The organism is Sorangium sp. So ce590 (genome assembly GCF_051521365.1).
GTDB lineage: Bacteria > Myxococcota_A > Polyangia > Polyangiales > Polyangiaceae > Sorangium.
Genome location: NZ_CP150346.1, coordinates 6637342 through 6695012 on the forward strand (window position 1 = coordinate 6637342; position 57671 = coordinate 6695012).

The window sequence follows — 57671 nt, forward strand, 5'->3', positions numbered from 1 at the left end:
AGCGCCGCCATGCTGGGGCCCGCCGAGAACAGCCCCGTGAGCACGCCGGCGAGGACGAGGAACGCGACGAGCTGGAGCGACGGCGCGACCGGCAGCCGCTCCAGCGAGCGCGAGACCTCCTCGAAGAGGCCGGTGCCCCGCACCGCCGCGACCATCACGAAGAGCGAGAGCAGGAAGAGCACCGCCTCGATGTCGAGCCCCGTCCTCGCGAGCCGCTCGCCGTGCCTGCGCGCCATGAGCAGCGCCGCGCCGGTGCCGAGCCAGCACACGAGCTCCGGGCCGACGCCGAGCTCGGCGGGCAGGAACAGCCAGGCGACCACCATCGCGGCGAGCGACGCCGCCGCCGGCACGAGGAGGCGCCGATCGACGCGCACTTGCCGGTGCAGCGCCTCGACCGCCGCGCGCGTGAGCCGCGCCGAGACCGGATCGCGCGGCACGCCCGCGGCCGGGCGCACCACGACGCGCACGACGAGGAGCAGGACGGCGAGCGCGAAGAGCGTCGCCGGGGCGGCGCGCGAGAGGTAGCCGCCGAACGTCATGCTGCCCCGGCCGAGCAGCAGGATGGCCGGGAAGTCGCCGATCGGCGTGGCGGCCCCGCCGAGGTTGCAGGCGACGAGCAGCAGGCCGAGCAGCCAGGAGACGTACCGCTGCCGCGTGCCCATGAGCCGGAGCAGCACGTGCAGCACCGGCAGGACGAGCACGAGCGCCGTGAGGTTGTTGACGACGCCGCTCACGAGGTACATCGCGATCGAGAACACGAGCAGGACGCGGAAGGGCTCGGCGCCGCTCAGCCGCGTGGCCACGACGGCGAGGCGATCGAAGAGCCGCGAGGCGGCGAGGAGCTGGGACAGGAGCCCCAGGGTCACGAGGATGACGAGCACGTCCCACGGCACCTCGGCGAGCAGGCGCTGCGTGGTCGCGACCCCGAGCAGCGTCGACGCGAGGCAGGCGAGGGCCGCGCCGCCCGTCACGACGAGCACGCGGCGCGACGGCAGGAGCGCCTGGAGCAGGAGCGCGCCGAGCAGGAGGGTGAAGAGCGCGGCCTGGGGCGCCGTCACGTCGCCTCGCGCGCGGCCCGGGACGCGCGCGGGTGGCCCGCGCCGACGGCGGCCTCGGGCGCGGGCGCGGCCGGCCCCACGAGGCACGAGAAATCGCCCGCGCTCGTCTCGACCATCCAGCGCGGGTACACCGTCATGGGCCGGCCGAGGATGTCCCAGCCGATCAGCGAGCGGAACTGGGTCCGCACGTCGGGGCCCGAGACGCGCAGCCACGAGGGGCTCACGTGCGCCGCGTGCCCGTCGGTGCCGTAGACGAAGGTGAGCAGCGCGCTCCGCCGCCCGGCCCAGCGGTGGAGCTCGGACAGCCCCACCGGCTCCATGAGCCCGTCATAGTTCGCGAGCACCCGGCGGAAGTCCGGGTCGAGCCCGCCCGCGTCGGTGACGAGGCCCGCCTCGACGCCGGAGAGCCGCGGCACGAGCGCGTCGAGGCCGTCGGCCTCCAGCCCCACGACGAGCAGCCGGTTCACGCCGCGGAGCGCGTCGAGGACGCCCGCGGGGTCGAGCGGCGCCTCGGCGCCGCCGGAGAGCCACTGCTCGGCGACGAAATCGAGGACGGGGAACTCGCGCCCGAGCTGGTCGCGGGCCTCGCCGACGAGCGGGGCGCCGCCGGCTCCCATCAGCTCGCGCAGGAACAGCCGCGCCGCCGAGCGCATACCCAGCTCGGCGGCCACCATCCGGAACGCCTGTCCGAGCGCGGGCGGCAGCGCCATCAGGCCGGCTCCGCCCCGGCGCGGGCGCGCGCGGCGCGCGCGAAGAGGGCGTCGAGCAGACAGACCATGGCGGCGTTGGCGAGCGCGTGGTGCGGCGGGCCGTCGGTCAGGCAGTCGACGAGCGCGGCGAGCTTCGGCGAGCCCTGCGGGGCGAGGCGCGTCAGCGGCGCGAGCGGGATGGCCAGCGGGTAGTCGTGATCGCTGCCGCGCGCGAGGTGCGGCGGCAGGCGGATCGGCACGGCCAGCGACTCGCCGCGCGGGGCGCCGCCCTCGTCCGGACCGAGCTCCTCGAGCAGGAGGCCGAGCAGGCAGAGCAGCGCATAGCTCGCGCCGCGGTGATGAATGGGGCCCTCCCCGACGATGCACCGGACCACGAAGGCGCGCTCCTCCGCGTCGGGCATCCAGGGGGCGAGGAGCGCATCGAGCCTGGCGGGGCGGATGAAGGCGGACACCGCGGACGAGGGCAACGGAGCGTGGCGCGGGCGGTGGTCGCGAGGCGGTCGGGACGGAGGCATGGGGGCGTACGAGCGTAACTGCTCGGAACGACCCGGATCCAGGCCTGATCTCGTGAGGGTCCGGGTGCGCGTGCTGGAGCAGCGGCCTGCGCGGATGCGCTGGGACGGGCCATCGGACCTGCGCTCGGACAAGGGACCACGTTGACCGAGCTCTTCCACCCGGAGGACCGCTGCACGCTCGCGGCGCGGCGGGAGCAGGTCCGCGGGAGCGCCGCCCCCGTCCAGGTCCACGGCCGGATCATGCGCGGAGCGCGGCTACCGGCCGTTCTCGTGCTTCGTGCGCGGCACGCGCGCGGATGGGCCGACGCGGCGCACGAGCCCGTGAGCCCCCCGGGCGGCCGAGCTCAGAACAGCTGGACGTCGTCGAGCTCGATGCCGAGCGGCTGCCCCGCGGGCGTGCGCCAGCTCAGGTCCTTGACCGCCCACGGCTCGAACGGCGCCGGCGTGCCCCACCCCTGCTGCATCAGATCCCACCAGCGCAGCTCCACGGTGACCCACTCCGTTCCGACCCAGAGGTCGATTCCGTGGCCGTCGAAGCAATCCGAGCAGAACCCGCCTTCGGGCCTGGTGAGGAGCGTGCCGATCTCGAAGCGAACCTGGGAGCCCTGGGCACGGACGTTGAAGCGGATGCCCTGGACCCCCGACATGTTGACGGGCCACGATTCGAAGGAGAGCATGACGCCGGCGCCCGACACGGACGGCCCCCCCGGGGAGTAGGCTGCGAGCGCCGTCGAGCCGAGAGGCCCCGGCACGGGAAACACGTCGACCGGCGGAAGGGTCCCGTCGCCGTACGTCACCCACGGCCCCGTGAACGGCGGCAAGCGCCTGGCGTACGGCGGGGAGCTGAAGAAATCGCCGTCGTCGAAGTCCTCGATCACGAGGCCCGGCGTCGCGCAGAAGGGCTGCCACTGGCAGTCCGGATCGCTGCAGTCGGCGTACCCGTCCCCATCGTCGTCATAGCCATTGCTGCACGCCGCACCGGTGTCCTCGCGCCACGGTACGCAGAAGGGCTGCCACTGGCAGTCCGGATCGCTGCAGTCGGCGTACCCGTCCCCATCGTCGTCATAGCCGTTGCTGCAGGCCACATCGGTGTCCTCGCGCGGCGCCGTCGTGTCGTCGACCCCGATGACGATGTCGAGCGTCCCCTGGCCGACGGAGACGACATCGCCGTCCGCCCGGAACTGAAACATGAGCGTCGACGTCGCGCCTTCGTTGATGAAGACCGGCGTCGGATTCGCCGACGTCAGGCCCGCCGGAACGTACTGGTAACCGGAGCTGGTCCACCGCTCGAGGATCCAGCCAGGCTCCAGGTACACGTCGTAGCGGCCGACCGGCAGCACCTCCGTGAGCACCGTCGCGTCGCCGTCTCCATAGAAGAGCCGGTGCGTCGGACCGTGGATATTGAACAACGCGGAGGAGAGGCGGTACGTCGCGCCCGTGGCGCTGGTCCCGACGAGGGCGAGGCTGATCGAGCCGATATCGGACGCCTGGTCGGCGCCGTCCGGCGCCTCCGCTCCACAGCCGACCGGGATCATTGCGACCGCCAACACCGAGCATACGAAGAGTTGTTGCAAGTGTCTCATGATGACTTCGTATCAGAGACGCTCGCTCAGGAAAAGTGGGATCCTTGGGTGCCCGATGACAGCGCGCGGCCATTCCTCGCCTGTCTTCGATAACCGGCGAGGACCGGCTCATGTCGGCGCGTGTAGCAAATGTGTGCGTTTTCGTGTACTTACACGCGCTTTCGTGCGTTTAAGAGGTAGGCGTCGCCGACCGAGAAGCGATCGAGCAGGAACTCCCGCCCTTCGAGCCGCTGGGCCACCCAGCCGAGGCGGGCGTCCGCCCTGGCGAGCGCGTAGGCCTTGACCTGGGCCGGGGCCGCCTCGTCCAGGAGCGGCAGGTAGATCGCCTTGTGGAGCTCGGTGCCGATGAAGCAGAGCCACTGCTGGAGGCGCGCCCGGCCGAGCGGATCCCGCGGCGCGAGCCCCGCTTCCGGGAACCGCTCCGCGACGAGCTGCAGGAGCGCCGCGTTCTCGGACGGCACGGGCGCCCCCTCCCCCGGACCGCTGCAGAAAAAATCGAAGGGGCGTGTCGATCTCGCGCCCCCTCGTTCGTCGTCACGACAGAGCGGGGGCTCACGCCCGGTCGAGGCCGTGCGGAGCCCTGTATCGAGAAGGAGACATGACGATGCGGTTCATGATGCTGATGATCCCGAGGGGATACGAGAGCGCGGCGCCGGGCACGATGCCGGACGCCAAGGCGGTCGCTGCGATGATGAGGTACAACGAATCCCTGCAGAAGGCCGGCGTGCTGCTCGCCGTCGACGGCCTCCACCCGCCCTCGATGGGCGCGCGCATCTCGTTCCCCGGAGGGAAATCTCAGGTGATCGACGGGCCCTTCGCCGAGGCGAAGGAGGTGCTCGGCGGCTACTGGTTGATCCAGGTGAAATCGAGGGAAGAGGCGATCGCGTGGGCGTCGCGCTGCCCCGGTTCGGACGACGCGATCATCGAGGTTCGCCAGGTACAGGAGCTCTCGGACTTCCCCGCCGATGTCCAGGAGGCCGCGGCCGGGCTCCCCGAGATGCAAGCGCACGCCCCGCAGCACCGGGAGTCGTGACGCGGCGGCCGCGGCGCGCCGGTCAGTCGAGGCCGGTGCTCTCCGGCGTGCCGAGCATCAGATTCAGGTTCTGCACCGCCGCGCCGGAGGCGCCTTTGCCGAGGTTGTCGAGGCGCGCCACGACAAGGATCTGGTCGGGCTTGCCGAACACGAACACATCGAGGCGGTTCGTGTCGTTGCACTCCAGGGCGCTCAGGGAACCGTCCTCCAGCGCGCCCTGGCCGCCGAGCGGCATCACCCGGATGAACGGCTCGCCGGCGTAATATGACGCGTAGAGCTCGTGCACCGACGCGGGCGTCGCGGGTCGGCTCAGGGCGTCCACGAACAGGGGCACCGAGACGAGCATGCCTTTGTAGAAGTCGCCCACGACCGGCTGGAAGAACGGCGCCCGCTCGAGCCCCGCGATGGCGCGCATCTCGGGCAGGTGCTTGTGCTGCAGGGTGAGCCCGTACGGGCGCGGGCCGCGGAGCTGCTCGCGGCGGGCCCCGCCGGCCTGCTCGTAGGTCTGGATCATCTTGCGCCCGCCGCCGCTGTAGCCGGTGAGCGAGTGAGCGATCATGCCGGCGTCCCTGGGCAGGAGCCCCTGGTCGACCAGCGGGACCACGAGGGCGAGGAACCCGGTCGCGTGGCACCCGGGGACGGCGACGCGCCGCGCGCTCCGGACGGCCTCGCGCTGCCCGGGGCGGAGCTCCGGGAAGCCGTACACCCAGCCGTCGGCGGTGCGGTGCGCGGTGCTCGGATCGATGACGCGCGTGCCCGGGTTCTCGATCCACCCGATGGACTCGCGGGCGGCGTCGTCGGGCAGACACGTGATGAGCAGATCCGCCTCGTTGATCAGCGCGCGACGCGCCGCCGGGTCCTTGCGCCGCTCCGGGTCGATCTCGAGCAGCTGGAGATCGCGGCGGCCCTGCAGCCGTTCGCGGATCTGGAGCCCTGTCGTCCCTTCCTGTCCGTCGATGAACACCCGATGCATGGTGGCCCTGTTCATACGCCGAGCGCGCCGCCTCGACCAGGGGTTCGCGTGACCCGGGCGGCAGCCGCGGACGACGACGTGGCGCCCGAGGGCGTTCCCGGCTGCCTCTTCACCGTGGGCGCGGGCGGGCCGACCGCGGCGCCGCACCACCACCACGCGTTCGACCTCAACGAGCGCGCGATCGGGCTCATCGCGGAGATCTTCACCCGCGCCGCGCTCTCCGCGCTCAGGCCGGCGTGACGCGTCCGGCGACACGCGCGCGCTCCTCGCGGCATGCTGCCGCCCGCGATGACGAGAACGCTGCGGACCCTCCTCACGTCCAACCGCTTCACGCTGCTCCTGCTCGCCTCGATCGCCGCCGGCGCAGGCCTCGGCCTCGCGCTCGGCGAGCGGGCGGCGGTGCTCAAGCCGCTGGGCGATCTCTTCCTCAACCTGCTGTTCACCCTCGTGGTGCCGCTGATCTTCTTCTCCATCTCGTCCGCGGTGGCGGGCATGAGCAGCCTGCGGCGCCTCGGGCGCATCGTGACCGCGATGCTGGGCGTCTTCGTCACCACCGGCCTCGTCGCATCGACGCTGATGCTCACGGCGGTCGAGCTCTACCCGCCCGCGGAGGGGCTGCAGGTGACGCTCCCCGGGCGTCCGGAGGTCGCGCCGGTCAGCCTGGGCGACCAGCTGGTGGGCGCGATCAGCGTGCCGGACTTCGGCGATCTGCTCTCGCGCAGGAACGTGCTGCCGCTGATCGTGATGGCCTTCCTTGTCGGCCTCGGGACCACGGCGGCCGGCGAGCGCGGCCAGCCGGTCGCGCGGCTGCTCGCCTCGGCGAACGAGGTGATGCTCAAGCTCGTCGATTTCGTGATGTATTACGCGCCGATCGGCCTCGGCGCCTACTTCGCGCACCTCGTCGGCGCCTTCGGCCCGACCCTGCTGCAGTCGTACGTCCGCGCGATCGGGCTCTTCTATCCGCTCGCCGTCGCGTACTTCTTCCTCGCCTTCACGCTCTACGCGTGGCTCGCCGGCCGGGGGCGCGCGGTGAGGGCGTTCTGGAAGAACATCCCGGCGCCGGCGCTCACCGCGCTCGCGACCTCGAGCAGCATGGCGGCGATCCCCTTGAACCTCGAGGCGGCGCGGCGCTCGCGGGTGCCTGACGATATCGCGGAGGTGGTCATTCCGATCGGCGCGACCGTCCACATGGAGGGTTCGTGCCTCTCGGCGGTGCTCAAGACGGCGCTGCTGTTCGGCGTCTTCGGCCGCGAGCTCGGCGGGGCGGACACTTACCTCGCCGTGGTGGGGGTCGCGATCCTGAGCGGCACCGTGATGAGCGGCATCCCCGGCGGGGGCTTCATCGGAGAGCTGGTGATCGTCTCGCTCTTTGGATTCCCGATGGAGGCGCTGCCCATCATCTCCACCGTCGGGGCGCTCGTGGATCCGCCGGCGACGCTGGTCAACGCCGCCGGCGACAACGTGAGCAGCATGCTGGTGGCCCGCATCCTCGACGGCCCGGGCTGGAGCGAGCCGCCGCCGGGGGCCGGCGCCTGAATGGCCGATCCCGAACCGGCGGCGGGCGAGCTGAGCAAGATCCGCGGGCTTGGGGGGGCGAACCGTGCGTCAGCGCGGCTCGCCCCCTGCCCACAGCCGAGGCTCAACGCCCAGGGCTCACCTCATCGACACGCTCACGTCAGCGCTCCCACTGCTCTGGTACCCTTCCACGACCATCGAGACCTCATACAGGTTCCCCATGGTCATCCCCAGGCGCTGCCATGCATCGAAGTGGTTGGCGACAGAGATGGTTCCACTCGTGCGCTTCGCGGTGCGGACGCTCCAGAACTGATAGAAGGTCTTGGTGCCTTCGATGGAAGGCTGGTTGACTCGCTGGGTCCGATAGATGTCATAGGTACCGCCATCACTGGTGACGGTGCCCATGCGCCCCTCCCCGCCCGGCGGACGCCAGCTGCCCCAGCTATCAATGATGTAGTACTCCACGAGCGGGCTCTTCGTCCACCCATAGACGCCCAGGTAGGAGTTGCCGTTCGGCCGGTAGTCGGCCTCGTAGGTCACGATTTGATTCTTTGACCCAGGCCTCAGACCCTTACGACCCAACAGATTATTGATGTTGTTCCAGTCGACGCTGAAGCCATCCGCTGTGTTGATCTGGCATCCGCTCCCTGAGTCCTTCCAGTACTCGAAGGTGAAGCCGCAGTGGGTGCCGGTCAGATTGCTGCAGACCGACTGGTCGGGTGCCGTGCACGTGCTGCCGCCGGAGCCGCCGGAGCCGCCGGAGCCGCCGGAGCCGCCCGCCCCGCCCGAGCCGCCGCCCGCCCCGCCCGAGCCGCCTGTCCCCGAGCTGCTGCTCGACGACGCGCTCGAGCTGCTGCTCGACGCGCTCGAGCTGCTGCTCGACGACGCGGAGGTGCTCGAGCTGCTGCTCGACGACGCGGAGGTGCTAGAGCCTCCGCTGCCGGTGACCGATGCGACAGACGGCTTGCCGGAGCCGGTCGCGCAGAATCCGAACGTCGTCGAGCCACGCGGCTGCAGAGCGCCGTTCCAGCTCAGGTTCGAGGCCGTGAGCTGCCCGTTCGACGAGCCAAAGGTCGCGTTCCACTGGTTGTTCACCGTCGAGCCGTTGAGCGCGATGCCCACGCGCCAGCTGGTCGTGTTCTGCTGGCTGATGTTCGTGATCGTCACGTTCGCGCAGTAGCCATCCTGCCACTGCGACTGAAGTGCGACATCCGCGGACAGCGTGCCGTCCGGGCTGTTCAACGCGGAGTCCAGAAGATCGATGTCCTCGTCCACGATGCTGTCAACGCTGCACGCCAGCAGGCTGCATGCGATCGAAGCGGAGAGGTAGCCAAGTAAGGAAAAGATGCGCATTTAAGGTTTCTCCATGTTCGGACCGGTTGAATCGCGGGCTTCTGCTCGAGATGGAGTTGTGAACCATCGAGACGCCTGCGAGCCCTCCGATCTTCTATCGGTTAAAATTCAAAATTTCCGACCAGCGTGCTCGTGATCCCGGTCATCCCGGTGATCACGGATGCCCACGCGGGCCTGCGCCGACCACATGCCTGGCAATCACGATGTTTGTCGGACAGATGCTCACATGCGAACACCCCGTGTGATGGGGCCGAGCATCAACTCAGAAAAAGCAAGAACAACTCGGACGTGCAGCCGTAAGAAGCAAGTGACCCCGGCAATAGCCGCACTCGGAGTCGGCCCTTGAGCGATCGTGCCACCGGCTGCGGTACCGGCCGAAGCGGCCCTGACCACCAAGGTAGATTGGAGCATTCTCACAAACAGGAGGAGAATGTCAAGACTCTTTTCTTAGTCGTGGCCGTTTGCGTTTGCCGTGGTTTGCCGTGGTTTGTCACGCAGCGTCCGTTCTGCGGCTTCTGCGGCTTCTGCGGTTTCTGCGGTTTCTGCGGTTTCTGCGGTTTCTACGTACAGTAACGTTGCGCGCGTGGGTTCGATCATAGAACTCAGATCCGTCAGATTCGTTCACCCTCGTGGAAAAGTGACGATGTATCGATAATCGACCCCTGCATCGACGGGGCCTATCCAGTGCCGCGGCCCAGGAGCGCTCATCCCGTGCGACTCGGTGTCCACTGTGGTTCATTCTCGATCTTCGAGCGGATCGGCGCTCTGGCTGGAGCGACAAACGGGCTGAAACCGCCGGGAGAGAGCAGCATTTCGAACCGCCAAGGCGCCAAGGTGCCAAGGAATAGAACCCTATCCTGGCGCTCTTGGCGCCTTGGCGGTTCGACTCTCGCTCGATCAACGTGTCGGTGGTCTGACTACCAGCCGGCGTCGTCGTCGTCGCCGTCGTCCAGCACGCCGCCGATCAGGCCGGCTGCGCCCCCGACGGCCGCGCCGCCGCCGCCTGCCAGGAGACCCCCGATGAGCGCGCCCTTGGCAGCACCGCCGACGGGATCCCCCTCCGAGGACTCCGTCGCCTTCCTCTCGGCGATCGGGGCCGGCGCCTCCTGCGGGGTCGTCGTCTTCGCTGGCAGGTTCTTCTTCTGCTTCTTCATGGTGAGCTCGACTGCAACACCCGCGCCAGCAGCGGCGGGCGCTCACCGGACGGGCGCAAGCCGGCTCAGCCGGGTCGGTTGCGCATGAAGTCCGCCACCTCGCCGAAGCGCCGGTCGAGGAAAGCGTGGAGCTCCGCGGGCACGCCGAGCTCGGCCATGGCCGCGCGCATGCAGCGCATCCAGGCGTCGCGCATTGCCACATCGACAGGTACGCGGGCGTGGCGCATCCGCAGCCGCGGGTGGCCGTGCGCCGCGATGTAGTCCTGCGGGCCGCCCAGCCAGCCGATCAGGAAGAGCGCGAAGCGGTCGCGGCTCTCCCGCGAGACCTGCCCGCGCTCGTCGCACACATGGAGGCGCGCGAGCGCCGGCTCGTCGCGGGCCATCAGGTCGTAGAAGCGCTCGACAAGCCGGCGCACCGCCGGCTCGCCGCCCAGCAGGTCGAAAGGGGTCTCGGACGGGTCGGACATCGGCACGCCGTCTAGCGATCTGCCGCGGCCTCGTCAACGTGGGCCGGGCCGCCCGCTCGGCGCCGCGCTCGACGCGCTGGCAGCGCGCGGATCGCCCGCTCGGCGCCGCGCTCGGCGCGCTGGCAGCGCGCCGGCGCCGGACGACGCGCGGGGGCCACTTTATGAAATGGTGGGCAGCGACATCGGCCGCCCGAGCATCGGACCGACCACATCGTCGAGCTCTGCCGGCGCACGCGCTGAACGAGCTCGACAGCCGCGATCGTCGCGATGCTCTCGTGGTGTGGCGCCTTCCGCCCGAAGCCGCCGCGGGGAGGCGGCCGCCACCGGAGGGGTTGCGATGAACCGGGAGATCCTCGCTCCAGGGATGGTGTTCCAGGGCCGCTACGAGCTCCTCTCCTTGCTCCGGGAGAGCAGCCTCGGCGCCGTCTACGCAGGGCGACAGATCGACAGCGGGCAGCCGATCGCCCTCACGCTGATGCCCCTCGCCCCGGACGGAGACCCCGCGGATCCAGCGCGCGGCGACCGCGCGCGCGCCCTGCGAGCGATGCGTGGCTGCGCGCGACTCCAGCACCCCAACATCGTCCGGCTCATCGACTGGGGGCAGACGGACGCAGGGCAGCTTTATACGATCTGCGAGCTCGTGCCCGGGCAGAGCCTGGCCGAGCTGCTGGCGGAGCACGGCGCGCTCGATTTGCACGAAGCGCGGCACCTGATGCGGCAGGTCCTCGGCGCGCTGGCCTGCGCGCACCGGCAGGGCATCGTTCACGGGGCGCTCAGGCCGAGCCACGTGATGATCGTGCCCTCGGCGGGGCGGCGCGACGCGCGGGTGCTCGATTTCGGCCTCGCCGCCGTGGCCGCGAGCCTGCGGAGCGGCCGGGGCGGAGCGCCCCCTGCGGGCACCGAGCCCCTGGGCTCGCTGGCCTATGCAGCCCCCGAGCAGCGCCAGGGGCGCTCGCCGACGGCGCGCTCGGATCTGTACGCCTGGGGGCTCATGTTTCTCGAGTGCCTCGCCGGCAGGCGCGTGGACCGGGCCAGCCCTCCGGACAGGGAGGGTCTCGAGCAGGAGAGCCGCAGGCCGGTCCGGATCCCTCCCGCCCTCCTCGGGCACCCGGTCGGCGCGATCTTGCGGCGAGCGACGACCGAGAAGGCCGGCGAGCGGGCCGTCACGGCCGAGGGCCTCCTGCGCGAGCTCGACGCCTGCGAGCCGGGCGGGCTCCGCCGGGCAGGCGCCGTCGAGCTCGGCGCGCCCCTCGGCGCGGAGACGGCGGAGAGCGGGGGCGCGGGGGCTCCGGCGCGGCGGCAGCCCGAGCCGCCCGCGTCGGGCGCGCTCCCCGAGGAGGTGGAGACGCCGGAGATGGAAGGGGTCGCGCCTCCCACGGAGGAGGCGCCGACGACGCCGGCCGACGCCCTCGGGGGCTTCGTGCCCCCGGACGTCGGCGACACCATCAAGCACTACGAGATCATCCGCAAGCTGGGCCAGGGCGGCATGGGGGTCGTGCTCCTGGCCCGCGACACGCGGCTCGGCCGCCTTGTCGCCATCAAGCTCCTCCGCGAGCACAGCAGGCAAGGAATCGGGCGCTTCCTGGCCGAGGCGCGGGCCACGGCGCGCTGCAGGCACGAGAACATCGTGGTCATCCACGAGGTGGACGAGATCCACGGACATCCCTATCTCGTGCTCGAGTACGTCAAGGGTCGCACGCTGCGCGAGTGGATGGCGCATCGCGAGCACCCCAGCGCGCCCGGCTCGCCCGTCGCGCACACGCCGCCCGGCCCCCTGTCGCCCAGCCTGGCCGTCGAGCTCATGATCCCGGTGGTCCGCGCGCTGATCTGCGCGCATGAGCTCGGGATCGTGCACCGCGATCTCAAGCCGGAGAACATCCTCCTGGAGGACACCGGGGCCATCAAGGTGCTCGATTTCGGCATCGCCAAGCAGATCGAGGCCGAGAAGATCTCGATGTTCACGGGGGTGCGGAGGGCGCTCGCGGGAGGGGCTCGGCCGAACGGGCAAAGCACGGTCCTCGGCACGCCCCGGTACATGTCGCCCGAGCAGCTGCGGGGCGGGGACATCGATGCTCGCTCCGACCTCTGGGCGGCGGGCATCATCCTCCACGAGCTGGTCACGGGGGCGCACCCGCTCGACCCGTTCTCGGCCGCGCGGCTCGTGGAGATCGTGAACCTCGATCTCCCCATGCCGCTCGCCAGCGAGCGGCGCCCGGACGTGGGCGCGCTCGGTGCCCTCATCGACCGTTGCCTGAAGAAGCGCCCGGACGAGCGCATCGGCTCGGCCAGGGAGCTCCTCGCCGAGCTCGAGGCCCTCCTGCCCGGTCGAACGGCGCTCGATCTGGGCGAGGACGAGAACCCGTTCGCCGGCCTCGCCGCGTTCCAGGAGGCCGACGCCCCGCGCTTCTTCGGCCGCGAGCGCGAGGTCGCCGCCCTCGTGACGCGGCTGCGCAACCAGCAGCTCGTCGCCGTCGCGGGGCCCTCGGGGGCGGGCAAGTCGTCGTTCGTCCGCGCGGGGGTGATCCCGGCGTTGAAGCGCTCGGGGGACCGCTGGGAAGCGTTCATCCTGCGCCCGGGGCACCGCCCGCTGTCCGCGCTCGTCGACGTGCTCGCGCAGGTCGCCGAGGCGGAGTCCGCCGGCGCGACGAGCTCGCCCGAGCCCCCCGATCACGACGCGCTCGTCGCCACGCTGCAGGCCCAGCCGGGCCGCCTGGGTGCCCGGCTGCGCGCGCGCTGTCGCCGGGAGGGGAGGAGGCACCGCATCCTGCTCTTCGTCGATCAGTTCGAGGAGCTCTACACGCTCGGCGTCGCCGCCGAGGCGCGGGCGGCGTTCGTCGCTTGCCTCGCGGGCGCGGCCGACGACGCCTCGTCGCCGCTGCGCGTCCTGCTCGCCATCCGCTCGGACTTCCTCGATCGCATCGCCGACGACCACCACTTCATGACCGAGGTGACCCGCGGGCTCCTGTTCCTGCCGCCCATGGGGCGCGACGGCCTGCGCGAGGCGTTGACGCGGCCCACCGAGGCGACCGGTCACCGGTTCGAGACCGCGGAGATGGTCGAGCACATGCTGGGCACGCTCGAGAGCACCCGGAGCCCCTTGCCGCTCCTGCAATTCACCGCCGCGAAGCTGTGGGAGGCGCGGGATCGCGAGCGCCGGATCCTGACGCGGGACAGCTACGAGCGGCTCGGCGGCGTGGCCGGCGCCCTGTCCGCCCACGCGGACGCGGTGCTCTCGGCGCTGCCGCTCGCCGAGCAGCAGCTGGCCCGGGCGGTGCTCCTGCGCCTCGTGACGCCCGAGCGCACGCGCGCCGTCGTGCGCATGGAGGAGCTCCGCGAGCTCTCGCGGGACGGCCAGGGGGACGCCGCCCAGGCGATCGCGCAGGTGGTCCAGCACCTCGCCGGCGCGCGGCTCCTGCTCATCGAGACCGGCGGCGAGCGCGAGGGCACGACCGTGGAGCTCGTGCACGACGCCTTGATCGACCGGTGGGCGAGGCTCGGGCAGTGGCTCGCCGAGAGCGAGCAAGACGCGGAGTTCCTGGCCCGGCTCCGCGCCGCGGCCCAGCAGTGGGAGGCGAGCGGGCAGGCCGAGGGGCTGCTCTGGCGCGATCGTGCGGCGGAGGACGCCCGGGCCTGGTACGCGCGCCGCCGCGCCGAGCAGGGGGCCGAGTGGCGCGCCGGGCTCGGCGGCCGCGAGGAGCGCTACCTCCTGGCCGTCGTGGCCCACTGCGAGCGGGCCCGCCGCCTGCGCCGGCGGCTCACCACGGGCGTGATCGCCGCGCTCACGGCGTTCGCGGTCACCGTGTCGTACCTGGCGGTCCGCGCCGACCAGCAGGCCACGCGCGCGGATCGGGAGGCCTTGCGCGCGCGCAACGCCACCCGCGTGGCCGCGGCGCGCGAGCTGCAGGCCGACCCCACGAGCGTGCTCGCGATCCTGCGCGAGGTCGAGCCGCCCGACGCGCCGCGGGGGTGGGCGGTCCTCGCGCGCTGGGCGCTGTACAGCAGGATCTCGCGCGCGGTGCTCATCCACCCGGACGGGGTGCTGGACGCGGACTATAGCCCTGACGGCAAGCGCATCGTCACCGCGTCCTGGGACAAGACCGCGCGGGTGTGGAACGCCGACGGCACGGGCGAGCCCATCGTCCTCCGCGGCCACACGGATGTGGTCTATTCGGCGGCGTTCAGCCCCGACGGCGCGCGCGTCGTCACCGCGTCGGCCGACAGGACCGCGCGGGTGTGGAACGCCGATGGCACGGGCGAGCCTCTCGTCCTCCGCGGTCACGAGGACTGGGGCCAGTCGGCGGCGTTCAGCCCCGATGGCAAGCGCATCGTCACGGCGTCGGCCGACAGGACCGCGCGGGTGTGGAGCGCCGACGGCGCGGGTGAGCCCATCGTCCTCCGCGGCCACACGGATCAGATCTACGCGGCGGCGTTCAGCCCCGATGGCGAGCGCATCGTCACCGGATCGCAGGACCGGACCGCGCGGGTGTGGAGCGCCGACGGCAAGGGCGAGCCCCTCGTCCTCCGCGGCCACACGGATCGGGTCTATTCGGTGGCGTTCAGCCCCGATGGCGAGCGCATCGTCACCGTGTCCTGGGACAGGACCGTGCGGGTGTGGAACGCCGACGGCACGGGCGAGCCCCTCGTCCTCCGCGGCCACACGGATCGAGTCTACGGGGTGGCGTTCAGCCCCGACAGCAAGCGCATCGCCACCGGGTCGCAGGACGAGACGGTGCGGGTGTGGAACGCCGACGGCACGGGTGAGCCGTTCGTCCTTCGCGGTCACGACGATCAGGTCTATTCCGTGGCGTTCAGCCCCGACGGCCACCGCCTCGTCAGCGCGTCTCACGACAGGAGCGCGCGCGTGTGGGACGCCGACGGCACGGGCGAGCCCATCGCCCTCCGCGGCCACACGGATCGAATCTACGGGGTGGCGTTCAGCCCCGATGGCCGGCGCGCCGCCTCCGCGTCGCTGGACAGGACCGTGCGGGTGTGGAACGCCGACGGCACGGGCGAGCCCCTCGTCCTTCGCGGTCACGACGACGAGGTCAACTCGGTGGCGTTCAGCCCCGATGGCCAGCGCATCGCCACCGGGTCCGCCGACAAGACCGTGCGGGTGTGGAGCGCCGACGGCACCGGCGAGCCCCTCGTCCTCCGCGGTCACGAGGATCAGGTCTACTCGGCGGTGTTCAGCCCCGATGGCCGGCGCATCGCCACCGCGTCATGGGACAGGACCGTGCGGGTATGGAACGCCGACGGCACCGGCAAACCCCTCGTCCTCCGCGGTCATGAGGACCGGATCTACTCGGTGGCGTTCAGCCCCGACGGCAAGCGCATCGTCTCCGGATCGTCGGACAACACCGCCCGGGTGTGGAGCGCCGACGGGGCGGGCGAGCCGACCGTCTTTCGTGGTCACGACGGCGGGATCAACGCGGTGGCGTTCAGCCCCGATGGCCAGCGCATCGCCACCGCGTCATGGGACAGGACCGCGCGGGTGTGGAGCGCCGACGGCAAGGGCGAGCCGCTGGTCCTCCGCGGTCACGAGCACTGGGTGCTGGGGGTGGCGTTCAGCCCCGACGGCAAGCGCATCGCCACCGGATCGCAGGACAACACCGTGCGGGTGTGGAACGCCGACGGCACGGGCGAGCCGCTGGTCCTCCGCGCCTCCGATTCGCCGATCAACGCCGTGGCGTTCAGCCCGGATGGCCAGCGCATCGTCGCCGCGGCGGACGACAGGGTGGTGCGGGTGTGGACCGATCTCGAGGAGCTCCGCGGCGTCGACGACCCGAAGCTGTGGGCCGCGACCACCTACTGCATGCCGCTCGACCGGAGGACGGAGCTCCTGCGCGTGTCCGAGGCCGCCGCCAGGGCCAGCCGGGAGGCCTGCGTGCGCCGGGTCGAGCAGGCGCGCGTGGCTGCCAAGGGGCCCTGAACCGCGGGTCAGAAATCCTGCCAGGATTCCTGAGACGATGCGGCGGGGTTGGAGTGCTTCGACATCGCAAAGACCTCCTCGTCCGGGCGTCCGGGGTACAGAGTCTCCGGTCAGGAGACGGCGGCGCGGCAGAGCTCGTCAGGCGGCCCGCAGGTTTGCGACGGATCGAGACCAACCCGGCCGCCTGAAAAGGAGGTGCCACGGAGGTCACGACCATCGCCGGCGCTCGTTACGAGGCCGCGGAAAGGTCGCGACCCATCGCGAAGGATCTTTTCGGCCAGGGAATCAGGTCACGATCGAAAGAAATGAATTTTTTCATACAAACGGCGTGGTCCCGACCAGGCCATCGGCTCAAGAGGAGCCTCCACGATGGGTCGAGACCGCGCGGGGGCATCCAAACGAGCGCCGATCGCCTTGTTCTGAAGCCTATGCAGAGCACCGCCCCCTCGCGCGGTCACGCCCGGGACTGGAGTCGTCACCCGTCGCGGTGCTTTTTGCGGTCCGCAGAGAGAATTTTCGTCGCTCGTGCGCAATGCATCGCTGAAACATCGCGCGGGACGCGCGGCGCTTCTGCGCGCCCGGCCGCACCCGTCACGGTGGTATGAAGAGCAACGCCGCGCTGGATTGGGCCAGCGCGGCGTTGTGGTCCCCCTCGTAGCCCCGAGGTGAACCGTGCATGCGTCTAATCCACTGGTCCATCTGCGGCAAGCGGCGGCCCTGGCTACCGTCCTTGCCTCCACGTTCCCCCTCCAAGCCGAGGAGCCTTCCCCACGCTCCCGAGAGGTCCAGGAGCTCATCGACGAGGCCGAGAAGGCCACCAAGCGCCTCGATCTCCCGCGCGCCCGCGAGTACTGGGCGCGGATCAACGTCCTCGATCCCTCTCCGATGGCCGTGTGTCAGCTCGGACAGTTCGACTTGCGCCTCGACCGCCTCGAGGAGGCCATGGCCGAGCTCTCCCAGTGCGTCGAGCAGATGCCCGCGCCGACCAACGACCTCGAGCGCCGCCGCTACGAGCAGAGGCACGCCGATCTCGCGGCGGTTCGGCAGCGCGTGGCAACGCTCCACGTCAGCCCCCCCTCGGACACGGCGCGGCTGCTCGTGGACGGTCGCGAGGTGAGCGTGGGCGCCCCGGTCTTCGTCACGCCTGGACAGCACGAGGTCACGGCGACGGGGAAGCAGGGACAGGTAGCCCATGCGCTCGTGAAGGTGGCGGCAGGCGATTCGCGGCGCGTCTCGCTCGCCTTCGAGGCCCCGAAGGCTTCCGCCTCAAGAGCCCCTGTACCGGCTGCGGTCGCGCCGGCGCGCTCCAAGCCGAACCCCTGGATCATCGGCTCCGGCGCAGCCGCCTCGGCGGCCCTGCTCGGCGCGGGCGTCGGGCTTCACGTCGCCGGCGACGCCGCGGAGAGTGAAGCGGCCGCCAAGGTGGCTCGCATGACCGACGGCTCGATGCGCCCGAGTAGCGCGCAGTTCCGCCGCTTTCACGACGACGCCCACGCGGCCGACACTCGAGCGAGCCTGTTCCGTGGCTTCGGCTCGGCTGCGCTCGTCGCCGGCGCAACGCTCGGCGCCGCGACGGTCGTCTATGTCGTCTGGCCGCGAAAGGCCGAGATCCGCCCGCGAGGCGCCGGCGCGGAGGTCAAGCTTGTATGGTAGCCGTCGGCGAGATCTGGGAAGGCCACGAGCTGCTCAACGAGGAACGCGGCCTGGTCCGTCACTTCCTCGCGCGGCAGGGTGGCGACAAGGGAGACCTCGTCTGGTTGCACGTCCACGAGGGCACGGGCCTTGATGAGGGCGCGTTCGCTGAGGAGATCGCGCGCCTGCAGCGCCTCTCCGACGAGGTCCCGGAGGTCGTGCGCGTGCTCTACGGGGGGGTGCGCGGGTCCGTCGCGTGGGCGGCGACCCCCGTTCTCAGCGACGCGGTCCCGCTCCTCGACGCCGCGCGCGGGTACGATCTCGGGCCGGCCGCGCTCCAGGAGCTGATCGCCATTGGCCGCTGTCTCGAGCGCGCTCATGAGCTCTCCATGATCCATGGTGCCCTCAGTCCGGACCGGGTCTTCGTCGTGGGTGACGGCCGATATGCGATAACGCACTTCGGCTTTGTGCGGCTCTTTCAGCTCGGCTCAGACGATGCTCGTCAAGACCCGTACGGGTACCTACCGCCGGAGCTCTTCTCCGGTGGGCGCCTGGGACTTCGCGCGGATGTCTACGGCTTCGGCACCCTCATGTATGAGCTCTTGTGCAAACGCCCCCTCTCGACGTGGACCGAGCCCACGAGTTTTCCCGTCGGGATGCCTCGGAAGCTTCGGGGGATGATAACCACCTCGCTTGCGGAAATCCCCAAGCGACGGCAGCCGAGCATCCGAACGATGCTCGCTGTTCTGGCTCCCTTCGCCCGCGAGTGGGAAGACCTCGGCGAGCCGCCGGCCGCTCCCAACGTGGACATCTTCGCCGAGCCATCCGGCGCTCGGTGCAAGCCGGACGAGGGAGCGCCGATCTCCGTGGAGGACGAGGCGGAACCGCTCGGCTCGGGTGAACAGGTGGGACGAGCCAGCGTGCTCCCCACGCCGCGCCCCTCCGAAGCGCCCGACACGGCCAGGAGCGCGCCGCCTCGGGACGCGCAGGACCACGCCCCCCACGCGCCGCCGCTCGCCGCGCCGCGCCCTCCCGACACGCCCGACACGCTCAAGAGCGCGGTGCCGCCGCGGGACGCGCGGGACCACATCACCCGCGCGCCCACGGTTGTACCGCCGGCGCCTCCGGCGCCCGTGCTACCGGATCTCGATCCGCGGCTGCCCGTCCCGCCGACGCCCTCGACCCCTCCCCCTTCTCCGCTGCTGTCGGTAGCGCCGGCGCCTTCGCCCCCTCTGCGTTCAAACGGCACCCCAGGGCGACGCTCCCCCACGCGCCGGCTCAGCGCCGTGCTCGCGCTCGCCTTCTTGCTCGGGAGCGCGGGAGCGCTCCTCCTCCGGAGGGAGCAGTCCCCCCCCAGAGCTGCGCCGCGCCTGGCGCGGGTCGTCCAGCGTGCAGCCCTCCGAGCCACCCTACCGCCTCCCCCGCGGCCGTCCGATGCACCGCAAGCGCCGCCGCCCGTCGCACATCGCTCCGTCACGAACCGCCAGGCCGCCTTCCCGCGGCAAGCCATGAAGACGCCGTCGAAGGACGGCGATGATGGCGATGTTTGTTACAAGCTCGTCGTTTGCGGGCCGCACAAGTACTGAGCCAGGGGGAGTGGTTCACGATGCGATCAACACCTTATTTTGCTCTCGGTACGGCTGCGCTGCTCGGCTGCGGTGAAGGCCTCGAGATTCCCGTACCCCGGACCGAGGATCACACGGTATTCCTTTGGTCTGGATCCGATCCGAATCCTCCACCATGTCCCCTGGGCCGGCTGGACTACTGGGATGGATGGGCCGATGTGTCTGCGAGCCCTCAGAAAGAGTGCGGGACGTGCAGTTGTGGACCTGCCCCCTGCGTGCTGCCGTCCGAGTTCACGGCCCACGAGTCGAACCTATGCGCAGACGATGGGATCCCGGTCACGCTCGACACCGAAAAGCATCAACGAGGGGAATGCATCGAGGCCAATCCGCGTGTCCCGGATGAGGCGCTCGCTTCGATCACCCTCGCTCCGCCAACGGTGGCCTCCCGGTGCGAGCCCCTGCAGCAGTTCGGTCCGCCGCCCCTTACCGGGATATTTGCGCGCGCTTGCCCGTGGGTGCCAAAGCATTTTGCCGACTTCGACGGATTGGCGTGCATCGCGCCCGATGAGGATGGGTCATGCCCGGCGGGCTTCTCCGTTCGCTTCGAGTTCCAGGAGCGGATCGGCGATGCTCGCACATGCACTCCATGCGCTTGCGGAGATCCGGCGGGTGGACGGTGTTTGGCGGATGTGCTGCTCTTCCGCGACACAGGCTGCTCCGATCTGATGACGTTGTACAACGGAGTCGAGACCCACGCATGCATCGAGGCACAACCAACCTGGTCGCTGGCAGCGGCACGCGTGATCCTCGCGCACGAAGAGCCTGGGGCTTGCCCGCCGACGGAGAAAACTTCCTATGTCGGCGGCACGATCGAGAGTGGCGAAACACGCGTGTTCTGCTGCACCCAGCATATCATCACGGATGAAGATTGACCGAAGCAAAGGATGAGGCATGCGATGCGAACGGCTGCGTCATACACATTGGCCACGCTGGCACTCATCGGCTGTTCCTCGCCGGTGCCCGACGACGGCCTACCGGATCCGGACCCGACCAAGCTCATTCTGCTGTTCGGCGGCCGGCAGGAAAGGGCACCGACGTGCGCTCCGAATGGCGAGCTCCTGTGGGAAGGGTGGACAGCGTGGGATGAGGATCCTGAGCCGGACGAATGCGAGCCATGTGAGTGTACGCCGGCAGCCTGCGTTCGACCGCCGGAGGTGTCCGCGCGCAGGTCGGGTTGCCCCGGTGGCAACGCCATCCTCACGCTCATCGGTGGCGACTCCTGGGACGGGGCATGTGCTGCCGGCGCCTTCTCGGTGACGAGCAGCTCCTACGATTCCGTGACGTTCGAGCCGCCGACGCTCGCCGATTGTCAACCTGTCTCGCCAGTACCCGCACCGTCGCGAAAGAAGATGAGCTTCGTCCGAGCTTGCCTTCCAGACACAAGCGAGATCACCCGCACGGATTTTCGCCGCTGTTACCCCCCGCAAGACAATGGAGAATGCTGGCGTAAACACCCGACGCGTTTCGAGTTCCCGGTCTACACGGACACGCGCACATGCACCCCGTGCTCGTGCGGCGCGCCACGCGGAGGAAAGTGTACCGCGCAAACCACGCTGTACAGGGGAGAAGACTGCTCGGGCGAGGTTGGATCTGTTGCTATTTCCAACGCGGATCATCCGATTTGCACGGAGGAGATCGATGGAGAGATTGCGGCGATGCGGTCCGCCTGGATACAGAACGAGCCTGGCACCTGCACCCCTTCGACGGCTTCCAAGATCGCGAGCGGCAAGCTGGAGCGCGGTGAAACGCGCGTGTACTGCTGCAACCACTAGAAGCACGTCGACGCGCGACCTTCTCTGGATGAAGACTGACCGAAGCAAAGGATGAGGCGCACGATGCGAACGGTTACGTTCTACGCACTGGCCACGTTGGCACTCATCGGCTGTTACTCGCCGGTCTCCGACGATGACCTACCAGAGCGGGACCCGAGCAAGCTCATTCTGTTCTTCGGCGGCTTCCAGGAAAACGCACGGAGTTGCGATCCGGATGGCAAGCTCCTGTGGGAAGGGTGGACGGACTGGGGTGAGGATCCTGGGCCGGATCAATGCGAGCCTTGTGAATGTACGCCGGCGGCCTGCGTGCGACCGTCGGAGGTGTTCGCCAATACGTCGAGTTGCCCCGGTGGCACCCCCGTCGTCACGCTCAATGGCGGCACCTCCTGGGACGGTGCGTGCAAGGCGGGCCCCTCCTCGGTGACGAGCAGCGATTATGTTTCCGTGACGTTCGAGCCGCCGGCGCTCGCTGATTGCTCACCCGTCGCGCCAGTACCCGCACCGTCGCGAAAGAATCTGAGCTTCGTCCGAGCTTGCCTTCCAGGCACAAGCGAGATCATCCCGACGCTCTTCCGCGTGTGTTACCTTCCACAAGACAATGGAGAGTGCTGGCGAGGAAGACAGGCGCGTCTCGAGTTCCCGGTCTACACGGACACTCGCACGTGTACCCCGTGCTCATGCGGCGCGCCACGCGGGGGAAAGTGCACCGTGCAAACCGCGCTGTACAGTGATGAGGACTGCGTTGACAAGGTTGGCTCTGTCGCTATTTCCAACGCGGATTATCCGATTTGTACGCCGGAGATCGACGGAGAGATTGCGGCGATGCGGTCCGTTTGGACGCAGAACGAGGCTGGCACCTGCGCCCCTTCGACGGATCCCACGATCGCGAGCGGCAAGCTGGAGCGCAGTGAAACGGCCGTGATCTGCTGCGACCCGTGGTAACGCGTCGCCGGGCGTCCTTCTTGGAGGCCGGCTCAGCCACGGCGGCCGTGGCTGGAGACGTGCCCGAGCTCGGATCGAGGCGGACGACGGCCGCGCCGAGCTCGCCGACGTCCGCCTCGACCTCCGCGCCAGTGTGCCCGAGGAGGGCGCCCGCGCCGCGCTCGCGCTTGTCGGTCCTCGTCGCCGGCATCATGCCCGAGCTCGGCCAGGTGGACAGCGGCGGCACCGAGCTCGCCGATGGGATCGCCATCGACGAGGCGCTTCGCGATCGACTCGTCGCGATGACGACCGACTTCAATCGGCTGTGGTCCGCCCCGGCGACGCCGAACCGGGAGCGGAAGCGAATGCTCGCCTACGTGGTGGAGGACGCGATGCTCTTGAAGCAATCTGCGGACGGGACCACGAAGATCCATATTCGCTTCCGAGGCGGCCAAACGACGACGCTTACGACCGTGAACCCGAAGGCTTCCTGGGAGAAAGTGAAGACGCCGGCGGAGCTTGTCGAGCTCGTCGACCGGCTGCTCGACCGCCACATCTACGACGACATCGCCGAGATCCTCAACGCGCGCGGGCTCCATCCCGGCGGGGCCGCGTGGCCCGGCCGAGGCGGGGCCCGATTCACGCCGAAGCGCGTACAGTACCTCGTGCATACCTATGACCTGCGACCGCGCTTAGACCGGCTGCGCGCCCGCGGGCTGCTCACCAAGAAGGAGCTCGCTGCTCGCCTTGGAATCCACGAGGCCACCCTGACCAGCTGGGTGAAGCACGGCATCATCAAGGCGCACGCGTACAATGGCCACGCGTGGCTCTACGAGGAGCCGGCGACTCACCCGACGAAGCACTGCAGCCGCTGGGATCGCCTCAACGGTCGGGCGGCGGCAGCCCGTGCATCACGGATGCCGGAACCAACGTCCTCGTCTGAAGTCGAAAGAGGTGTAGCGTGAAGACAGGTGGTTGTAAAGTAGACAGTACCCGCTGCGGTCCCACCAAAGGGCCTTGCAGCGGTCGGCTGCCCGGTTGAAGAAGAGAAACAGCGCTCCGGAGAGCGGGTTTTGTCGTAGCACCTCGCGCACAACGGCAGCGAGACCATCGAACGAGCGGCGCAAGTCGAGCGGCTCGGTGGCAACGTAGATCGAGACGCGGCCAGGGATCATCGCGCCCCCCGAGCGCACGAACAACGCGCGCCAGCGTCACCTCATCGAACGACGGCGGGACGCGGACGACCGCGCCGTCCGGCAAGACGATCTCCAGCGGTGCGCCCGAGGAGGGCGCCGTCGCCTCCGGGGAGGCTACCACCACCGGGAGGAATGAAGGCAGCTTCGCCGTGTCCGAGCGCTGTCGGCACTCGCTCCGCTTCATCCCCAGTCGGCGGCTCCAGGAGTAGAGCGTACCTGGGTTGACCCCCTCCCGCTCCGCGAACACGCGGGCTGAGTGCCCGCTCTTATGCCAGCGCGCCACTCGGTCGCGCCAGGTGCTTCTGCTCTCGTCCATCGATACCTCCGGCTCGGGGTTTTACGCAGCGCTCGGGCCCCAGGACAGCATGCAGGTCACCGAACGGATACACCACCACCGGGAGGAATGAAAGCAGCTTCGGCGCGTCCGAGCGCCGTCGGCACTCGCTCCGCTTCATCCCCAGTCGGCGGCTCCAGGCGTAGAGCGTGCCTGGGTTGACCCCCTCCTGCTCCGCGAAAACGCGGGCTGAGTGCCCGCTCATATGCCAGCGCGCCACTCGGTCGCGCCAGGTGCGTGTGCTCTCGTCCATCGATACCTCCGGCTCGGGGTTTTACGCAGCGCCGGCGCCCCGGTACAGCATGCGGGTCGCCGAACGGATACCCCGAGAAGGCGCACTCTCGAACATCACACGCGCTATGCGTGCTCCGAAGGAGGATGGTCCTCCCCCGCTTCCGTGGACCCCCCCGGAGGCACCAGGAGGCAGGGATGGGACGGAGAAAGAGGAGGGCGTTCACGCCCGAGTTCAAGGCGGAGGCGGTACGGCTGGCGAAGGCGGGCGACCGGAGCATTGGCCAGGTAGCGAAGGACCTCGACCTGACCGAGACGGCGCTGCGCGACTGGATCAAGCGCACGGACACCGACGCGGGCCACGGCCCGCCGGGGGCGTTGACGACGCCGGAGCGTGAGGAACTGCAGCGGCTGCGCCGCGATGTGAAGCGGCTGGAGATGGAGCGCGACATCTTAAAAAAAGCGGCGGCCTTCTTCGCGAAGGAGAGCGAGTGAGGTTTGAATTCATCGACGCGGAGAAGGCGCACTACCCGGTGCTGGTGCTGTGCGCGGTGCTGCAGGTCACGCGCAGCGGCTATTCCGCATGGGCCCGTCGCTCGGTGTCCGCGCGAGCCAAGGCCGATGCCCAGCTCAGCGCGCAGATTAGGGCTGTGCACAACAAGAGCCGGGGCAGATATGGCAGCCCGCGCATCCACGCCGAGCTGCGTGCTCGCGGCATCCGTGTCGGAAAAAAGCGGGTCGCACGGCTGATGCGCGCGGAGCGGCTCGCGGCGCGCAGCAAGCGGCGCTTCCGCCGCACCACCCACTCGCGGCACAAGGGCCCGATCGCACCGAACGTGCTCGAACGGCAGTTCGACGCCCAAGCCCCCAACCAGGTCTGGGTGACCGACGTGACGTACATCCCCACCGACGAGGGCTGGCTGTACTTGGCCGTGATGTTGGACCTGTTCTCGCGCCGCGTGGTCGGCTGGGCCGCGAGCGCGACCAACGATCGCGCCCTGGCGCTCGCCGCGCTGACGCCCGCCTTGAGAGCGCGCCGCCCGGCGCCTGGGCTGGTGCACCACTCGGACCGCGGTAGCCCCTACGCCAGCGACGATTACCGCGGGGTGCTCGGGGCGCATGGGCTCATCCCGAGCATGAGCCGCGCCGGCGACTGCTGGGACAACGCCGTGGCCGAGAGCTTCTTCGCGACGCTGAAGGCGGAGCTGGTCGAGCACGAGCGCTACCCGACGCGAGCGGCCGCCATCGCGTCGCTCGGCGACTACATCGAGAACTTCTACAACCTGAAACGACGGCATTCACGGCTCGCCTACATGAGCCCGATCGAGTTCGAATTGAAGACCTACGTGACCGCGTTCGCGGCATAATGAAACTGTCCGCGGAAGCGGGGGAGGACCAGGACCAGGCAACCGGGCCGGCTTGCGACGACCGCGATATCTGCCCCCGGACGGACACCTGTCGGGCAGGCCACTTCTCGGCAGCGCCGGCGCTGACGTACGGCCCCGCCACCGGCGAGGTCTCACCGGGTCGCGGCACCTGCATCCGGGGACCCAGGGATCGGACTGTACAAATTCGCGCGGTTTATGAGGAGCGTCGACAAACGGTCCCGGTAGCACGGGCGCAGGAGCGACAGCTCGCGTGGTCCGGTGCGGACGTCGCGGCGCAGAACGCCGAGCGGTCGCAGCTGCTGGTGACGCCGAAAGTCAGCGCGCCCGCCGCAGCCGCCTACGCCCATCGAGCCGCTGGACGCGCCGCCCTGCGGTGTCGACATCAGGTCCTTGCGCAGTTGATGCGTGCTCGCCGTCGGACATGCTCGTCATGTCACCCACCTCAGCGCGCTTCCCCGACGAGCTGCAAGTTCTATAGAGGCCGCTCCCATGAGTTACGTTCAGCTTGAAATCGTCCTGATTTTTGACCTGCGAAAAAAATTCGCAGATAGACGACCTGAACGGTTGCACCGCCTCCAGGTCGTGCTTACCTGACCATCGGCATTCAACGTAAGCACCTACGTGAGATATGTCACGATTCTCTACGTGTACGCAGGAGATGCTTTTCCATGGCCGATATCCAGAAGTACTTCATCCAGTTCGACGACACGATCAGGCTCGAACGAGACGACGAGAAGGCGAAGCTGAGCGAGAAGCGTAAGCGCGTCCTGGACCGGCTGAGCGAAGGCATCAAGCGCCAGCGGGATGAGGGGCAAGAGATCCCTCGGTACAACACTTTCAACCAGGGCAGTTACGCCATGAACACTGGGGTGAAGCCCAGGAACGGCGACTACGACATCGACGTCGGCGTGCGGTTCGAGCTCGCGATAAACGACCATTCGGATCCTGTCAAGGTGAAGGAATGGGTCTTCAACGCTGTTGACGGCCACACTAAGAAGGTCGAGATGCGTCGGTCCTGCGTGACCGTCTTCTACCAAGAAGCTGGCGAAGACGTGTACCACGTCGACCTCGCGGTCTACTCAGGTGCCGAAAAGAACCCCGACCGACAGGACTACCTCGCGAAGGGCAAGCAGAACTCGGCCACTGAGCACCGCATTTGGGAGCAGTCGGATCCCCAGGGGCTCTGCGATCGCATCGCGGAGTGTCGCCAGAGTGAACATCGGGAGCAATTTCGGCGCGTGATCCGCGCGATGAAGCGCTGGAAAGACGAGCGATTCTCAAAGGACGGCAACGCTGCACCAAAGGGGATTGCGCTCACCGCCGCGGCGTATCACTGGTTCCAGCCGTCCACGAGGACGATCGACGCGTTCGCGAACAAGACGGCCGACGACGATCTCGACGCGCTCGACCGCTTCGTTCAAACGATGATCGATAACTTTCAGCAGGTCTGGAGCGACGAGGAGCAGAGGTTGACGCCACGGCTCAAAGTTGGGCTGCCGGTCGTCCCGTACTCGGACCTCTGCGCAAAGATGACGAACCCACAGATGCGTGACTTCAAGGAGCGGCTCGGAAATCTGAAGGCGGCGCTGGAGGCCGCCAAAAAGGACGACGACGCCCACTCAGCCTGCAAGGAGCTCCAGAAACACTTCGGCGATGACTTCCCTGTGCCCGACAAAATCGAGACGGCGGAGAAGCGTGGCCGCGCCATCACTTCCTCCGGCAACTCGGCCTAGCTCGGCGTGCTCGGCGCGAACGAGGGCCGTCAGCTCCTCGAACGTCTCCTCCCGAAGGTGGAGCTACGCTCCGCGCGCGTCCTCGCCCCAGAGGATCTGCAGGCCGCCTGGGCGACGAAGCGCCACCTCGTGGCTGCGATGCAGGGCCTACTTCACGTCGAGGGGCGCGACGTCACGCTCAGAATTGGGCTTGGTCCGCGCTTTCCCCACACCTTGCCCCAGATCTTTCTTGCTCCACCGGACCAACTTGGAGACGTTCCGCATGTCGAAGCCGATGGCCGCATCTGCTACCGGGCAGACGAAGGCCTGCTGCTCGATTCGGAGCAGCCGCTCAAGATCCTTGAAGAGGCACTTGAGGCCGCGACAAGCACGCTGATCGACGGCGCATCGGGTGTGAACTGGCTCGACTTCGCGGATGAACTCGAGGCGTACTGGCTACAGATAGCGAAACATTCCCCCATCCCTTGCTACGTTACCCCCGACGATGCACTCCGCCGTATATGGCTGAGCCGGCAGGGCCGAGCATGCCTCTACGTCGCCGATTCCATCGAGCAGGTCCGGGCGTTCGAAAACGGCCGAGCGATCAAGCAGACCCAGGAATGGTGCGCGCTTTACGTGCCACTCCTACCAACAACACTTTCCGACCGGTTTACGCCGGGACAGTTCAAATCGCCAAACTGGACAAGGGAATTCGTTCTAAAGCATCTATCGAAAGAAAACCGTGCGCTTCTCGAGCACCTTGGCACCAAGGAAAAACATCGCTCTTTTATTGTGCTCAGCGTTCCTCGACCCAAAGGCGGTAAGGGACTCGTAGCTCTCGAGTACCTCGACCTTTCAGGGGGACATCCGTTCGTTGGTGGCACGTCGTCGCGACCCGTACACCACATCGCGCTTGAACGCCGGGATCGCGAGTACGTCATGGCGCGGGGCGGTGGCGCTCTCTCTTTGACAAATAAGCATGTGGTACTTGCTGGATGCGGCGCGGTCGGAGGGTATCTCGCCCATGCTCTAGCCTGGACGGGGCTCGGCCACCTTACGCTCGTCGACTTCGACTCCTATGGTGCACAGAACACTTTCCGAAGTGTTCTGGGAAAAAGCGCCGTCGGCGTAAGAAAAGTCGACGCGCTAAAGCGCGAGCTTACGACCAAGATCCCGTACCTCGCGGTGCATACCGTGCGAAACTACGTCGAATCGGCGGTTGAGAAAGGTGAACTCGATCTCGACAAGACCGACCTCATAGTCTTCGCTATTGGAGATGCAACGGCCAGTCTCCAGTTGAACAAGGTTATCCATGATAGGTCCAGCGGACCCGCCATGGTGTTCACGTGGGTGGAACCATACGGTATCGGAGGGCACGCACTTTTCACGAATTCACGCGTCACTGGAGTCCGCGGGTGCTTCCGTTGCTTACTTCCACCTCCAAAACCCGACGAGGAAAGGCAAAACCGCGCGGATTTTGCCGGACCTGGGCAGACATTCACGAAGGATCTTTCTGGATGTGCGAGCATATATACACCGTATGCTGACCTTGATGCACGGCGCACTGCTGATCTCGCTGCCCGGCTGATACTAGACTTTCTCCATGGCCGGAAGATCGGCCACCCGCTACTGTCGTGGAAGGGCGATACGTCGGCCTTTCTCGCGGCAGGGTTCAAACTTTCAGCGCGATACGAGCTGAGCGAAGACCAGCTTCGGGAGTATCGATTCACATACGTTCGAGAGGACTGTGACGTGTGCGGAGATCGTCCGTGAAGGGGTCGCTTGTCTTCGCCGCACAAAGCGGGGCGCGGTTGAAGATTAACGAGGATGTGGTCGAGCGTCTCGCGTCATATCAGCAACTCCGCGCGAAGGATCTGGAGGCAGGCGGAGTCCTTCTCGGGCGGCATCTCCGTGAATCGCCTCATAAGGTCGTAGACGAAGTAACCGAGCCCATGCAAGGAGATCGACGCTCTCGATATCACTTCACACGAGGCAAGGTCAATCACCAACGCCGCATCGACGAGGCGTGGGAGTCGAGCCGTGGCACCTGCGTCTATCTCGGGGAGTGGCATACCCACCCCGAGCCAGTGCCGAATCCATCTCCAGTCGATTTGAACGATTGGCATCGCAGGCTTCGTACAGATCAGTTCGATAGCGACACGTTGTACTTCATCATCGTTGGCACGTCCGCCATTCGCGCTTGGGAAGGGCATCGCGAGAGCCTAACAATCTCACCTCTCAAGGTGCGATAATGTCAAAAACGACCATCCCAAACAAGGTTGTCGCAGCGCTCTGGGTACGCTCCGGAGGACGATGCGAGTATCAAGGATGCAACCTCCTCCTCTATAGGGATGATATCACAAGCAAGGACTTGAACCGTTCCTATATTGCTCATATCGTGGCTGACGAGCCGAATGGGCCACGCGGAGACCCTGTACTGTCTCCTAAGCTCGCAAAAGAAGTCTCGAATCTCATGTTGCTGTGTGACACACACCACCGCCTTGTAGACAAGGTGGAGATCGCCGAGCATCCGATCAAACTTTTGCGACAATATAAACACGAGCACGAAGACCGCATCGAACTCTTGACGTCGATCGCGCCAGATCTGCGGACGCATGTTGTCCTTTTTCAGGTTAATATCGGAAAGCAGAAAGCTCAAATCTCGCTCGATGACGCTCGTCGTGCAGTGCTGCCCTCGCGGTATCCAGCCCATGATGTCGTGTATATCGACCTTACTGGGAGCAGCCTCCACGAATCGGATTCTAGCTTCTGGGACCGAAACCTCGCCGAGATGAGGCACCAGGTTGCAGCGCGGCTTCGATGGGGCAGCAATCCGGCTCACAAGGAGCACATCTCGCTCTTCGCGCTCGCGCCAATTCCACTTCTCAGCGCATTCGGACGGGCGGTTGGCGATAAGATGCCAGCGGACGTATTCCAGTTGCATCGAGATACAGGAAGCTGGGCTTGGCCGGCAGCCCCTCAGAGGCCTCTTGACTTCAAGGTCGTCGAGCATACGAAGGGCACCGCAGAGACGAAGGATGCAGCCGTGAGCATCGGTATCAGCAGCATGGTGCCTGCCGCCGCTGTCTCAGCAGCCATGACCATCGATCATGCCTTTTTCGAGATGACCATCGCGGCCCCTGCCCTTACGGCGGTCCGCTCCGCCGTGGATGTGGCACGCTTCGGGAGCGCATGGCAGGGTCTCGTCGAGCAGATCCGTCAGAGCTACGGGATAGACTGTCGCATCCATGTATTCCCGGCTGTTCCCGTTTCGATCGCCGTGCAACTTGGTCGCGTTCTACTGCCGAAACTTCACCCGCCGATCCTCATGTACGACTATGATTCTGGTCAGCGAGGATTTAAGTACACGCTAACGCTGTAAGCACCAACGATGTGCTCGTGCTGCGAGCCGAAGGAACTCGAACAATGGCGACCCCTCAAGGAACAATCATTCTGAAACAGCCGGTCTTGGACGGCATCGCCGACGAGGACATCCTCCCCGCGCTTGCAGAAGCACTGCAAAAGGGGCCCCGGGAGGCCATCGAGATCGACATCCGCGAGAGCGCGAAGCGGGCTATCGAAACCGGCGATTGGGACAGCGCTGCCCGAGAGCTGACGCGCTCATTTCGGGAGCGCCTCCGGCCCGCCATGGACGCGCATCCCGGGTGGCGTGTTGCCTACTTCGGCACCGCCCCGATCCCGCTCGCGATGCAGCTCGGGTTCCTCACGAGTACCTGGGCGACAGTGGATACGTTCCTTCGCCACCACGTACAGCGGAACTGGCTTTGGTCCGACTCTCCCGCACACGAGCCCGAACTTCGTGTACGCGGACTGCCTCAGGAACTCGTGCGCGCAGAAGGCGATGCTATTATTCGTATCTCAGCCACGCTACCCGTGGAGCCTCGTGATACGCTGGAAGTCGTCCCGGATCCACTCGCTGAGGTTGACATAGAAATCGAGCCGATGGGCTACGATGCTGTCGTTTCAATGACCGTGCTCGAACGAGTGGCCGATGCCTTTAGGGACGCGCTTGACGCCATCTTGAATCGACGGCCAGGCATCCGTACAGTACACGTCTTCGCGGCCGTACCGGTCGGTGTCGCATTCAGAATGGGGACACGGGTGAGCCCGACCATGCACCCGCGTGTACAGACCTACTACTTTAACCGGAACGCAACGCCGAGGCATATCTCAGCGATTGCGCTCCAAGATGATTCAACCCCTCGTGCCCGCCTTTCTGTAGATGAACGCAAGCGTACGACGAAGGAGCGAAAGCGGCTTGTTCGGGACGTCGAGCGACTTCGGACGTTCGCGGGGACATACGGAGATTGGCAAACGGGGCGCGCGGACGCGAATTGGCTGTCGTTCGTGCTGCCGGATGTCGAGGCGCGCGCACCGTTTCAATGCCCGTGGGAAAGTCTGCCTGCTATCACCTCGACCCCGCTCGTCGACTCTACGATTGATGCGGGAGCACGCAATGTGGAAGACGGGTTCCGGTTCGATGAGACAAAACGTGCGTGGCAACTCGGAGACGAACTCGTTGCCGCCATCAGCAATTATTTCGAAGGAGAGGAGGAGCGGAGCCGGGCGATCCGCATGCTGCTGCTCCACGAAGGAGTCCACGCCGGGCACCGCCTCACCCGGGCAACAAGCGTCAGAATCGGTCGGTTTCCAAAGCTGCTCGAGGAAGTTGACTATCAGGCCGACGTGTGGACCATGCTTCACGAATATGCACTGACTCGTCAAGGAGCTCGAGAGGCGGTCAAGGACTCCCGCATGTTTTTTTTGAACCTCATTCAGACCGCTATCAACACGTACTGGGCATTTGACGCTGGGTCAGGCCCCCTGTATGAGATTCAGATTCGGCGACTAAACCGGTACCTTATCTGGTACTGGCAGTACCTGCGAATGGAGCGAGCGCGTTCCCTTGTCGACGCTGCTGCCATTCTAGCACATCGCCCACTTCTCGAATTGGCTGGACCGAGCGTCATCGCACGCGGCGAGCGTATCTTTTATCGCCTTGACCCACTACATGTCGACAATATGGAATTGGGTGTCTTGTACAAGAATTCTATTCATCGATTCGGTGCGGGTCTGAGTATCCCACTCCACAGCCTCCTCGACGGCATTCGTGCGCGGGATGGCGATAGGGTCAAGGAAGTGCTTCGTGGCGCTTTTGCCCAGCTCGAAGGATGAGCACGGGAACATGCCGACACATCGCGTACACGGATTCGTCAGCGACCACGTGGCCGCGATCTTCACCGGTCCGACGCGTGACGCGGTGATCACCGACACGGTAGAGGAGCTTAGAGCGACGCCGCCGGGGCTCCTCGCTCCGGGCGTGCTCGACCCCACCCTCCAGTTAGCGGTTGGCTGTAAGTCCTCGCCGACCAAGAGGAGGACGATGCTTTCCCGGGACCTGATCAGCCGGGGGTGGTCCAGGGGATCGCACGCCTCGAATGGCTCGTGAGGGGACGGCGCCTGTTGCTCGGCGACGCGGTGCGGGTCTGCGAAGGCCACCTTCCGGCGGCGATGAGTCTTGCTACGGGCGCGAGGGTGCTCGCCCCTCTACTGCTGGACCAAGGCCGAGCAGCGGACCGATCGCCTCGTGAACGACCCGGGCCGCCACGTCATCCCCGAGGGCGACGGCGTAGCTCAGGGTGCTGGCGAGCGAGGCGACCACGGCCGCCCGAGGCGACGGCCCGGTCACGGCGAGCTCCCCAGGCCGGAGGCTTGACGCTTAGGCCCGGGTTGGGCCCACGCCTTCCGAGGGGCTGCGAGCCGTCGTCACGCCCTCCCAAAATCCCGGGGCATCCGACGGATCGCGACGGTTCGCCCCCGCGGAATCGTCCCGCCAGGATTCCTGAGACGATGCGGCGGGGTTGGAGTGCTTCAACATCGCAAAGACCTCCTCGTCCGGGCGTCCGGGGTACAGAGTCTCCGGTCAGGAGACGGCGGCGCGGCAGAGCTCGTCAGGCGGCCCGCAGGTTTGCGACGGATCGAGACCAACCCGGCCGCCTGAAAAGGAGGTGCCACGGAGGTCACGACCATCGCCGGCGCTCGTTACGAGGCCGCGGAAAGGTCGCGACCCATCGCGAAGGATCTTTTCGGCCAGGGAATCAGGTCACGATCGAAAGAAATGAATTTTTTCATACAAACGGCGTGGTCCCGACCAGGCCATCGGCTCAAGAGGAGCCCCCACGATCGGTCGAGACCGCGCGGGGGCATCCGAACGAGCGGCCGGAGGGCTCGAGAGCCCTCGGCAGCGCACCGGTCGATCCAGCGAGCAGCGCGTCCACCTCGCCACGGCGCCGCTCTGGATCGACGCCGACGGCGACGGGCGCTCCCTCGGGCGCGCTGCCGAGCCGGAGCGCGGCGAGTTCCGTGGCGCGCCCGGCACGGCAGCGCGGCCCCGCGGGAACGCGGCAGCAGGCGCTACGCCAAGCCGGCCGACGGCTGAGCCGGCCGCGCAGCGGATCGCGGCCTCGACCAGCGCCGCGCAGCCGCCGCAGGCGCCCTCTACGAGGCCGCAGGCGCGCCGAGCGGCTTGCCACCTCGACCTCGACCAGCCGGCCCGTGCAAGGGCGCCCGGTGAGCGCACAGCGCGACGACCGGCCACAAGGGCGACGGCCGTGTGTGCAACCTCGGAAATTCCGCAGTTGGGGGGCACCACGAGCCGGTCGATCGGCGAGGACATCGACACCGCGCTCGGCATCGAGGGCGCCGAGGTCGACCACCGCGAGCGCGGGCGCTGAGGTGCCGATCGAGCCGCTGTCCGACGTGTCGCGTTGTGCTGCCCCCCATAGGATGGGACGAACAGCGCGCCGAAATGCTTGGAAATCAAGGCTTTGCGCGATCGAATCGTCAGGCCGAAGTGTCAGCGCAACGCGCCGCTGAGGTCCGCCGAGGCCGAGGGCGCCCTGCTGAGCGGCTCCGCCGACCACGAGGGCGCCGAGGTCGAGGTCGACGTCTTGATCGGTCCTGCGGCGATCGGCAAGCGCGTCCACGGAGCTCCAGCACGGCCACGATGCCGAGGGGCACCAGCGCCAGCCCGACCGCCAAGCCCGACGCCAAGGGGGCCGGCGAGCAGCGGCAGAGCGAAGCGCGCGGCGTTCCGGGACGGGCCGGCGTGGAGCCGGCTCACGCCTTCCGCTGTCGCTTCCTCGCCTCCTGCTCCCCGCTCCCTCATCCGGCGCTATGTGACCGGCCCGGCTGTCGTCGCCGCGATCGTGTCCCGTGTCCTGACGTGTCCCGACGTGTCCCGGACACGCTCTGAGCATCGTGTCCCGTGTCTCCCCCCTTAAGGGGGGACACGGACACGTTGCGAGCATGCCGGGCTCGACTCCGACCGAGATCACGACCGCCTGGCGGTGCGGCACATGCGACCTACCCATTGGTCCCATCCCTGCGCTGCCCGGTCAGGTAGTGCGCGAGCGAGCGCCCCTCTTGCCGCTGCTCCATCTCGCCGGACGCGACGAGCGATTTAACGGCGTCGTCCACGAGCTCAGCCTTGCCACGTACCTTCTCGCGGAGAGCGCGGACGCTGAGCCCGGGGTTAGCGCCGACGACCTCACGAACGCGATCGATGATCTCTTGCTTCCGCTCCTCTGGGCTGCGCTCTCCCTCGACCTCCTCAAGACTCCGGTAGACGATGCGCGACGCCCCGGGCTCGCCCTTCTCGCCGTCAGGCCGGATGACATCGAGCGTCAGGAAGAAGTCATCGATGATGTCATCGCCGGCATCGGGAGCGTTCTTCTGATGGGTCACCCTCTTCGGCCTCCCGTGCTCGCCGTGCATGAGCAGCACCAGCCCGGCGGCGTCGTAGATCGCCGATGAGCCGCGGAGCGCCATGCGCCCGTCCGTCTGGCCCTCCTTGATCTTGCCCGCATGGTGGAGCACCACGAACGCCGTCTTGGTCCGCTCGGAGACGCGGGTCAGATTGTCGAGCGACTCCCGGATCTTGGAGTCGTTCTCATCGCTGCCCGGTGTCGCTCCCTTCAGTGCGTCGATGATGACCAGCCCGACGTCATCCGAGCAGAGCTCGGCGTAAGCGTCCTCCGCGTCCTCCGCGTTCAGGAAGAAGCGAGGCAGGACGGCAACTCGCAGCCGATCCTCGAGGTCGCGCTGCCAGTCGAGCTCCATCCCGACTGCAAGTCGCTGGTAGCGGAGAAACGTCCCGCGGCGCCCCTGCTCGTGATCGATGTGGATCACCCGCCGAGGTTGCTGGCACTGGAAGGCCGGGTGCTGCCACGGCGGCCGCCCCGACGCGACGGCGAGCGCGAGCGCTTGCGCGGCGAGCGTCTTCCCCGATGACCCGTAGCCCGCGAAGATCGCGGAACGACCGGGGCCCAGTTGCATCCCCTTGACGACCCAGGACGCTGGAGGAAGCGGCGCGAAGATGCTCGGCGTTCCGACCAGATGGATCCGCGTCCGGTGCTGCTCCGCGGCTGCTGTCGAGGTGTCGTTCGCCGGGGGCGACGAAGCCATCGCGGGCTCGCTTCCGCTCGCCGCATCGTCGCACGCGTCGAGGTCGCTCATATAGTCATTGGCCACGCTGACGGCATCGCTGTGATGCACGGCCGCCTCGCCCTCGCCCTCGCTCTGGATCGCGGCGCGCTCTTCAGGATCGTCGGGGAACCAACCAGGGCTCGCTCTCATCACTGCGCCTCGTGCTGCTTCCTGTGAAACCGCCGCAGCATGGTCTCTGTCATGTGCTCGGCATGCTCGCGGTTGCCCGCCCAGATCGTCGCGACGCCGTAGTCCTGAAGGAAGGCGAGCCCTGTCGCGATCACCGCGTTCGGCGCGGCCTTGCTCCGGTACGCGTGCGCGAACACGTCGCCGGCGTCGGCCTCGACTACGATCGCTTTGAGCTCGTAGGATCGCAGCTGTTCGCACTCGCGCTTGAAGCGCTCCCGGTGCAAGATCAGCGACTGCACGTAGTCGTCGAGGGTCTTCCGCTCGATCGCGACGCTCGTCTCGAAGCCGGCGATCGAGTAGTCGCCGGCGGGCAGCTTCGCGCGCTCGACGCGGTGAGCACCGCCGAACATCCACGGGCGCTGCTCGCGCGTGTCGATGATGATCGTCATCGTGTCCGCCTGCTTCATCGCCGTGGCCTCTGGGGCTGAAGGGACGCGAAGAACGCGGCGTCAACGTCGTCGGCGCTCTGCGCCTTCGGCTTCGGCGTGCGCGCCTGGGTGGCGATCCACGCGTCCACATCAGCCTTGCGCGCCATGAGTTTGCGGCCGACCCTGAACGAGGGGAAAGCGCCTGCTGCCGCGGCACGCCGGAAAGTCGTCGGCCCCGTCGGGGAGCTCCGGGCGTCGTAGTAGGCGGGGCTGGCGTCGCCGGCAGCGTTCTCGTTCGCCGCCTCGCGCATCGAGTCGGCCAAGTAGTGGGCAATGGTCGCGAATGCTTTGGACAGTTCATCCGGCGTAACAGGCTTTCTCAACGGCACCTCCAACGAACAGTACGAGCCACGCGAGCGCCCGGCACGGTCCAGCGGCGCACGGGACGCAAGGCACCGACCTTAAAGGCGAGCCCAGGCAGACGGCCTCCTGGCCGACGGCAACAGCCGACGCGGCCAGACGACCGAAGACGAACAAAGCGACAGCAACGGGGCGCCCTCGGCTGAGGAGGCACGAGCGCCTGACACCGGTCAGGGCCGGCGCTTGTCGAGGTCCCCCGCGCTCCGGCGTCCTGACGGTCGGCGCTGCTCTCGGTCGGGCGACCTGAGATGCCACGAGAACGATCCGTGCGGCGGGGCACGACGCCGAGCCCCTCCCGAACGTGATGCCGGGCAGAGGCCGAAGGGGCGCCTTCCTTAGATCATGGAGCTCGAAATCGAGGGTGCTGTGATTCTTTGCGGGGCGGCGACCTGGGGTCCGGCACCGGCCGGTCGAGGTTTCCCACGCTCCGGCGCGCTGCCGGTCGAGCCACAGCCGACGGCGCGATCGGGGGTGCGCCACGAGAACGAGCCGAGCGGCGGGGCGAAGCGCCCGACCGTGATGGCGGGTCAGGGGCGAAGGCGGGGCCTACTTAGATCATGCTGCTCGAGATCGAGGGTGCTGTGATACGTCGTGGCGCGAGGTCGCCGTACCATCCTCCCGCCCATTCCCGCGCCGAAGGGCGAGCCAGCGAGCTCCACAAAAATTCAACACCGGGTTCGATTCCCGGCGCCTCCACCAAGAAGACACGGCGAGAGCCGTGTCTTTTTTCTTTTGTGTGACCTGCGTGTGACCTGACAAAGTTCAGCAGGGGTGGATTGCTGCGCAGCTGGACGTAGGCGAGACCACCGGGATCGGGCGCGGCGGGTGACGCCAGGGTACAGGGCTCCACGAGGCTCCACCTCGGGCACCAGGCCGGCGGGGTGGATCCCGGGTCCGAGGTCTGCGACGCCCGGACCCCGCCAGTTACGCCGAGCGAGCGCTGCCGTGTCGTCATGTAGGCGCAGGTGGGTCCCCGCCTCGCCAGCCAGCCTCCGCCCTGCCGGAGGCACCCTGCCGAGCGCATGGCCCGTCTTGACACGGGACGGTATCTCCGCTGGCATTGCGGATCGGGGTGTCCATGGGGTAGCTGGAGCGACAGCGAGGACCGAAGAGATACCTCCGGGCGCCCCAGGAGCCGCACGCCAAGAGCACGGCCGGCCAGGCGCTCCCCTGCCGGGGATTGAGGCTCGGATGGCCTCGCAGAGTCGGAGTTCCACGGCGAGCGAGCGGCTGACACCGAGCCGGCGGGGCGGATCCCGGTGCCGAGTCTGCGACGCCCAGGTGCAACTGATTGCGACGTTGGGCCGGTGGATGTCGACGAGCTTTCCCCGAGCCTGGTTCTCGATCTACAATTCCGCGCACGGCCATGACCATCGATCTCACCGCGAACGAGCCTGTTATTGCGACCCCGACCTCATCGAACAGCCAACTCAGGAGCCACCTAACGAGCTTCGGACTCGAACTTGAGCGAGAAGCTGTTGGCACTGGGGGCAGCGCGACTGTTCACAAATGCATAGTGAAAGTACCGGACGGTCGGTTGCCCGCCGCCGGAACGCCAGTCGCTGTCAAGCAGTATAAGCGAGAACTGTTCACCCATGAAGGGCAGCTAAGACGAGTTCAGCAGGAAGCTGACCTTGGAGCTGCTTTGAATAGCCCAAACATCGTCAAAACGTTTGGACTATTGCCGTCAGCCAACGATCCCGAGTTCCTCGTCATGGAGTGGATTGACGGACCCACTCTCGAAGGATGGAATAAGAGCATAGAAGCAGAAGACGTGAGTTGGGACCGTCTGCGCGCGATCGCCCTCGGTCTCGTGAACGGTCTTCAACACCTTCATGCCAAGGGCGTCTATCATCGAGATCTAAAGCCTGAAAACGTCATGCTGCGTGCTGACGAAACACCCGTGATTATGGATGTTGGTGTCGCAGAGCTCACCGTCGAGAGCGCAGAGACGTTACATACGAACGTTGGTCAGTTTCTCGGCAGCATGAGGTACGCTTCACCTCAGTACCTTATGGGGGAAAAATTTGGTGCCCCCGACGATATCTACGGACTGGGAACGATACTTTTCGAGCTTTTTACAGGGAAGAGGATGTTCGATGGTCTTGAGAGGAAGACCGCTCTACCTGTGCTCATTGCTCAAGAGGGCCAGCGCGTTGAGTCCCTTCGGGATTCGGTTCCGGCTCCGTTGAAAGTCCTTCTGCAGGCATGTATCCATCGAGATCGAGCACGACGACCCCAGGTCAACGACCTGAAAGTGGCCATGGAGGACCCGGCTGGTTCGAGGTTCATTACAACAGAGCTGGAGCGACAGACGGCGGAGGAACGTGCATTCCCGGTCCTGAAGACGCTTGATAACGGCATGTCGTTTTATGCTGACTTGGGGGGCTCAGATTCTTATCTGGGCATGGAGTTTACAGTCGTGCGCCGCGGCGAGCCGATTACAGTTCCCAGCCTATCCCGTCGCATCGTTCCCGAGCAGTGGGTCGGCGCCGCGACTCTGAAGCACATCTTTCAGAACGTCGGACATTTCGTACTTATGGGAAAGCGCTGGGAGGAAGGACGAGGGGGGCTTGCCTCATTGGCCGGAATTGTCGGTTCAGGCGGGCACTGGGTAGAATACGAGCAACTGGCGACCAGTGTGAAGGCCGGGGATTGGGTACTCAAGGAGCGTAGATAGATTCGTTTGTCGCGCACCTCGATTTTGCACTGACAGTGCATTGACGTTTCGTAGCGAAGCATTCGGAATGGGCGCCGTCGTTAGACGAACCCACGCTCCGGCGAGGTCAATGATGCCGGCAGCATCGGCTCCCGGCGCGCCGAGCAGGCGCCCGATGGTCTCGTGGGCGCTGTGCCTCGCGGCGCACGCATGCCTTGCGTGCCTGCGGCAGGCTTGCCCGACGTACAGCCACAGTGGAACGATCCAGGAGCCGCTCGCCGGGGGCATGGCGGCCGGGCGCCCTTCCCTGCCGGAGGCACAGGCTCGTCTTGACACGGGACGGTATCTCCGCTGGCCTTACGGAGCGGGGTAGCCATGAAGGTAGCTGGAGCGGCAGCGAGGAGCAGCGAGATGCCCTCGGACGCCTGCGCGACACGGCGTACGTCCAACACTGCCCAGTTAAGCGGTGACCTGCTCCACCCCTATCCCACGCCGCACAGCGCTGACATCGACGGCAAATCGCACCGGCTTATCGCGTGCGCCGCCGCACTCAGATCATCCGACATCATCCCGACTCAGGAAATCACGACACAACCACTCTGGAGCATCACGTGGCCCGCCGCAAAAGCGACAGTCCGATGGAGTACGAACCCGTCCCACGAGCAGCCATTCGGCTGTTCCGCTTGAGCTGGCAGCTCGAAACCTGGCTGCGTCTTCTCGTTTACGTAGAGCTACGCTCGGCTCGTCCCGACTGGGAGGAACCGATCAAAAAACGTATCCGCGATTGGCCGCCATCGTCACTGGAAAACGACAAGCGACTTCATCATATGGCAACACCGCACCAGGCCGCATTATCATATTTAACATTTAGTCAACTATGGACCGTGATCTCCGACGCCGACAACTGGCCGTTGTTTGCCCCCTATCTCCCCCCGAAGACAAACACCGACGTTCGCGTAGAGGAAGTCAAGACCATTCGGAACCGAGTCGCACACTTCCGCGAACCACATCCCCAGGACGAGGCGCGTCTAGAACTCTTCCTGCGCGACCTCGAGCCCGGCCTTCGTCGCTTTTGCGCTCGATACACAAGCCCAAAGATTCCAACCAACCCTCTCGACGACCCGATTACACAAAGATTGGCAACATCCTGGGAACGCATTGGATATGGCATTGAACTACATCGACCCGATCACGGGTGGCTCTATGCTCCTGAACCCCATCGCCGTAGCCCCAAGATGAACGCCAATCTCCAGCTCATGACTCACGACCGCCATGAACGAGGCTCGCTCGATGGAGTGATCTATTGTCTGACGATGCCCGGCCTAGTCAACAAGCCGATCGACATAATCAGATTCCTGAACAGCACGGAGCGGCTTCACAAAGACATCATTCATTTAATAATCTCGCCAGATTCTCGCCAGATATCAGTCACGATTCCCGCAATACACGGAATCGACTTTACAACAGAACTCGTAGCAGCCTTCCTCGACGCTGGCATGAATGCCCATCACGCGGCCCATAAACAAGATTTAAGGCGTGCGCGAGCCGAATGGCCTGAGTACGTCCTGTGGCCGAGCCATATACTGTCGGTCATCTCTGATTATACAGCCGATCCGGTCATCGATCTATCCTAATAGGGACGCAGCAGACTGACGCCTTTTCCACTCCACCCGTCACAACTGGCGACACATGATCGAGCAGTCTCTTTCTGACCGGATACACCGCACTTGGGCTACCGCGCTCATTGATGCCAACATGCGCGAACTCGCAGCATTGATAGTAGACGCCGAACTCTCCATCGATTGCGACAGCTGGGGCAACGACCGAGGCATTCTTGTTGATCTGCCAGCCTCCTCACACATTTACGCAACCACTGATCCTGCGACCTGCCGCGACCTGGAGCGCACACTAAAAGCAGTTGCTACAGGCCACCTCACAAGCCGCGATGGTAACCCCATTGGTGATTTTCCCATCGACTTCCGCGTGAAGCTTCTCGACGTACAGGAAGACTGGCGTGCAATCATCAAAGATCTGATCGTCAACGCAAAGGACGCCAACCAGGGAGAAATCACAGAGAAGGTGTTCGCACGGCGCAAACGCCAAGCTCTGGTGTATAACGAAATGAAGTTCGGCTCACGAGCCGAAATTCGTGTGGCACAGGAATTCGAGAAGCGACAAATCTTGTTCTTCCCACTTCCACTTGCTGTCCGTCATGAAACGGGGCAGATATTCAAAGATCACCGCGAAGTCGACTTCCTTGTGTGTGTCGATGGTTTATGGGGCATCCTCGAAGTTGCCTATCATCCGGACCGCTATGAGCAGGATGCCGAAAAAGACCTCTGGTTCAAGAAATCTGGGATTCTATGTATTCAGCATTACACCTCAGAACGATGTTACGCTCAAACAGCTCAGGTCGTTGATGAGTTCTTGACCATACTCGGAAAACACAAGAAGTAATTGCCGCGGGGAAATAGTTCGCGCCCATCGATAATGCACCCTACAACCTGGCCTCATGTCGAGGATTCTGCGCAGGCACACGGCGCCGCCTCTTGAGCAACTTGGCGAGGCGGCTGCGGCCCCGGCGGAGCCGTGAGAGCGCCGTCCCGATGGGCAACCCGAAGGCTTCGGGCGATCTCGCTCACCTGCTCACCCTCGCCGATCTGGCCGGGAACGTGGGGTCTACCGGAAGCGGCGCCACCGCTTGAGCACGGCGGCAAGGCGGCTGCGGCCCCGGCGGAGCCGCGAGAACGCTGTCCCGACTGGCAACCCCAGGCTTCGGGCGATCTCGCTGACCTGCTCCCCCTCGCCGACGAGGATGAGGACGCGGCGCTCTCGGGGCGCCACCAGCCAGAGCAGATCGAGGAGGGCGCGCGCCTCGACCTCGCCGTGGGGCGACGGCACCCAGCCGGCGACGTAGGCCCGCGGGTCCGGGACGGCGACTTCCCGGCGGCGGTAGGCATTCACTTCGCGGCCTAGCGGATGACGACAGCGTCCAACCCGGCCGCGGTGGCGTTCAGGATGGGCTCAAGATCGCGCGCGCCGGACGCCAGCGAGGTCGACGACAGGCGCTACTCGCGGCGTCGCCTGCGGAGCGCTGAGGAGCTCTGAGAGGGTGCGAGCGGCGATCTGCGCGGTCGCGAGGTCGCCAGCCGCATGGGCAACGGCGATCGTCTGCGTGAGGGTCGCGACGAGTGCTTGGCGCGGGCTACTCGCCGGGGGCGTTGTCGGGGCTGCTTCGGGTCGGGGAGGAGTCGCCAGTGCCACCTGCCCCACGGCCGTTGAGGGCACCGCCGGAAGCGTCACGGAATCGTCCGGCCGACCAGAGATCGCGGGGTTAGCGCCGACGATCGCCAAGTCGATGCCGGCCTCGACCCCCTCGAAACCCGCGGAAACCCGCCCGATCGCATCATCCCGCTCCCCCTGGAAAAGTGACGCTGTATCAGCGACTTGTCCATGCATCGAGGAGGTCGCGTTCACTCCACAGCCTCCGGGGTGAGCGCCGCGCTGCAACGGAGAGTCTTCGCTTGCGCCACCGATCTGTCACGAGCGCGGCTCACGCTGTTTCCCAGGAACATGCTGATCGATCCGCCAGCCACACTGGGACGACACACCTTGATCCTGCACCTCGATCCCGCGGAGGACCAAGGCCCCGAGGCCAACGAGTCGTTTGGCGAAGCCATCTGGTTCGACCGCCGGGATCCACGATCCATTCGCCGCGCTCAGGAGATCATCCAGGACCGGCTGCGACTCTCGGTCGCACCGACGCTGTGCGACGAGCCTTCGCCTGGCCTCGGGGCAGCGTTGGGCTGGATCCTCGCGGCCCTTGTCAACGCGCTCGAGCGTTGGCATCGGCGCAACGCTAGTGAAAACCACCTTGAGCTCGAGCCTCGAAGGACGGGATCAAGCCGCAAGACATCTCCATCCTGTTAGGGCGTGTCGGCAACCGCACGCAACCACAGGCGGACAGCCGCCAACTCGACCATGGGCCAGGTACTGTTCGCCTCGTTTCTCGTATCGGGTCGCGACGCGGCGGAACTGCTTCAACCTGTTCATCAGGCGCTCCAGATGACCGCGCAGCCGGCACGCCACACCGGATCAGCATGGCGCGTAGCAGCCCGCTCTCGGCGAGGATCGCTTCGGGCTTGACGTCGACCGACGGCGGGCGCGGCGTTGTCTGCGCGACGGGCGGGCGCTCGGCCCCCCTCTGTCGCTTGCTCACTCAGCCTTCTCGCGTTCAGCCGGGGCTGAGGACGAGATACAGCGCCAGTCGCCGGCGCCGAACAGCAGGGCCGAGTAGCGCCCCTCGGACAGCTCGCCGATGAGGCGCACCTCCACCGCGGCGCCGCGCCCGGCCGCGCCGTCGAGCGAGGCCGGCAGCGTGGCGCCGTCGTTGACGACCAGGAGATCGCCCGGCTCGAGGAGCGCGGGCAGATCCGCGATGCGCGCGTCGCGCAGGCGCCCGAGGCGCGGGTCCACGTGGAGGAGCCGCTCCGAAAGGGGGTTGTCGCGAGGCCAGGCGGCGGGGCTCATGGCGCCTCTGGGAGGCGCGCGGCCTCGAAGCGCGCGCCGCTCGGCGCCTCGCCGGCGCGGGCGATGAGCGCCACGATGCGCCTCGCCACGTCCGCCGGATCGGCCAGCGTGCCAGGATCGGCGTCGGGGATGGCCTTGGCGTGCATCCGCGTGTTCATCTCGCCGGGATCCACCGCGTAGAACGCGACGCCCGTGCCCTCGATCTCGGCGGCCCAGGTGCGGCTCAGGTGATCGAGCGCCGCCTTGGAGGCGCCGTAAGCGCCCCACCGCGGGTTTGCCCCGGCCTGGATGAGCGCGTCGCTTCCGGTCGATTCGTTGTTCATCGTGAATTCCTCCTCGACCCACAGGCTAATCCGCGCTGGCTCATCTGTTGGAGTTGGTTCCAATGTCTTGGACACATGCTAATCTCCGGACATGGACCAGGACGCGGAGCTCGCGGGGAGGCTCGCGAAGAACATCAAGCAGCTACGGGAGGCCCGTGGGCTGACGCAGCAGCAGCTCGCCAAGCTCGCCGGCGTGCCGCGGGCGACCTGGGCGCACCTCGAGTCCGGCGCGGCGAACCCGACGCTCGGCGTCCTGCACCGCGCCGCCGCCGCGCTCCAGGTCTCGATCGAGGAGATGCTCTCGGCCCCCCGCGCGACATGCCAGCTCTATGCGCGCGACACGCTGCCCACGCGCTCTCCCGGTCAGGCGCTCGTCCGCAAGCTCCTGCCGGACCCGATCCCGGGCATGGAGATGGATCGCATCGAGATCCCGCCGGGCGGGAGGATGACGGGCGTCCCGCACACCCCGGGCACCCGCGAGTACCTGACGTGCGAGTCGGGGGAGCTCCAGCTCGTGGTGAGCGGCGAGCGGTTCACGCTCGGCTCGGGCGACGTCGCGGTGTTCCGCGGCGATCAGCGCCACTCGTACCATAACCCCGGCAAGCAACCGGCGGTCGGCTACTCGGTCGTTGTGCTCGCACGGGTGCTCTGATGGGCGGATGGGGCGCGCCCCCGCCGCTCTCCGGAAAGACCCCCGTCAGACCCGGATACGACGTACGGATCGGGGCGCTCCGTAGAGCAGCCGCTCGTCGCGGCGCCACCAGCCCGGGGCCCCGGCGAGCGGGTGCTCGGTGCGGCCGGCGGACGCGAGCTCCTTCGCGACCGCCGCGAGCGCCGTGGGCCGCGGCGCAGGCCCGCGCACGTCGAAGACCCCCGGCTCGTAGTGGCCGCGCGCCTGGGTGACCAGGCTGTCCCAATCGTACGCCCCGAAGGCCGACCACAGCGTCACCGCCCGCACGTCGGCGCCCTCCGCGCGGGCCGCGAGCGCGCCCTCCCAGGCCTCGACAAGCCAGCGGACCTGCTCCTCCGGCGTGCACCCGAGGTGGACCTCGGTGATCGCGATCGGCGTCCCGTACCGCTGCCACACCTCGCGCAGCACGTGCTGGTGGCCGAAGATCCCCTCCTCCCGGACGCGCACCGCCTCCACGTCGGCGTACGCGTCGCGCCCGTTGCCGCCGTGCGTCCAGGAGGGGTAGAGCTCGAGGCGGTGATCGAGGAACCGGTCGCTCGTCAGGTAGTAGTTCACGCCGATCACGTCCGGCGGGCAGGGCTCCGCCGCGAGCCGCGCGAGCTCCTCGTCGGCGACGCCGCAGTCGCGGAGGTGCTTGTGGAGCGGGTGCGCGGCGTCCACGCGCCCGTACAGCAGATCGAGGCTCAGCCAGCGCCGGTGGTTCTCGAACGCGGCCTGGTAGGCGAGCCTCGGCGTGCTCGCGGTCGCGCCCAGGTCCTCCGTCTGCACGAGGCGCGCGTCCGGGCGCACGCGCCGGATCGCGCGCATCGCGGCCAGGGTGGCGCGCGTCTCGACGAGCAGCGCGCGCAGGAGGGAGGCCGAGTCGCGCCGGTGCGGGTACCAGTGCCCGTAGAGCGCGCTGAAGCGCGCCGTCGTGAGCGGCTCGTTGACCGGCGTGAAATCGCGCACCCACGGGTAGCGCTCCGCCACGGCCCCGGCGAGCTCCGCGAGGCCGCTCGCGAAGCTGTCTTCCATCAGGCTGGTCCACGGCGGCCCGCTGCCGTGATGGACGAGCCCGACGATCACGTCGACGCCGAGCTCCCTCAGCCGGTGGAGCCGCTCGTCTGCCCAGGAAAAATCGGCGCTCTGCAGGCCGTTCGGCGCTGTGCGCTCCCACAGGACGGGGTACCTGACGGCCGTGACGCCGAGGTCCGCGAGCCGGTCCAGGTCGGTGATACGCGCGTGGTGGCCGGTGCGCTCCAGCTGGTCGAAGTACCGGTCGCCGACGCGGTTGACCGTGCACTCGACGCCGGCCCAGAGCGCAGGCCCGGCGCGCTCTCTCATGAGACGAGGCCGCCCACGAGCACCGTCAAGCCCTGCCCGCGCGCCGTCATCGCGGCGCACCCATGTCCGCGAGCCCGGGCATGTCCGCCAGCGCGGGCATGTCCGAGAGCCCCCCGTCGCTCAGCGCCGAGGCCGTCTCGTTCGGGCCGACGAACGGCATCCCCTGCGTCGCGGCCGCCATCTCGTGCAGCGGGAACTTCGGCGTGCGGTCGGCGTAAAGGAGGCCGTTCGCCTCCTGGTACGTATCGGCGAACTGCGTGTAACAGAAGCCGGCGAGGAGCTCGAGCGAGTTGATCACCCGCATGAGCTTCGTATAGCGCTCGGCGAACTCCTCCGGGGTCCTGCACGCCGAGTACCCCCATGTGCCGCTGTCCCCGTTGCCGGGCACGACCGCGATCCCGCCGAACTCCGACAGCATGATCGCCGTCTCGTGGCTGACCGATGGGTCGAGCACGAGGGCGCGGCCCCCGGGCCTCTCCCGCTTCAGCAGCTTGGGCACGACGTCATGCGCGAAGTAGCGGCGGGCGATGCGCTCGGGCGAAGGGTCGTAGTCGTGGATCCCGATGATGTCGGTCGCCACGCTCTCCCACCCGTCGTTGCCGACGACCGGACGCGTGTAGTCCATCGACCTCGTGAGGTGATAGAGCGCCTGCACGTAGTGCCGCTCGTTGGGGTTGTCCGGCAGGTTCGGGACGCCCCACGACTCGTTGAACGGCACCCACGCGACGATGCACGGGTGGCTGATGTCCCGCCGTATCGCCTCCAGCCACTGCCGCGCGAGCCGCTCGATCGACTTGCGCGTGTGCCGGTAGGCGCTCGGCATCTCCTCCCAGACGAGCAGGCCGAGCTTGTCTGCCCAGTAGAGGTACCGCGGATCCTCGATCTTCTGGTGCTTCCGGGCGCCGTTGAAGCCCATCTGCTTCGTGAGCTCGACGTCGCGGCGCAGCGCCTCGTCGTCGGGCGCGGTGATCCCGGTCCCGTCCCAGTAGCCCTGATCGAGCACCATCCGGAGGACGTACGCCCGCCCGTTCAGGAGGAAGCGGTCGCCGCGGACGGCGACCGAGCGCAGCGCCGTGTAGCTCTTCACGCGGTCGATCGTCATCCCGGCCTGATCGTAGAGGACGATGTCGGCGTCGATCAGCGTCGGGCGCTCGGGGCACCAGAGGAGCTCGTTCCGGAAGTCGTCGATGCCGGGGTCGGAGAGCGTGATGCGCCGGTGGGCCTCCCCGGCCACGACCGTGTACTGGTCGTTCGCGATCGTCACGTCGCCGACGCGCAGCCGCACCCCGACGCGGGCGCCCTCCACCGGCGCGTTGGCCACGCGGACCTCGACAGCGATCTCCCAGCGCTCGAGGTTCGGGGTCCACCGGAGGTACTCGATGTGCATGCGCGGCGCGCGCTCGAGCCACACGGTCTGCCAGATCCCCGTCGTCCGCGGGTACCAGATGGAGTGAGGCTCGAGCTTCCAGTCCTGCTTGCCGCGCGGCTTCGCGAGGTCGTTCGGATCGTCGTGGGCCTGCACCACGATCGTGACGCCCTCGCGCCCCTTCACCTGCTCGGTGATGTCGATCTCGAACGGCGTGTAACCGCCCTCGTGCTCGCCGGCGAAGCTGCCGTCGATCCACACCCTGGCCAGATAGTCGACGGCGCCGAAGTGCAGGATGAGCCGCTCGGACGCGCCGAGCTGCGGCACCTTGACCCGCCGTCGATACCAGCAGGCCTTGTAGAAGCCGGTCTCGCCGATCCCGCTCCGCGGCGTCTCCGGGGCGAACGGCACCTCGATCGTCCTGTCGAAGCGCACGTCGGCCGGGGAGCACCACTCCGCCCGGGGATCGAGGGCGAACTCCCACGCCCCGTCCAGCGAGCTCCAGTCTTCTCGCCGGAGCAGAGGGCGCGGGTAACCGCGGGCGCCGCGGGCGCCGCCGTCGCTGTCGGTCGGCGGCGCTGAACCTGGGATACCGATCTGTGCGAGGTGCTGTCGAGGCATGGGTCTGTTCAGGCAGCGACGGTCACCGTCGCCTCGGCTTGCGGGAGCTCGTACACGACGCTCGTCTCCGGGTGCTGCTGTCCCGTGGGGTGCTCGAGCTCCGTGACGCGGGCGCAGGCGTGCTCGTTCGGTTAGCTGATGACCGCGCTCGGCTGGAAGACTTCCTCATCATGCTTCTCGAGCTTGAACTCGATCGAGCGGCAGGGGAGCTTCCCGTAGCGGAGGCCGAAGAACGCGTCCACCGGTCCGGTACAGATCATCTCCCTGAAGTTCACCGCGTTCATGATGTCACGATAGTCGGTGTTCATGAGGACGCGTGTCTCCTTGAGATGCGCCGAGCTCGGGCGTTTCCTGCTGGCCCTTCACGAAGGATGCAACTGCCTATCTTTCGCCAGGCGTCATCCACTTGTACTCGGCGCTCGGGCGCCAGGCGGCGAGCAACGCCAGGAGGGCCGCTGCGTCGCCTTCGACCTGGAGCATCGCGCGGTGGCCCGGCTTGAGGAACTGCTCGGCCACCATGTGATCCAGAAAAGCGATCAGCGGGCGGTAGTACCCCTCGACGTCGAGCAGCCCGACCGGCTTCTCCTGAGAGCCGAGCTGCGTCCAGGTCCACGCCTCGAACAGCTCCTCCAGCGTCCCGATGCCCCCTGGCAGGGCGACGAAGGCGTCGGAGAGCGCGGCCATCTTCGCCTTGCGCTCGTGCATCGTCTCGACCACGTGGAGCTCCGTCAAGCCCCGGTGCTCGATCTCGCGCTGGTTGAGGAAGTGGGGGATGACGCCGATCACCTCGCCGCCGCGCGCGAGCACCGCGTCGGCGACCGCTCCCATCAGCCCCACGCGGCCGCCCCCGTACACGAGCCCGATCCCGCGCGCGGCAAGGAGCTCCCCGACCCGCACGGCCGCCGCGCGGTAGGCCGGCGACGCGCCGGGGCTCGACCCGCAATACACGCAGATCCTTGAGAGTTTCCTCATCGCGCGAGCCTACGCCGGTGGGCGGGCCCGTACCAGCGGCGCTCCGGGGGGCTGGCGCGCCGCGCTGTCGCCCGGGCGGCGTGAGCGCGGCCTGGCACCGCGCGCGCCGCGCGGTGCCGTGGCCTGCCGCTCACTCCTTGTCGAGCTTGCCGACGAGGCTCAGCGTGAAGAACGCGCCCATGTACTTGAAGTGCGGGCGCACCTGCATGTCGACCTTGTACCAGCCGGCGTTGCCCGGCACCTCGGTCACGATGATCTTCGCCTTGCGGAGCGGCCTGCGCCCGCGGGTCGCCGCGGAGACGACGTCCTGATCGGCGACGTACTGGCCGATCCAGTCGTTCAGCTCCTTCTCGAGATCGGCGCGCTCCTTCCACGTCCCGATCTGCTCGCGCTGCAGCACCTTCAGGTAGTGCGCGATGCGGCACATGATGAACATGTACGGCAGCTGCGTCCCGAGCCGGTAGTTCATCTCGGCCGCCCTGCCCTCGTCGCTCTGCCCGTAGAACTTGGGCTTCTGCGCCGAGTTGGCCGAGAAGAAGCAGGCGTTGTCCGAGTCCTTGCGGAACGTGAGCCCGATGAAGCCCTCCTCGGACAGCTCGAACTCGCGCCGCTCGGTGAGCAGGATCTCGGTCGGGATCTTGGTCTGGATCTCGCCCATCGCCTCGTACTGGTGGAGCGGCAGGTTATCGACCGAGCCGCCCGCCTGCGGGCCGATGATGTTCGGACACCAGCGGTACTTGGCGAAGCTGTCGGCGAGCCGGGTCGCGAAGGCGAACGTCGCGTTGCCCCAGCAGTACGCGTCGTGCTGGCCGACCACGTCCTCTTCGTAGTTGAACGCCTTCACCGGGACGGTGTTGGCGCCGAAGGGCAGGCGGAGCAGGAAGCGCGGCATCACGAGCCCGACGTAGCGCGCGTCCTCGGTCTCGCGGAACGCGTTCCACTTCGTGTACTGCGGCCCCTCGAAGAGCGCCTTCAGGTCCTTCAGGTTGGGCAGCCCCATGAAGTCCTTGAGGCCGAAGAACTGCGGCCCCGCCGCCGCGATGAAGGGCGCGTGCGACATCGTCGCGACCGCGGCGCACTTCTGCAGGAGCGCGATGTCCTGCGGACCCGGGCCGAACTCGTAGTTCGCGATGATCGCGCCGACCGGCTTGCCGCCGAACTGGCCGAACTCCGCCGAGTAGACGAGCTTGTACAGGCCGCTCTTCGGCACCTCGGGGGCGTCCTCGAAATCGGCGAGGAGGTCCTCCTTGGAGCAGTTGAGCACCTCGACCTTGACGTTCTCGCGGAAGTCGCAGCGGTCGATGACGAACTTGAGGCCGCGCCAGGCGGACTCGAGCTTCTGGAAGCTGGGGTGGTGGAGGATCTCGTCGATCTGCCGCGAGAGCTTGACGTCGATCTCCGCGATCAGCGCGTCGACGAAGGCCTTGTCGACCTTCTCGCCCTCGCGCCGCGGGGCGACGAGCTCCGAGATGAAGGCCTGCACGCCCCGCTTGGCGATCTCATACCCCTCGTCGCCGGGCGTCATCTTCGTCTCGGCGAGGATCTCGTCGAGCAGGGACCCTCCCTCGAGGGTCTGGACGCCTGCGCTCCCCGCGACCTGTGTCTCCGTCGCCATCGCTCACTCCCCTTCCTTCTCGAGCCCGAGCTCGCTCACGATCTTGTTGCGCTGAGCCGGGTCGCTCAGGATCTGCTGAATCTTGTTGCGGAACGCCTTCTCGTTGCCGAGAGGCCCCTTGAGGGCCGTCAGCGCGGCGCGCAGGTCGAGCAGCTTCTTGAGCTCCGGCACCTGGTTCGCGATCGCCTCGGGCTCCATGTCGCTCAGCCGGCGGAACTTCAGGTTGACCGTGAGCTCGCTGTTCTCCTGCTCGGAGAGGACGTCCTTCACGTTGAAGGCGAGCGCGAGCTTCTGCTCGCTCATGACCTTCTGGAAGTTGTCCTTGTCCACGTTGATGGGCTTGCGGTCCTCGAGGGGCCGCGGATCCGCCCGCTGCGTGTAGTCGCCGAGCATCAGGAGCTTCAGCGGCAGCTCGACATCCTCCTTCGCGTTCCCCGTGGCCGGCTTGTACGTGATGTTCACGCGCTCCTTCGGCGCGACCGATCCCTCTTTCATCGCAGGCTCCTTTCCCCGTCGGCAGCGGGCGGAGGGCCCGCAGGCCGCACGAGCATAGACCAAAATCCCCGCCTGTCGGGCAAGCTTCTCGGCGCCACGCGCATCCGCCTTCTATCGGGCGTCTGCTCGGGCCCCCACGGAGGCCCCCACGGAGGCCCCACTTCAGGCCCCCAGCGAGAGCTTCAGGGCGAGCGCAGCGTCGAGCTGGCAGACGCGCTCGAAGCAGAGCGCCTCCTTCGCCTTGGCCTCGGGGGTGGCGTCGTAGCCCTGGTTCAGGGCTCGGTAGCATGTGTGGAGCGCGGCGTAGAGCTCCGCGCAGAGATCCGGCTGCCAGGTGGTGAGTCGGTGGTGGTCGACGATCTGCTCCAGCGCCTCGAGCTGCGCGCGCGCCACGAGGAACTGGGACAGATCGATGTTGATCTGCGCCATCGCGAGCCTCACGCGGAAGCGGTCCAGCGCCGACGGCGCGGTGGCCGCAGCCTTCTCGAGGAGCACCATCGCGTCGACGGGCTGCTCGTTCGCGACGAGCCCGCGCGCGTCGGAGAGCGGCTTGTCGAGGTAGCTCCGCGGCCTCGCTGCGGCCCCGGCGCCGTTGCCTCCCGAGCCGCCGAGGGCGGCTGCCACCTCGGTCGAGAGCCAGGTCTGCGTCTCGGCGTCCGCGAACGGCGTGCCGTCGTTGAACTTGAGGGTCGGCAGGAGCGGCGCGCGGAGCATCAGGGCGCCCACCTCGACGAGCACGGCCCGCCGGGCCTCGGCGTGGTCGTCGCCGAGCTGCTCGAGCGCGTTCGCCGCGAACCGATGCGGATCGAGCCAGAGCGGGTAGTTCTGCGCGTACTCGTCGGCGATCGGCAGGAGGTCGGCGAACGCCCCCTGGCTCATCAGCGCCGGGAGCGTCCGCAGCACGTGCTCGGGCGGCGGCGGGATCGCCGTGGTGCCGGTCTTGGACGCGGCCCCCGGATCGTCGAGGAGGTCGACCCAGAGCCCGACGCGGAGGATGCGGTACGCGGCCGCGCGCTTCGGATCCGCCGACCGGAGCGCGTCGCCCGCGCGCGCGATGAGCGGCGCGCAGCGGCCGAGGACGGTGAGCGCGGAGTCCTCGTCGACGATCGCCTCGAGGCTGAGCGCCGGGTCGGCCGTGCCGACGACCGGCGGCGGAGCCGGCGGCGGGGCGACGACAACCGCGGTGGCCGCCGGCGCCTGGACCGCCTCGGCGGCTTTCGGCGGCGGCGGCGGCGGCGGCGGCGGCGGCGGTGGCGGCGGCGGCGCCTCTGCGGGGAGGCTTGCGACGAGGCTGCGGATCGCGTTCGGGAGCGGGCCGAACCCGCCGTAGGCGTCGCCGAGCCTGGTGCTGAGGTCGGCGTCCACGGCGCGGCTCACTCGGTCGAGGGCGTTCACCACGTCGCGCTCCGCGGCGGAGGGCGTGTGGCCTGTGAGCGCTGCTGCCGCGATGTCGCCGAACCAGGCGCACAGGTTGCCGCGCGCCTTGGGCCGCCGGATCGCGGGGTACATCGCGTCCCAGAACGCGCTGTCCAGCTCCTGCACGAGCACGAGCCCGTCGAGCAGGCCGGGGAGCTTGTCGAGCTGCGCCTTCGCCGCCGCGTAGTAGAGCGCGACGCGGAAGTCCTTGGACTTCTCGCTCAGGATCTCGTCGGCGCCGGTCGCGATGCGGGCCCAGTCGACCTTGCCGCCCGCGAGCGACTGGAGCTTGTCGACCTCGCTCTTGAGGGCCTCGAATGCCGCGTCGTAGGTGACGTCGGCGCCGACGCCGCCGTCGATGGGGGCGAACAGCGCCTCGATCCGCGCTCTGGATTGCTGGATGGCGTCTTCAGCGGCCATGGGGCGCGCAGGATATCAAGACGGCCCGGGTGCGGACGGCGAATCGGACGGCGAATCGGACGGCGACGGCGACGACGACCCACCGGAGCGGCGGCGCGTGGGGCGGGTCGGGTGTCGTGTGCTCGGGAACGGACTCACCCGAGGGCTTCCAGGAAGCTGTCGAGCGACAGGTCGGTCCGCGCGACGAGGGCGTCGAGCTCCGGCCCGAGCGCATGTCGGGAAACGTGCTCTTCGACTGGCGGGGGTCCGCAGAGGTCGGCGATGTGCTCGGCCTGGGTGGTGGGCGCGATCATCTCGCGGAACGACCCCGTGTGGGGGGGGCCGAGGTGGAGGAGCAAGGTGCGCTGGGGCGTCCAGAACGCGTTCATCAGCGTGCGTCCCCATTTCGACAGGCGGAGGGTCATGTCCATCCACACGGCGGCGGCGTAGGCGTCACCGGCGCCGAGCGGCAACCTGAGCGCGAGCCCTGTCCTGGGGAGCTCCTGGCCGCGGAACGGCGTCACCGAGTCGAGGATGTTCTGCATCACCCAGAACCGGCTTGCGTCGGTGCCGAAGCCGGCATCCCAGAGCGCCTTCATCGGCTGGGTTTTCAGCCATGCGCGGTAGGCGGCGTTCGACGCGTCCGGGTCGTCGAGCGACGGCGGAGCGATCTGGGAGACGCGGTGGAGGAAGGCGTCGACGGGCAGCGTCCGGCCGTTCGTCGCGGCGTCGTGGGCGGCGGCGAGGAGCGGGAACAGGGCGATGGGGAGCGACGGCCCGGCGGAGACGAGCTGGTCGTAGTCGTACGAGCCGAACACGACGATCGGGTAGAGCCGGCCGGCGTTGTCGCCGCTGGCGGCCCAGGCGCCCACGAGCCCGCGGGTGGGCGGCTCGTCGCCCTTCGGGTCGCCGTGGAAGACGAAGAGGCCCAGCGCTGGCTGGTAGTACGCCTCGAAATGGGGGCTCATGGCGCGCCGGGCGAAATCGATGGACGCGCCCAGCCATCGGTCGAAGGCGGCGAGCTCTTCTCCACCAGCGTTCAGCCGGATGAAATCGCCCGTGGCGGGCAGCTTGCCGAAGCAGCCGATCTGCGGCGGAGCGGCAGAGCCCTTCTTGCGGCGCCAGAACATGACGGCCTCGGAGTGAACCACGAACCGCTCACCGAGCGCTACAACCTTCCCGGTTGTTCCCCGATCGCGGCGGGAGCGGGCGGGTCCAGGACGACGGATCGAGGCTCAACCCCGGCGATCCCCCGTCCCCCCCCGCTCACGCCGTCGCTGCTCGGCTCACCCTTTCCCGAAGCGATCACCGATGCTGGCCGGGCAGTTGGTCGCCCTGAAGAAGCTCATCGGGAACGGATGGTTCCCTCGGGTCGGCCGGATCTCCATGGTGACGGTCACTGGCGGAGCGGTCATCTGCCAGGTCACCGTGAAGAGCGCGTCGTTGTCTCTCTGTGCGGTCGTGGTCCCGGCCTCGAACAGCCGGAAGATCCCCCACGGCCCTTCGCGCACGAGCTCCTCGTCGAGCCCGCCTGCCCCGCGCACCTGGATCCGCGCGCCCTTCGCGCCTTCCCCTGGCCAGTTGAAGGTGTGCCAGAACTCCTTCTCGTTGCGATAGAGCCTCTTCTGGCCGTCGACCTCGAAGACCACCTCGCTCACGATGGGGCTGACCGTCTTCATGTTGATGTGGAAGACGACCTTGGGCTCCGCGCCCCCGCTGCTCCCGAACAGCGCGTCGGAGATCTCGTCCGAGCGCCTCAGGCAGTTGTACAGGTTCGCGTTGAACGGCGTGAACGGCTTCGCTGCCTGCGGCTGCCCCGACAGGTGCGACTTCGGGAAGTACTCGTGCCCGACCTGGTAGTGGAAGCCCTTGAGGTACGTCTCGTAAAAGCCCCAGAGCACCCCCTCCTTCGGCTTGAAGAAGGCCATCGCGTCCTCGAGCGAGGCGTCGCGTGAGGAGGCGAGGTTGAACGGGTAGCGGTCCTTGATCTTGTCGCGGTAGTGCGGCCAGACCTCGACCTCCCAGATCCCGCTCGCCGCGCCGCCGGCGCGCCGCACGACCGCCTTGTACGCCTGCCGCAGTGGATTCATGAGGAGCGGCTCCATCAGCCGCTGCCCGGTCTGGTCCATCGAGAGCAGGAGCCCCTGGGTCTCCTTCACCGCGTCCTGGAACGCCTCGGTGGCCCGCGAGGTGTCCGTGTCCGGCGGCCCGTCCTCGACGACGCTCATCTCGCCTGCGAGCCGCTCGAGGTGGCCGATGTACGGGTTGAGCTTGGGCGCGGGCGGAGGCTGCCCTTCGGGCGCGGGCGGAGGCACGCCGAAGCTCGCCATCGACTCGAACTTGTCGGGCACCGGATCGTAGTGCTCGCGCCGGTTGCTCCCCGGGAGGATCTGGTCGAGCCGCGCGCCCGTCCGCTGGTCGACCTTCTGCTGGATGATGTTCTTGGCCTGGTCGATCAGCCCGCCGTCCGCGGTCAGCGCGCTCGGCTTCTCTTCCTTGAACTGCGTCTCGTTCGACAGGCGCTGGAGCAGCCGCCGGTAGGGCCAGTCGGGCGTGGAGAGGACCCGGAACTCGTGGATCGCTTCACGGTTCGTCCTCGGGATGTCGACCTGGATGTCGCGGAAGAACGCCTCCCACTGCGAGATGTACGCGTTGTCGTAGTCCTGCCGGACGCGGTCGAGCTCCTTCTGGATCTGGTCGCCCGTCCGCTTCTCGTCGCTCGACAGGGGGAGCACCCAGAGCTCGCGCTCGAGCTCCTTCCTCCCCTCCTTGAGCGACTCGATCACCTGCGCGTGCCCCTTGGCCGTGTAGGGCCCCTGCACCTCGAACCAGGTCCCGGCCCGGTTCTTCTGGGCGCTGTGGATGACGGTCAGCACCTCGGGCCGGTCCGCGAACATCTCGTTCAGGGACACCGGCGGGTACTTCAGGTTCTCCGGCGTGTTCGGCCCCGACTCGTCGTACTTCTGGTCGATCAGCCGCGTCACGAACTGGTCGTAGTAGCGCTTCGTCGGGTCGACCCGGAGCAGGTCGGCGCGCGCCCTGGCGATGAGGGGCTCGTTCAGCTCCTCGGCCTCGAGCTTCTTGCGCTTCACGAGGTCGATGTAATAGGCGACGTGCGGCGTGAGCCGCTCCTTGAGGTCGCTCTCGGGCAGATCGGTGAGGGGCTTCAGGATGTCGGCCCAGACCTGGACGAGCCGGCCGGTCTGCCACCTCGCCGCCTGCTCATCCATGTGGTCCTGGTAGTCCTTGCCGAGCAGGAGGTAGCTCCGCAGGGCGTTGTAGCCGTCGAGGAAATCCCCGTCGCGCACCCGCTCGAGCTTCGCCTCGAGCTGCGCCTTCGCCGGGCCCACGAACCCCTGCTTCAGGCTCTTGATGTACTGCCCCATCGTCGGGGGAAAGAGCTTGTCCCCCTGGAACATGAACCAGCCGTGGTCGAGGGGCGTGTTCTCGACGTACCGATCGAGCAGCCCCACGTGCCCCTGCAGCCGGTCGAGCTTGTCGATGTTCGCGGGCACGTTCGGCGGCGTGCCGCTCCGCCCGGACCAGTCCACGAACGCGATCTCGTCCGAGATGCGCCTCGTCTCGGCGACGAGCGCCTTGTTGTTGAGGTACGAGATCAGCGCCGGGAGCAGGAACAGGAGGGCGACGAGCGCCGCCGCCGCCGCCACGAGGATCCGCTGCAAACGGCGCCGCCGCAGCTCGGCCTCGGTGCGCGCCGCGAGATCCTGATCGGGGAAGACGACGCCGGTGAAGACGTCGTGCAGGAAGAAGCTCTTCGACTCCTTCGGGAGCGCGGCCTCCTCCTCGTCCTCGCCGAGCGCCGTGCGCAGCCCGAACGCCCGCCCCATCGCCCCGACGACGCGGTCGAGCGGCCGCCCCTCCTGGACGCCGCTCGTGAAGTAGAACCCGCGCAGGATCGGCGCCGGCGCCGCGCCGGCCCCGGGCGCGAACGCCGCCCCGATGAAGTCCGCCAGGTTGCGCTTCACCGCCGCGAACTCGAGCGGGAACTGGTAGCTCTTCTCCTTCACGTCGCGGTTCCGCTCGCCGATGAGCCGCTTCGTCAGGCGCGAGTGGAGCCGCTCGACGAGCACGTCGAACTCGCGATCGAAGATCTTCCCGGGCTCGGACTTGTTCTCGTCGAGCCGCACGGTGGCGCCCCAGGGCTGGGCGCGCTCGCTCTTCTTCAGGTCGCCGAAGTACTCGGTGAAGCCCGCCACAAGGTCGGTCTTCGTGAAGAGCACGTAGACCGGCAGGATCATGTGCAGCGTCTGCTGCATCTCGTCGATGCGCGCGCGGATCTTCTTGCCGGTCTGGTCGATCTGGTCGTCGCTCGCGTCGAGCAGCTCGCTCATGCTCACCGCGACGATGATCCCGTTCAGCGGCTTGTGCTCGCGGTACTGGAGCAGGAGCTCGAGGAACGCCATCCACTCGTCGTGGTCGTCGCTCTCGGTCGTGTACCGGCCGGCGGTGTCGAGGAGGATCGCCTCGTTCGTGAACCACCACTCGCAGTTCCTCGTGCCGCCGACGCCGCGCACGCCGGTGCGCTCGGGGTCGATGTACGGGAACACGAGCCCCGAGTGCCGGAGCGCGGTGGTCTTGCCGGCGCCGGGCGGGCCGACCATCACGTACCAGGGCAGGACGTAGAGCGCGTCGGCGCCCCGCTTGCCCCCGCCGA

At 67.7% G+C, this 57671-nt stretch carries 46 protein-coding genes and 3 pseudogenes (2 of these 49 only partly in view); 21 read left to right on the forward strand and 28 right to left on the reverse strand.

The features are described from left to right. The 5 genes from WMF28_RS24675 to WMF28_RS24695 all read right to left on the reverse strand — a co-directional run. Nucleotides 1-1058 carry the 5' portion of an SLC13 family permease gene (locus WMF28_RS24675; RefSeq protein WP_437595749.1) on the reverse strand. 280 nt of this gene lie to the left of the window's left edge, so only the first 1058 of its 1338 coding nucleotides appear in the window; the start codon lies at nt 1056-1058; its stop codon lies off the left edge, out of view. Further along, nucleotides 1055-1768, reverse strand: coding sequence for a hypothetical protein (locus WMF28_RS24680; RefSeq protein ID WP_437595750.1), 714 nt, complete (start codon nt 1766-1768; stop codon nt 1055-1057). The genes WMF28_RS24675 and WMF28_RS24680 overlap by 4 nt, the downstream gene beginning before the upstream one ends. Then, a complete protein-coding gene (locus WMF28_RS24685) occupies nt 1768-2220 on the reverse strand; it encodes a hypothetical protein (protein ID WP_437595751.1) in 453 nt (150 codons plus the stop codon). The genes WMF28_RS24680 and WMF28_RS24685 overlap by 1 nt, the downstream gene beginning before the upstream one ends. Before the next feature lie 407 nt (nt 2221-2627). Next, on the reverse strand, nt 2628-3833 hold the full coding sequence (locus WMF28_RS24690; RefSeq protein ID WP_437595752.1) for a hypothetical protein: 1206 nt from the start codon (nt 3831-3833) through the stop codon (nt 2628-2630). 182 nt (nt 3834-4015) lie between these two features. Continuing rightward, the gene (locus tag WMF28_RS24695; RefSeq protein ID WP_437595753.1) at nt 4016-4327 is read right to left on the reverse strand and encodes a glutathione S-transferase family protein; all 312 of its coding nucleotides are present in this window, start codon (nt 4325-4327) and stop codon (nt 4016-4018) included. Between the two features lie 143 nt (nt 4328-4470). Between WMF28_RS24695 and WMF28_RS24700 the strand changes: the two genes are divergently transcribed. Next, nucleotides 4471-4899 carry a YciI family protein gene (locus WMF28_RS24700; protein WP_437604307.1) on the forward strand — a complete coding sequence of 143 codons (429 nt, stop codon included), beginning with the start codon at nt 4471-4473 and terminating at the stop codon, nt 4897-4899. 22 nt (nt 4900-4921) lie between these two features. Here WMF28_RS24700 and argC read toward each other — a convergent pair whose 3' ends face one another. After that, complete coding sequence (gene argC, locus WMF28_RS24705; protein WP_437595754.1) at nt 4922-5872, reverse strand: N-acetyl-gamma-glutamyl-phosphate reductase; 951 nt, start codon at nt 5870-5872, stop codon at nt 4922-4924. Nucleotides 5873-5920: 48 nt separating this feature from the next. Here argC and WMF28_RS24710 point away from each other — a divergent pair, with 48 nt between their 5' ends. Beyond that, nucleotides 5921-6112: a hypothetical protein gene (locus tag WMF28_RS24710; RefSeq protein WP_437595755.1), complete on the forward strand. Its 192-nt coding sequence runs from the start codon at nt 5921-5923 to the stop codon at nt 6110-6112. A gap of 48 nt (nt 6113-6160) precedes the next feature. Next, nucleotides 6161-7408, forward strand: coding sequence for a dicarboxylate/amino acid:cation symporter (locus WMF28_RS24715; protein ID WP_437595756.1), 1248 nt, complete (start codon nt 6161-6163; stop codon nt 7406-7408). Between the two features lie 117 nt (nt 7409-7525). Here WMF28_RS24715 and WMF28_RS24720 read toward each other — a convergent pair whose 3' ends face one another. The 3 genes from WMF28_RS24720 to WMF28_RS24730 form a co-directional block, all read right to left on the reverse strand. Continuing rightward, entirely contained in the window at nt 7526-8740 is a 1215-nt protein-coding gene (locus tag WMF28_RS24720; protein WP_437595757.1) for a glycoside hydrolase family 11 protein, read from the reverse strand. 917 nt (nt 8741-9657) lie between these two features. Next, a complete protein-coding gene (locus WMF28_RS24725; RefSeq protein ID WP_437595758.1) occupies nt 9658-9894 on the reverse strand; it encodes a hypothetical protein in 237 nt (78 codons plus the stop codon). 65 nt (nt 9895-9959) lie between these two features. Next, entirely contained in the window at nt 9960-10361 is a 402-nt protein-coding gene (locus tag WMF28_RS24730) for a group II truncated hemoglobin (RefSeq protein WP_437595759.1), read from the reverse strand. 337 nt (nt 10362-10698) lie between these two features. Between WMF28_RS24730 and WMF28_RS24735 the strand changes: the two genes are divergently transcribed. The 6 genes from WMF28_RS24735 (at nt 10699) to WMF28_RS24760 (ending at nt 23205) form a co-directional block, all read left to right on the forward strand. After that, on the forward strand, nt 10699-16290 hold the full coding sequence (locus tag WMF28_RS24735) for an nSTAND1 domain-containing NTPase (RefSeq protein ID WP_437595760.1): 5592 nt from the start codon (nt 10699-10701) through the stop codon (nt 16288-16290). Between the two features lie 672 nt (nt 16291-16962). After that, nucleotides 16963-17943, forward strand: a complete 981-nt coding sequence (locus WMF28_RS24740) for a hypothetical protein (protein WP_437595761.1) — start codon at nt 16963-16965, stop codon at nt 17941-17943. Next, a complete protein-coding gene (locus WMF28_RS24745) occupies nt 17937-19508 on the forward strand; it encodes a protein kinase (RefSeq protein ID WP_437595762.1) in 1572 nt (523 codons plus the stop codon). Before WMF28_RS24740 ends, WMF28_RS24745 begins: the two co-directional genes overlap by 7 nt. Nucleotides 19509-19762: 254 nt before the next feature. After that, nucleotides 19763-20419, forward strand: coding sequence for a hypothetical protein (locus WMF28_RS24750; protein WP_437595763.1), 657 nt, complete (start codon nt 19763-19765; stop codon nt 20417-20419). A gap of 1608 nt (nt 20420-22027) precedes the next feature. Continuing rightward, on the forward strand, nt 22028-22261 hold the full coding sequence (locus WMF28_RS24755) for a hypothetical protein (protein ID WP_437595764.1): 234 nt from the start codon (nt 22028-22030) through the stop codon (nt 22259-22261). A 167-nt stretch (nt 22262-22428) separates the two neighbouring features. Beyond that, entirely contained in the window at nt 22429-23205 is a 777-nt protein-coding gene (locus WMF28_RS24760; protein ID WP_437595765.1) for a helix-turn-helix domain-containing protein, read from the forward strand. On the opposite strand, the gene tnpB is transcribed toward WMF28_RS24760, so the two are convergent. The 3 genes and pseudogenes from tnpB to tnpA (WMF28_RS24775) all read right to left on the reverse strand — a co-directional run bounded on the left by tnpB (nt 23152) and on the right by tnpA (WMF28_RS24775) (nt 24023). Further along, entirely contained in the window at nt 23152-23415 is a 264-nt protein-coding gene (gene tnpB, locus WMF28_RS24765; protein WP_437595766.1) for an IS66 family insertion sequence element accessory protein TnpB, read from the reverse strand. The two genes, WMF28_RS24760 and tnpB, sit on opposite strands and share 54 nt — an antisense overlap. A gap of 70 nt (nt 23416-23485) precedes the next feature. Beyond that, nucleotides 23486-23752: pseudogene (gene tnpA, locus WMF28_RS24770) on the reverse strand (IS66 family insertion sequence element accessory protein TnpA); the annotation flags it as partial. Then, entirely contained in the window at nt 23703-24023 is a 321-nt protein-coding gene (gene tnpA, locus WMF28_RS24775; RefSeq protein ID WP_437595767.1) for an IS66 family insertion sequence element accessory protein TnpA, read from the reverse strand. The gene tnpA (WMF28_RS24775) and the pseudogene tnpA (WMF28_RS24770), both read right to left, overlap by 50 nt. A gap of 176 nt (nt 24024-24199) precedes the next feature. Between tnpA (WMF28_RS24775) and WMF28_RS24780 the strand changes: the two genes are divergently transcribed. From WMF28_RS24780 to WMF28_RS24810, 7 genes are all read left to right on the forward strand, one after another. Beyond that, a protein-coding gene (locus tag WMF28_RS24780) for an IS3 family transposase (protein WP_437595768.1) occupies nt 24200-25368 on the forward strand; the annotation gives its coding sequence in 2 pieces (ribosomal slippage) (nt 24200-24452 and nt 24452-25368; 1170 coding nt in all). A gap of 689 nt (nt 25369-26057) precedes the next feature. After that, entirely contained in the window at nt 26058-27122 is a 1065-nt protein-coding gene (locus tag WMF28_RS24785) for a cyclic GMP-AMP synthase DncV-like nucleotidyltransferase (protein WP_437595769.1), read from the forward strand. A gap of 6 nt (nt 27123-27128) precedes the next feature. Next, nucleotides 27129-28874 carry a ThiF family adenylyltransferase gene (locus WMF28_RS24790; RefSeq protein ID WP_437595770.1) on the forward strand — a complete coding sequence of 582 codons (1746 nt, stop codon included), beginning with the start codon at nt 27129-27131 and terminating at the stop codon, nt 28872-28874. A gap of 56 nt (nt 28875-28930) precedes the next feature. Then, nucleotides 28931-29353 (forward strand): Mov34/MPN/PAD-1 family protein, encoded by a 423-nt coding sequence (locus WMF28_RS24795; protein WP_437604308.1) that lies wholly within the window; start codon nt 28931-28933, stop codon nt 29351-29353. A gap of 221 nt (nt 29354-29574) precedes the next feature. Continuing rightward, nucleotides 29575-30483, forward strand: a complete 909-nt coding sequence (locus WMF28_RS24800; RefSeq protein ID WP_437604309.1) for an SAVED domain-containing protein — start codon at nt 29575-29577, stop codon at nt 30481-30483. Nucleotides 30484-30527: 44 nt separating this feature from the next. Then, complete coding sequence (locus WMF28_RS24805) at nt 30528-32297, forward strand: SAVED domain-containing protein (RefSeq protein WP_437595771.1); 1770 nt, start codon at nt 30528-30530, stop codon at nt 32295-32297. Between the two features lie 10 nt (nt 32298-32307). Further along, nucleotides 32308-32571 (forward strand): hypothetical protein, encoded by a 264-nt coding sequence (locus WMF28_RS24810; protein ID WP_437595772.1) that lies wholly within the window; start codon nt 32308-32310, stop codon nt 32569-32571. A gap of 1916 nt (nt 32572-34487) precedes the next feature. Here the strand turns inward: WMF28_RS24810 and WMF28_RS24815 are convergent. The 3 genes from WMF28_RS24815 to WMF28_RS24825 are packed head-to-tail and all read right to left on the reverse strand — an operon-like array spanning nt 34488 to nt 36549. Further along, nucleotides 34488-35759, reverse strand: coding sequence for an AAA family ATPase (locus WMF28_RS24815; protein ID WP_437595773.1), 1272 nt, complete (start codon nt 35757-35759; stop codon nt 34488-34490). Then, the gene (locus WMF28_RS24820) at nt 35759-36205 is read right to left on the reverse strand and encodes an ERCC4 domain-containing protein (protein ID WP_437595774.1); all 447 of its coding nucleotides are present in this window, start codon (nt 36203-36205) and stop codon (nt 35759-35761) included. The genes WMF28_RS24815 and WMF28_RS24820 overlap by 1 nt, the downstream gene beginning before the upstream one ends. Further along, the gene (locus WMF28_RS24825; RefSeq protein WP_437595775.1) at nt 36202-36549 is read right to left on the reverse strand and encodes a hypothetical protein; all 348 of its coding nucleotides are present in this window, start codon (nt 36547-36549) and stop codon (nt 36202-36204) included. Before WMF28_RS24825 ends, WMF28_RS24820 begins: the two co-directional genes overlap by 4 nt. Before the next feature lie 1403 nt (nt 36550-37952). Between WMF28_RS24825 and WMF28_RS24830 the strand changes: the two genes are divergently transcribed. The 3 genes from WMF28_RS24830 (at nt 37953) to WMF28_RS24840 (ending at nt 41702) form a co-directional block, all read left to right on the forward strand. Continuing rightward, entirely contained in the window at nt 37953-39266 is a 1314-nt protein-coding gene (locus WMF28_RS24830) for a serine/threonine protein kinase (RefSeq protein ID WP_437595776.1), read from the forward strand. Nucleotides 39267-39856: 590 nt separating this feature from the next. Continuing rightward, the gene (locus WMF28_RS24835; RefSeq protein WP_437595777.1) at nt 39857-40879 is read left to right on the forward strand and encodes a hypothetical protein; all 1023 of its coding nucleotides are present in this window, start codon (nt 39857-39859) and stop codon (nt 40877-40879) included. Nucleotides 40880-40934: 55 nt separating this feature from the next. Next, nucleotides 40935-41702: a hypothetical protein gene (locus tag WMF28_RS24840; protein ID WP_437595778.1), complete on the forward strand. Its 768-nt coding sequence runs from the start codon at nt 40935-40937 to the stop codon at nt 41700-41702. Between the two features lie 222 nt (nt 41703-41924). On the opposite strand, the gene WMF28_RS24845 is transcribed toward WMF28_RS24840, so the two are convergent. After that, nucleotides 41925-42209 carry a sigma factor-like helix-turn-helix DNA-binding protein gene (locus WMF28_RS24845; protein ID WP_437595779.1) on the reverse strand — a complete coding sequence of 95 codons (285 nt, stop codon included), beginning with the start codon at nt 42207-42209 and terminating at the stop codon, nt 41925-41927. A gap of 609 nt (nt 42210-42818) precedes the next feature. Between WMF28_RS24845 and WMF28_RS24850 the strand changes: the two genes are divergently transcribed. Next, on the forward strand, nt 42819-43175 hold the full coding sequence (locus WMF28_RS24850; protein WP_437595780.1) for a hypothetical protein: 357 nt from the start codon (nt 42819-42821) through the stop codon (nt 43173-43175). Here the strand turns inward: WMF28_RS24850 and WMF28_RS24855 are convergent. From WMF28_RS24855 to WMF28_RS24865, 3 genes and pseudogenes are all read right to left on the reverse strand, one after another. Continuing rightward, nucleotides 43172-43292, reverse strand: a pseudogene (locus WMF28_RS24855) (IS5/IS1182 family transposase); the annotation flags it as partial. The gene WMF28_RS24850 and the pseudogene WMF28_RS24855 overlap by 4 nt on opposite strands. 168 nt (nt 43293-43460) lie before the next feature. Then, nucleotides 43461-43775, reverse strand: coding sequence for an S-adenosylmethionine:tRNA ribosyltransferase-isomerase (locus WMF28_RS24860; RefSeq protein WP_437595781.1), 315 nt, complete (start codon nt 43773-43775; stop codon nt 43461-43463). Beyond that, nucleotides 43772-44098: an SDR family NAD(P)-dependent oxidoreductase gene (locus WMF28_RS24865; protein WP_437595782.1), complete on the reverse strand. Its 327-nt coding sequence runs from the start codon at nt 44096-44098 to the stop codon at nt 43772-43774. Before WMF28_RS24865 ends, WMF28_RS24860 begins: the two co-directional genes overlap by 4 nt. Before the next feature lie 91 nt (nt 44099-44189). Between WMF28_RS24865 and WMF28_RS24870 the strand changes: the two genes are divergently transcribed. After that, nucleotides 44190-44750, forward strand: coding sequence for a helix-turn-helix domain-containing protein (locus tag WMF28_RS24870; protein ID WP_437595783.1), 561 nt, complete (start codon nt 44190-44192; stop codon nt 44748-44750). A gap of 45 nt (nt 44751-44795) precedes the next feature. Here WMF28_RS24870 and WMF28_RS24875 read toward each other — a convergent pair whose 3' ends face one another. The 9 genes and pseudogenes from WMF28_RS24875 to tssM all read right to left on the reverse strand — a co-directional run. Continuing rightward, nucleotides 44796-46112 (reverse strand): family 1 glycosylhydrolase, encoded by a 1317-nt coding sequence (locus tag WMF28_RS24875; protein WP_437595784.1) that lies wholly within the window; start codon nt 46110-46112, stop codon nt 44796-44798. Nucleotides 46113-46158: 46 nt separating this feature from the next. Further along, nucleotides 46159-48099, reverse strand: a complete 1941-nt coding sequence (locus tag WMF28_RS24880; protein ID WP_437595785.1) for a glycoside hydrolase family 2 protein — start codon at nt 48097-48099, stop codon at nt 46159-46161. A 131-nt stretch (nt 48100-48230) separates the two neighbouring features. Then, a pseudogene (locus WMF28_RS24885) lies at nt 48231-48413 on the reverse strand (UDP-galactopyranose mutase); the annotation flags it as partial. Between the two features lie 67 nt (nt 48414-48480). After that, on the reverse strand, nt 48481-49071 hold the full coding sequence (locus WMF28_RS24890; protein ID WP_437595786.1) for a TIGR00730 family Rossman fold protein: 591 nt from the start codon (nt 49069-49071) through the stop codon (nt 48481-48483). A gap of 130 nt (nt 49072-49201) precedes the next feature. After that, on the reverse strand, nt 49202-50686 hold the full coding sequence (gene tssC / locus WMF28_RS24895; RefSeq protein WP_437595787.1) for a type VI secretion system contractile sheath large subunit: 1485 nt from the start codon (nt 50684-50686) through the stop codon (nt 49202-49204). 3 nt (nt 50687-50689) lie between these two features. Next, nucleotides 50690-51181 carry a type VI secretion system contractile sheath small subunit gene (tssB, locus tag WMF28_RS24900; protein ID WP_437476489.1) on the reverse strand — a complete coding sequence of 164 codons (492 nt, stop codon included), beginning with the start codon at nt 51179-51181 and terminating at the stop codon, nt 50690-50692. A gap of 162 nt (nt 51182-51343) precedes the next feature. Next, the gene (gene tssA, locus WMF28_RS24905) at nt 51344-53017 is read right to left on the reverse strand and encodes a type VI secretion system protein TssA (protein WP_437595788.1); all 1674 of its coding nucleotides are present in this window, start codon (nt 53015-53017) and stop codon (nt 51344-51346) included. Nucleotides 53018-53151: 134 nt separating this feature from the next. Then, nucleotides 53152-54147, reverse strand: a complete 996-nt coding sequence (gene tagF / locus WMF28_RS24910; protein WP_437595790.1) for a type VI secretion system-associated protein TagF — start codon at nt 54145-54147, stop codon at nt 53152-53154. Between the two features lie 135 nt (nt 54148-54282). Next, nucleotides 54283-57671, reverse strand: partial view of a type VI secretion system membrane subunit TssM gene (gene tssM, locus WMF28_RS24915; RefSeq protein WP_437595791.1) — the 3' portion only. 322 nt of this gene lie beyond the right edge of the window; 3389 of the gene's 3711 nt are visible here — the last part of the coding sequence; the start codon falls outside the window, past its right edge; the stop codon is at nt 54283-54285.

Excerpts from the sequence above, each read along its gene's own strand:
- WMF28_RS24800 (WP_437604309.1), top strand. The coding sequence starts at position 29,575 with ATGTTGCTGTGTGACACACACCACCGCCTTGTAGACAAGGTGGAGATC.
- WMF28_RS24840 (WP_437595778.1), top strand. The coding sequence starts at position 40,935 with ATGATCGAGCAGTCTCTTTCTGACCGGATACACCGCACTTGGGCTACC.
- WMF28_RS24830 (WP_437595776.1), top strand. The coding sequence starts at position 37,953 with ATGACCATCGATCTCACCGCGAACGAGCCTGTTATTGCGACCCCGACC.
- tssA (WP_437595788.1), bottom strand. The coding sequence starts at position 53,017 with ATGGCCGCTGAAGACGCCATCCAGCAATCCAGAGCGCGGATCGAGGCG.
- tnpA (WP_437595767.1), bottom strand. The coding sequence starts at position 24,023 with ATGGACGAGAGCACACGCACCTGGCGCGACCGAGTGGCGCGCTGGCAT.
- WMF28_RS24720 (WP_437595757.1), bottom strand. The coding sequence starts at position 8,740 with ATGCGCATCTTTTCCTTACTTGGCTACCTCTCCGCTTCGATCGCATGC.
- WMF28_RS24715 (WP_437595756.1), top strand. The coding sequence starts at position 6,161 with ATGACGAGAACGCTGCGGACCCTCCTCACGTCCAACCGCTTCACGCTG.
- WMF28_RS24815 (WP_437595773.1), bottom strand. The coding sequence starts at position 35,759 with ATGAGAGCGAGCCCTGGTTGGTTCCCCGACGATCCTGAAGAGCGCGCC.
- WMF28_RS24860 (WP_437595781.1), bottom strand. The coding sequence starts at position 43,775 with ATGAGCCCCGCCGCCTGGCCTCGCGACAACCCCCTTTCGGAGCGGCTC.
- WMF28_RS24785 (WP_437595769.1), top strand. The coding sequence starts at position 26,058 with ATGGCCGATATCCAGAAGTACTTCATCCAGTTCGACGACACGATCAGG.
- WMF28_RS24680 (WP_437595750.1), bottom strand. The coding sequence starts at position 1,768 with ATGGCGCTGCCGCCCGCGCTCGGACAGGCGTTCCGGATGGTGGCCGCC.
- WMF28_RS24725 (WP_437595758.1), bottom strand. The coding sequence starts at position 9,894 with ATGAAGAAGCAGAAGAAGAACCTGCCAGCGAAGACGACGACCCCGCAG.
- WMF28_RS24810 (WP_437595772.1), top strand. The coding sequence starts at position 32,308 with ATGCCGACACATCGCGTACACGGATTCGTCAGCGACCACGTGGCCGCG.
- tssB (WP_437476489.1), bottom strand. The coding sequence starts at position 51,181 with ATGAAAGAGGGATCGGTCGCGCCGAAGGAGCGCGTGAACATCACGTAC.
- WMF28_RS24870 (WP_437595783.1), top strand. The coding sequence starts at position 44,190 with ATGGACCAGGACGCGGAGCTCGCGGGGAGGCTCGCGAAGAACATCAAG.
- WMF28_RS24820 (WP_437595774.1), bottom strand. The coding sequence starts at position 36,205 with ATGAAGCAGGCGGACACGATGACGATCATCATCGACACGCGCGAGCAG.
- WMF28_RS24890 (WP_437595786.1), bottom strand. The coding sequence starts at position 49,071 with ATGAGGAAACTCTCAAGGATCTGCGTGTATTGCGGGTCGAGCCCCGGC.
- argC (WP_437595754.1), bottom strand. The coding sequence starts at position 5,872 with ATGCATCGGGTGTTCATCGACGGACAGGAAGGGACGACAGGGCTCCAG.
- WMF28_RS24880 (WP_437595785.1), bottom strand. The coding sequence starts at position 48,099 with ATGCCTCGACAGCACCTCGCACAGATCGGTATCCCAGGTTCAGCGCCG.
- WMF28_RS24745 (WP_437595762.1), top strand. The coding sequence starts at position 17,937 with ATGGTAGCCGTCGGCGAGATCTGGGAAGGCCACGAGCTGCTCAACGAG.
- WMF28_RS24700 (WP_437604307.1), top strand. The coding sequence starts at position 4,471 with ATGCGGTTCATGATGCTGATGATCCCGAGGGGATACGAGAGCGCGGCG.
- WMF28_RS24865 (WP_437595782.1), bottom strand. The coding sequence starts at position 44,098 with ATGAACAACGAATCGACCGGAAGCGACGCGCTCATCCAGGCCGGGGCA.
- WMF28_RS24850 (WP_437595780.1), top strand. The coding sequence starts at position 42,819 with ATGCTGATCGATCCGCCAGCCACACTGGGACGACACACCTTGATCCTG.
- WMF28_RS24875 (WP_437595784.1), bottom strand. The coding sequence starts at position 46,112 with ATGAGAGAGCGCGCCGGGCCTGCGCTCTGGGCCGGCGTCGAGTGCACG.
- WMF28_RS24730 (WP_437595759.1), bottom strand. The coding sequence starts at position 10,361 with ATGTCCGACCCGTCCGAGACCCCTTTCGACCTGCTGGGCGGCGAGCCG.
- tnpB (WP_437595766.1), bottom strand. The coding sequence starts at position 23,415 with ATGATCCCTGGCCGCGTCTCGATCTACGTTGCCACCGAGCCGCTCGAC.
- WMF28_RS24805 (WP_437595771.1), top strand. The coding sequence starts at position 30,528 with ATGGCGACCCCTCAAGGAACAATCATTCTGAAACAGCCGGTCTTGGAC.
- tssC (WP_437595787.1), bottom strand. The coding sequence starts at position 50,686 with ATGGCGACGGAGACACAGGTCGCGGGGAGCGCAGGCGTCCAGACCCTC.
- WMF28_RS24735 (WP_437595760.1), top strand. The coding sequence starts at position 10,699 with ATGAACCGGGAGATCCTCGCTCCAGGGATGGTGTTCCAGGGCCGCTAC.